Raw genomic sequence first — 57094 nt, 5'->3', positions numbered from 1 at the left:
CCGGTCGTGTTCACGATGGCGTCGTCGGAGTCGGAGGTGGTCGAGCGGTCGGAGGTGCGCAGCACCGACTGGTTGCCCAGCACGGTCACGCCGGACGGCAGGTCCAGCGGCCGGGTCACGTCGTAGACGACGCCGCTGGGGAAGGCGAGCGTGGCTCCGGCCGGGGTGGCGCTCATGGCGCGCTGCACGGCATCCGTGCTGGTGCCGTAATCAGCGACGTACACCGTGGGGCCGGTCGGAGCCGCAGTGGTGCTGGGTGCGGACGGCTGGGCCGAGGCGGTGGCCGTGCCGGAGGGGGACGGCTGGGCGGTGGTGGTGGCGGTGCCCGAGGGGGATGGCTGGGCGGTGGCCGTGGCCGTGGCGGTGGCTGTGCTGGAGGGGGACGGCTCGGCTGTGGTGGAACTGGCGCGCGAGGGCCGGTGCCGGGCCGCTTCGGCGCTGGGCGCGGCAGCATTCCAGGCAGCGACGGCGAGCAACACCGCCGGTACCAGGATCGCGGTCGTCCTCTTGACTGGCATTCTTCCTCCGACATCCCCGTTCGGATTGGACTCAAGGGAGCTTAGGGTCTTGACTCCCGACGGGTTCCGGTATATGGAAGGCGCGATCTTGTCGGGGAGAGTCAGGTCCCGAGGTTTCATCTGCCTTGCTACGAAAGGGCTTGTCCGGGCACTGGTCCCACGGCTGTGATGTCACTCACCCGACACGGCGCGGTTCGGCGCCGGGGACTCATCGCGACCCTCTGTGCCACCGGCGGTTACGCCGCCATCGGCGGAGGGGGGTCCCCGCCCAGGGGAGCCGGATGCCGTGGTCGGCCGGCGTTGGCTGTGCCTACGACCGGCCCGGACTCTCCCGGTGGTTCAGCGGCTGATGTTCTGATCACCGTTTTGGATCATGTTCACGGTGCGGTGGTCCTTGGCTTCGCCCTGCTGGTGATGGAAGGTCGCGGCATCGGGCCGGGGCACGGGCAGGGCGGCGATGACCGAGCGGAGTTCCTCTGCGGCGTCGGGGTGTTCGTGCAGAAAGTCCTGGAGGCGGACACGCCAGGCGCGGTGGGCCTCTGCCAGTTCCTGGTCGTTGCCCGGCTCCTGCGCGGTGTGCCGCAGGACGTCGAGACGTCGGGCCGCCGTCTGACTGAGGCCGGCATCGCCGTCGCACGAGGCGTGGTCGGCGTTCTGCTTCACGACGATGGTCACCGTGGTGACGACGACCACGATCACTGTCACCACGGCGGCCACGACCGGCACACCGACCCCACCCGCCCCGGCACCACCGATGATCTTGGTGAGCAGGGCCCCGACCTTGCCGGCCAAGGCAGCTCCGCCCTTGGCGGCCCCTGCCGTGGCCGGCGCCGATGCTCCGCCGGCCTGCGCCGTCACCGCGGTGTGAGGTGCGGCGGCCGTTTACGCCTGCGCCGGGTCGGCGAGCGGCGCCTGCGGGAGCTGCCCGGCGCCGGCTTGGTTCACGGCCTGCGAGGAGATGTTGTCCGCGGCGACGATGCCACCTGCGACCGACACCGTGCCTGCGACGCGCATACGCTGGCGGGTATGACCACGGGGGATGAACTGCTCCTGCTCGCGATGGACCCGGGCAGGCGGCGCATACGGATACGGGCCCAGGACCGGCTCCGGTTCGCGTTGCGGGCGGCGGAGTTGGCGGATCTGGGCCTGGCGGGGCGGATCGCCGTCGGCCCCGCGCAGATCGAGGTGCTGGACTCCCGGCGAGTCGATGACCGCCGCTTGAGCAACGTCCTGCACATTCTGGGCGCGACCGCTGCTCCGCCCAGCGTCAAGGAGTGGCTGCGCCGGACACCGCGCTCCCTGGCCATCGAGTATCTCTCGCGGCTGGAGGATCAGAAGACGGTCCGGGTCCGCCGGTGGCGCGACCGCAGTGGACGTACCCACCACGACATTGTCTCCGTCGACCTGCCGCGCCGCCAAGCCCTGCTGGCCCGTCTCGACAGCGTGGTCCGCTCCGATTCCGCAGGCCCAACTGCCGGTCGTGACCTGACCCTCGCTGCCCTGGTCCAGGCTGCGGGCTTGGCTCCAGCCGTCTATCCGGGCCTGCGGGGTATCGCCGCCCGCCGCCGTATGACCGCCTTCGCCGTACCGGACCGCCTCGGCCCAACTACCGCCGCGGCGGATCTGGCCGCCGCCGACGAACTGGCCGCGGCACTGGGCAGCGGCGCGGACGTCCTCACCCGTCGGCTCTTCGACGAGCTCGGCGACCTCTACGCCGACTTCACCACCGGTGGCCACGGCCTCGGTCATGACCTGGACCCGGGCAGTTGGTCCGAGAGCGGCGCCGGTCACCACAGCACCGGTAACCACGGCGGCGGGCACGGGGACGGGGGCCATGGCAGCTGGTGACACCTACCGGGTGGGAGGCATCATCCAGCTCTCCTGCCCGTACACCGTTGCCGGGGTCACCGAGATGTCGCGGCTGTACGTGAGTGTCCTGTGCCCGTGGTGGGGTGGGTACCCCGACTGTGACGGGGATCGAGTGGAACGGTCCGGTTCCTCTCGCCTATGACCCCACTGTCAACAAAGGTCGGCGTTCTGCCCACGATCGTCCATGTGACGGGCAGAATGTTGGTTGCTCGGAAGGGCTGCGGATCTAAGGATGATATGACGAAATTACCGGTCGGCCGGGGTCTCAACGAGGGTGACCACGTGACCACCACGGACACCATCGGAACGGGACGTCGCTTCGGCTGGCTGCTGGTGATCTGCGGCGCGCTCGGGGCACTCGCGTCATCCGTGATGACCCTGCACGACTTCACAGTTCTTGAGGACCTGGGCTGCGGTCAGAACTGGGTTGTCTCCTGCGGCACCATCATCGAGAGCTCACAGGGCTCAGCGGCTCAGGAGTTCGGCTTCCCGACCCCAATAATCGGCATGATCGCCTACCCGATCGTGGTCTGTATCGGCATGGGTCTGCTCGCGGGCGCCCGCTATCAGAGCTGGTTCTGGCTCGGAGCGCAGGCAGGCACCCTGTGCGGTGCCGGGGTCGCGACCTGGTTCCTGTACCAGTCGCTCCAGAGCGCCAACTCCCTGAGCCTGTGGAGCTGTCTCACGTGGGCCGTCACCATCACGCTCTTCTGGTACATGAGTGTGCACAACATCGAGCGTGGCTTCATCCGGGTGCCGGCATGGATGCGCACCGCCGTCCTGGCGACCGGATGGTTCCTGCGCTCAGATACGGCATCACCGCGAAGCTGATCCAGTCCGGCGGCTGGTGCAGAGGAGGACAGCCAAAGCTCCGGGAGGTCAGGGCGGAAGGCCACCACCGGGCGCGTAACGGGACAGGTCCTGTTGCTGACCGGCAGAAACGGACTCAGCCGTTCCCACTCGGCATCACTCAGATCACCCCGCCCCATGCCCATATCAATGGCCTGGACACACGGTAGTCACATGTTCGACCGGACAAGTCCTAGCCGGAAGGCCGGATCGCAGCGAACCGCGCAGTCATGGCGGGACCAAGGTGGTCAACAAGGCCATATCCAGGCTGATCCGGCCATGGCAGATTGAAGAGGAACGAGGTGGTAATCACCCGGGCCGCTTCGGGAACATCGAGTCGAAGCTGCTCTTCCAGGAACTGCAGCGTGACCCGCCAGTCCGTTTCGTCTCCGCCAAGGAACGACGCGACGGTCTCCTGAACGACATCCCAGAAGAACAGGTGGGGAAGGACACCGTCTCGTTGAAGACGTGCGCGTCAAACAGGTCCTCGAAGCCCGGCGAAGCAGCCACCAAGTCCCGCACCAGCTGAACATCTCGCTCCAGGGGCACCTCTCACTAGGCTCTCAGGATAGATCCGTACTGGCCACGTTCCACCGAGTCGGGTCGCTCCAGGCGGGCGAAACCTCCTGAGCAGAGCGCCGCTCGCCCACGTACCCGGAGCCCGGCCGGAGCCCGCCGACATCAGGCCGGTCCTGGCGGGCGGGTTGGTCTCTGTTCGGTGACGGGATATGCGTTTGTCGTTGCGGGGTGGCGTGCATAGGGTCGGCGGCATGGCGACACGGCTTGTTCAAATTGCGATGAATGCTCGGGATGACTCCGCGGTCGGCCGGTTCTGGGCGGAGGTGCTCGGCTGGAGCATTGACAGCGAGGGACCCGGCGTGACCAACCTCGAACCCGTGGGCCTCGTCTATCCCGACCCCGTTGCCGTCTGCGTCGACGTCCTTCGCGTCCCGGAACCCAAGACGGTGAAGAACCGGGTGCACATCGACCTGGCCACCACCTCTGCTGCCCATCAGGCAGAGCTGGTAGCGCGCCTCCAGGTTCTCGGTGCGATGCCCGCCGACGTGGGCCAGGGCGACGTCCCGTGGACGGTCCTCGCCGATCCGGAGGGCAACGAGTTCTGCGTGTTGGAGCCTCGGGAGGTCTACCGGGACACCGGGCCGATGGCCGCGGTGGTGGTCGACTGCGCGGATCCGCGGGCCATGGCCCGGTTCTGGGACGGGGCGATGGACTGGACCCTGCACGAGGTGACCGACGATCATGCGACTCTGCGCTCCGCCAAGGGTGTCGGCCCGTATCTGGAGTTCATCCGCACACCCGACGCGAAGACGGTGAAGAACCGCATCCATCTCGACCTCTGCCCGTACCCCGGTGACGATCAAGCGGCAGAGGCGGCCCGGCTGCGGGCTCTCGGCGCCACCGACATCGACCTTGGCCAGGGCGACGTGCCGTGGACGGTTCTGGCCGACCCGGAGGGCAACGAGTTCTGCGTCCTCACCTCGCGCTGACACGGAGCCTTGACGACACCCCGACACGTGAGCACAAGGGGCGCCAACTCAGATACTCAACGCACCAACTGAAGCGGTCAGTCCCTTGTCCATGAACGGGACGACGAGCCCCGTGACCAGGAATCCCACTCCTGGACCGGCGTCAGCCGATTGACATCCATAGGGGCATCAAGCGGCCCCTTCGTCGTCCACGGCAGTGAGGCGCGCGAAAACCAGTGGAGCAGCGCCGCTGTGCGCCGTTATCGTGCTGCCGAACCCAGTCGTCCAGGCAAGGACGTGCCGTTGTACACCCTGTGAGACCTCCCGAGCGCTGAATCGTCGCGCGTCGCGCATGTGCGTCGCGCTCCTTTTTGCTGCGGACTTCTCACTGAAATCGGTGTACTTCTGTGCTCAATAGCTGGGTGGTCGTGCCCACCTGCCTGCCGCTCGTTCTCCGCCGTTGTCACGCGTGCTCGTCCGGGCGTTTCCGGGCAAGCGGTAAATTTCGTGTCAACGCCAACCACAAGCTCATCGACGCCTGGCTCCTCGCGCTCTGTACCGCTTGCGGGGAAACTGCAAAGCTCACGGTCCTGGAGCGGATGAATGTGCGCTCCGTACGACCTGAGTTGCTGGACCGGCTGCATGACAACGACCGTGGCCTGACTGCTGAGTTGCTCCAGGATCCGGTCGTGAGGCGCCGTAATCGCATCGCCCTCGACTGGGACAACGCCTGGCGTCTCGACACCGGCGGATCGGATCACCTGGACCGCGAGGTGATCGACATCTTGGTCCGCTTTGCGGCGCGGATCCCTGTCCGGCCGGTGCGACTGATCGCTGAAGGTTGCGGTCTGTCGCGGGCCGAGGTCGAGAGACTGATCACGGAGGGGAAGCTCGTGTCGGCAGTTCGGCTGAGCGGCAAGCTCTCCGGTGACTTCACCTTCACGCTCAAGCGCTGAGCCCTCCCCGGGACCAGGGGCCTGTCCGGCAAGATCCGCCGGACAGGCCCCTGGGAAGGCCTGCGCGAGGGCCGAGGTCGGTGCGCGGTTCGGTGTTGGTCACCGGTGTTCTCCCGGTGGGGTCGTGGGCATCGGCTCGGGCGGGTGGCCGCAGTGGAGGCGGCCGGGGAGCGGGCGTGCGACCAGGCCGAGACCGGGTAGGTCCAGATAGTCGCAGTCGGCGTCGGACACGACCAGACGCGGTTGTTCGCCGGTGAGGTGGGAGACGACGAAGGCGGCGCTGGCCCTGGTGATGTCGCGGGTGTGACCGAGCGGCAGCAGGGACCGGGTTTCCGCGATGGCTTCGTTCTCGCCTGCCCGCAGTACGACGCGGATGCCGGGGGCGGCGCCGTGTGCGGCGACTGCGACTGCGACGTTGTCGCGTTCGTCGGATCCCATCGCGGCCAGGGCGCGGGCGCGGCGCAGTCCGAGGCGCTGCAGGACACGGCGGTCCTCGGCGTGGGCCAGAACGACGGGTATGCCCAGGGAGCGGGCCAGGCGCAGATTGGCCGCGGTGGGGTTGCGTTCGATGCCGACGACGGGGATGCGCAGTTGCAGCAGGGTGTGGCACAGGCGGATGCCGACCTGCCCCAGGCCGACCACCAGGACGTGACCGGAGCGCGGTACGGCCCGCGGGCCGAGGATGCCGACGTGCCGGGAGCCGCTCATGCGGTTGACGAGGCCGGCGGTGAGCAGGGCGGTGAGCCCGACGGTGGTGAGCATCATCGCGGCGGAGACCGTCTGGTAGGCGGTGTGACCGCGGTGGTCAGGGGCAGGGCCGACTCCGGCGACGACGCGTGCGGCCGCGGCAAGCGCGTAGGCGGCGGGTTCGTGGAAGACGATGGTCGACCAGGCCCAGTCCAGTCCGAGGACAGTGGCGATGCCGACCAGGCCACCGAGCAGCAGGCGGGCATCGGTGTCGTGGGGGCGCAGTTGTCCGCTCAGGCGCCCGACAAGCGCCTGGCGCCGGGCGGCTGAGCTGTCCCGCCAGGGCGTGCGGACGACAGTGTCGTGTTGCCGGCGTACCGCCGTGGTGGTGCGGCGGTCGGTTCGGAGCAGGGCGAGGGTCGCGGGGTCCGCGCACAGTCCTGCCAGGGTCGGCGCGAGGAGTTCGGCGGGGGACAGTACGGTGCACCGGTGCAGGAGGGTCCGCAGCTGCTCGGCGATGGTGCGGTCGAATACGCAGACCACGAGCGGCACGTCGGGGTGCACGTGGCGCACCGCGAGGGCGTAACGCAGAGCGGAGACGTCATCGTGGACGAGGACAGCGACACCTGGTGGCCCGTCGGCGATGGCCTTCGCGAGTTCATGGTCGTCCGGTTCGGGAAGGTGGCGCGTGCGGTGCCGGCCCAGCGCCGCGCAGACCCGGCTGGCCAGGCTGGTTGCGCCGATGACGACGAATGTGGCGTCGCCCGGGCCGAGGGGTGATGCGCTGCTGCTTGGACGCGCCCTTGAGAGAGCTCCTGAGGGAACTGACGTGCCGCAGTCGTCGGACTGATAGGGCTCGCAGTGCTCGCAGCGCCATGACGCGCAGCCGGAGCAGTGGTGCAGTGTCTGCCCGCAGTGGCATGTCGGGGCGGCGGGGGCGGGAGCGGATGGATCCATGGGCTGATCCCCTGTGTGCGGCGCGTGGGTTGCGGCGTGTGGGTTGTGGTGCGGGGTGGGTGGGGTGCGGGGCCGGTTGGCGGGAAGTGAGCGCCGGCCCCGCGGTTGCGGTGTGCCGCGGTTGTCAGCGGGTGCTGTGACCGTCGGCGGGCACCGCGGCCCTCAGCACCGGCCGCTGCCGGGCCCGCCGAGGCGGAAGGAGGTGGCCGTGGCCTTGCCGTACGTGTAGAGCTGGGGGCTGCTGGCGCTCACGGTCAAACGCGGCTTGTCCGCGGCCTTGTACAGGCGGTAGTCGGATATCCATGAGGCGCGGGGGGAGGCCCCGGGTCGTCCGTTGCCCATGTCGGTGCAGGAGGGGACGTCGTCGGTGTTGGCGGCGACTTCGCCGAAGGCGGTGACGACCTGGGCCCGGGAGTAGGTGCCGTTCCACAGGGAGCCGGGGAAGTATCCGACGTCGTGGTGGTCGTAGGAGATCCACCAGTCGCCGCCGATGTTGCGGATCGCGAAGTCGGCAGCGTGGCCGGGGTGCAGGGCCATGCCGGCGGTGACCTTCGTGGACACGGGGACAAAGCCGCAGCCGTTGTAGCAGGACGTCTGGCCGTCGACCCAGTGGTAGACGAACAGGTGCGGCTTGCTGTCGCCGTTGAGCTGGGGGTCGACGGTCCAGCCGACCTCGACGGTGGAGACCCGGTTGGTGTCCTGCAGCGCGAGTTCCTGCAGGGAGTGTTCGCCGATCTTTGTGGGGTTGACCTCCGGATCGGAGATCTCCATCCGGACCTCCGCGCCGGCGGTGTCGGTGGTCTGGCGGCCGTAGACGTAGTCGTAGCAGGCGCCGAACCAGCAGGTGGGGCCGGTCGGGGTGGTCGCGTCGGCGGCAGGCGGGACAGTCGGGGCACTGGCACGGGCATTAGCACTGGAGGTGGAGGTGGCGGTTGCCGGTTCGGCGGCGTGCGCCAATGACCCGGGCAGCACGGCGAGGGCGGCGGTAGCGGCGAGGCCGACCGAGAAGGAGGTGCGTCTGTGCATCGTGGCTCCAATGAGTGAGGGTCTTGGTTGATCGGTGGGGCAGGTTGCGGTGGCGTGCGTGGTCGACGCACGCCACCTGGGGGTTTCGGCTTGTGGCCGCGTCGGTCGTGTCAGGTCGTCCGGCCGGCGCGCTGAAGTCCGGACGGCCCTGACACGAACGTGGTACGGGTGCGGCTGCGGGACTGCGGTGGGGGAGGACCGTCCGCAGCCGCACCCGGCATGGATGCGCCGGTCAGCAGGCTCCGGGGCCGCCGAGGGTGAAGGAAGTAGCGGTGGCGTGACCGGAGTTGTAGTAGCTGGGGTCACTCGCGGAGACGGAGAAGTGCGGGGTCGCGTTGGCTCCGTAGAGCTGATAGCCGGAGATCGAGGAGGCGCCGGAGCTGCTGCCGTACTGTCCGTTGCCCATGTCGTCGCAGCTGGTCTGCCCGGAGTCGGCCACCTCTCCGAAGGCGCTGACGTTCTGCGCGGCAGTGAACTGACCGCCCCACAGGGAGCCGGGGAAGTACCCGAAGGGCTGGTTGTTGTAGTACACGTACCAGTTGCCGCTGTAGTTGACGATGCTGAAGGTGGCCGTGGTGCCGGAGCGGACGGTCATGCCGGCCCTGATGCTGCTGGAGGTGGGCACGAAGCCGCAGCCGTTGTAGCAGGACGTCTGGTTGTTGACCCAGTGGTAGACGAACAGGTGGGGTTGGTAGTCGCCGTTGGTGGCGCGGTCGACCATCCAGCCGACCTCGACGATGGCACTGCGGTCGTCGGTGCGCAGGGCCAGTTCCTGCAGCGAGTGGCCGGCGGTGACCTGGGGGGTGGCCTGCGTCATGGTCACGCCGGCGCCGGTGGCGCTGACTTCCTGCTGACCCGAGACGTAGCTGAAGCACGCGCCGTACCAGCAGGTGGAAGCGCTCGCGCTCTGCGCGGGGAGCAGGGGTGCCAGTGCCAGCACCAGTGCCGCACCGAGCGCGGTGAGTATCTTTCTCCGAGACATGCTCCGACCTTTCTGTGGGGGGCTGCCCGGGGCTGGATGTCCCGGGAGATGGGGGGAGTGGGCGGCCGGGCCCGGCGTCAGCTGTCGCCGCGGGCGGCGGTGAGCAGCATGTCCAGCACGACGGTGCCGCTCGCCGCCAGACCGTCGTGCTCGTGGTCTCCCGTGACGACGGTGCGGGTGTTGCCGATGGCTGCCGCGGTGCGCAGCGAATCGCCCGCGTCGACGTACAGGTCGTCTTGGTAGACGACCGCGCAGGTGGGCACCTGGTTGGCGGCCAGCACCGCCTTGTCGTACAGCGGTGTCCACGACGTGTCCTCGGCCAGCAGTTGGGCCGTGTCGCGCAGCGGCCGCAGCGCGGGGTCGATGTGGAAGTGCCAGGGGTGGATGGTTTCGCCGGTGAACAGCAGCCGGGCGTGCGGGTCGTCGAGAGCGGTGTCGGCGTCGAACTGCGGGAACTCTGCGCGGACGCGTTCGGCCGCCCATGCGGTCGGCTGTCCGTCCTGGGCGTAGGAGGCCTCGTGCAGCACTGCGTACAGCGGGCGGGTCGCGAAGGACAGCAGGGACTGCACCTGGTGCTGGAAGGCGTCGGAGAGTTCGGGGCCCCGGGTTCCGGACAGGAAGGCGCCTTCGAGGAGGTAGTGCAGGCGGGCTGCGCCGTCGATGGTTCCCAGCAGGATGCCCAGACTCTGGAACGCCTCGGCGGTGAGCAGCAGGCCGCCGGGCAGAGCGACCTCGTGCTCCCTGAGGTACCGGGCGATGCTGCGGGCCCGTTCCTCGTCCTCGGGATAGCGGGCGTAGTAGGCGACGTTCTTGCGTTCCATGCGGGGATACGCCGCGCGGTAGACGGTTTCGGCATCCGAGTCCAGCCCGGGCAGGCCGCCGACGATGAACGCCTCACGCAGTCCTTCGGGCGCCAGGCAGAGGTAGGTGACCGTGCAGAATCCGCCGAAGCTCTGCCCGAGCACGCTCCACGGCCTGTCGCCGGTCAGTTGGCGGCGGATCACCTCGGCGTCGCGGACGATGGAGTCGGCCCGGTAGAAGGGCAGATGCTCCGCCTGGTGACGGGCAGTGCCGCGCAGCGGGAGGGTCTGCCGGTTCAGGGGAGTGGAGCGTCCGGTGCCGCGCTGGTCCATCAGGAGCACGCGGTAGTCGCGGGCGGCGCGGGCCAGCCAGCCGCCGGTCGTGTGGGTGTCCAGCGGCCGTGGGGCGGCGTTGCCGGGGCCGCCCTCGAGGTAGAGCAGCCAGGGCCGCTCAGCCGCGTCGGGCCCCGGGGCGGTGACTTCGCGGGCGAAGACCTCGATGTGCTCGCCGTCGGGACGGTGGTGGTCCAGTGGCACCGTGAAGACGTGGTCGGTCAGCCGGAGCCCGGCCTGCCGGTGGGCGGTCGGCAGCTCGGTCGTGGGTCTGTCGGCGGGCGGTCGGTGCGCGGTCATCGAAGCCTCATGGATATCGGGGGATGGACGGCTGGGTCAGGCGGTGGTGCGGAAGCGGGGGACCGCGGCGAGAAGGCTGCGCGTGTACGGGTGTTGGGGGGACTCGAAGATCTCCTCGCGGGTGCCGGTCTCGACGATCCGGCCGGCTCGCATGACGGCGATGCGGTCGCAGAAGTGCCGCACGACGGCCAGATCGTGGGAGACGAACAGGTAGGAGATGCCGAGCTCGTCACGGAGGTCGGACAGCAGGTTGAGCACTTGGGCCTGCACCGAGACGTCCAGGGCGGACACCGGTTCGTCGGCGATCAGGAGTTCCGGCCTCAGGGCCAGCGCGCGGGCGATGCCGATGCGCTGGCGCTGCCCGCCGGAGAATTCGTGCGGATAGCGATCCAAGTGCAGGCGTTCGAGCCCGACCTGTTCCAGCAGTTCGGCGGCCCGCTCGCGGCGTGCGTCGGCATCGAGGCCGGTGTGGACGCGCAGCGGTGCCCCGATGATCTGTGCGACGCTGCGCCGGGGGTTGAGGGAGGCGTAGGGATCCTGGAAAACGATCTGGATCTGCTGGGCAAGGTCCGTGCGGACCGCTCCGGAGGCCGCCGTCACATCGGTGCCGCGGAACGCGACCGTGCCGGCGGTGGGCCGTATCAGGCCCATGACGACCTGCGCGGTGGTGCTCTTTCCACAGCCCGACTCGCCGACCAGGCCGAAGCTTTCGCCGGCACCGATGGTGAAGCTCACATCGTGCACGGCGTACGTCCGGGGTGTCCTGTCCCACGGCAACAGCGAGCGAGGGGCGTAGTCGACGGTCAGTCCCTGCACGGACAGGATGTCGGCCCCGGTTGCGGCGGGCGCGGCAGCCCGGGCGCCGAGTGACACCGATGTGAGCACCGGCGGGGCAGGCGGCTTCGTCGCGGAGGACACCGTCGCCAGCCGGATGCCCGGCGGGGTGTCCATAGTGGGCACGGCGGCCACCAGCGCGCGGGTGTAGGGGTGTTGGGGGGCGGCCAGGAGCGCGCCGGTGGGACCTTCCTCAACCTTCTCGCCCCGGTACATCACCAGGGTGCGGTCCGTGGTCTCGGCGACCACGCCGAAGTCGTGGGTGATGAGGACCAGGGACAGGGACAGGTCGCGCCGCAGGTCGTTGAGGAGCGCCAGCACCTGTGCCTGGAGGGTGACGTCCAAGGCGGTGGTGGGCTCGTCGGCGATGACGATCTCGGGCTCGTTCATCAGGGCCATGGCGATACAGACGCGTTGCCGCATGCCGCCGGAGAACTGGTGCGGGTACTGGCGGGATCTGCGGTCGGGTTCGGGGATGCCGACCCGGTCGAGCATGTCCACGGCTCGGGCCCTGGTCTGGCTCCGGCCGGCCCGCGGGTGGTGGAGCCGGTACATCTCCTCCAGTTGGGCACCGACGCGGTGGAAGGGACTCAGGGCGGCCAACGCGTCCTGGAAGATCATGGCGATGCGGTTGCCGCGCACGCGGCGCATCACCGTCTCGGGCGCGTCGACCAGTTCCTCCCCGGCCAGTAGCGCACTGCCCGAAATATGGGTGGTCGCGCGGGGTTGCAGTCCCATGAGGGCGAGCAGCGCCGCGCTCTTGCCCGACCCCGACTCTCCGACGATGCCCAGGGCCTCGCCGCGCCGAAGGTCGAAGGACAGATCCCGCACTGCGTGCACTCGGCTGCCGCGCGCGGCGAAGGTGACGTCCAGGCCGAGGACATGCAGCGCGGGTGGCGCCGCGACAGCCGGCAGAGCCTGCAGTGGTGGTAGAGACATGACGAACTCCCCGGTGGGCGCAAGGAAGGAAGCGGAACGGCGGCGGGCATGGCTGGGGCGATCCGGCGAACCGGCCGGCACTCACGACAGGCGGATACGCGGGTCGAGCAACGCGATCAGGCAGTCGGTGAGGGCGACGAAGACCACCACGAACAGCGCGGCGAGCAGTACCGTGCCGACGACGGTCGGCAGGTCGTTCTGGGTGATGGCGGTCAGGGCGAGCTTGCCAACGCCGTTGAGGCCGAAGACCGTCTCGGCGATCACCGATCCGCCCAGCAGCCAGCCGATCTCCAGGCCGATGAGCTGGACCAGCGGTGCCGCGCTGCCACGCGCGGTGTACTTCAGATGGGCCCGCCACCAGCCCATCCCCTTGCTGCGCGCGGTGCGGATGTACTCCTCGCCCATCGTGTCGAGCATCTGGGTTCGGGCGAGACGGGCGTAGACCGCGGTACTGACCCAGCCGAGCATCAGCCAGGGCACCAGCATCCCGCGGAACCAGGCGGCGGGGTCCTGCCAGGGCGAGGTGTAGCCGGGCTGCGGCAGCAGATGCGCCTGGTAGACCAGGTAGTACTGGACGGCGTAGCCGATGAAGATGAGCTGGACGCTGGCGCCGACCAAGGTGAAGGTGTTCAGGGCCCGGTCCAGCCAACTGCGCGGGAACAGCGCCGAAAGGAACCCGGTGCCGCCGCCGAGGACGGCGAGCACGAGGACGGCGCCGAGCGTGAGGGACAGCGTGACCGGGAACGCCTGGCCGATCGCGGTCACCACGGGCTCGTGCAGGAAGTAGGAGTACCCCAGGCACGGTGCCGGACAGGCCACCGGGGCACCGTTGATGTCCTGCAGGGTGCGGCCGGCGACCAGCCCGCTGAGGTAGTGCCAGTACTGGGTCGGCACCGCCTGGTCGAGGCCCATTCCGTGCCGGATCGAGGCCACGGCGGCGGCGTCGCACTTGGCGCCGCAGGCGCTGCGCGCGGCGTCCTGCGGGCCGGCGTAGAACAGCGCGAACGTCACGGCGCTGATGGCCACGAGGACCGCGAGGACTTGGGCGGTGCGCCGCACTGCGAAGGCGAGCATCTGTCGACTCCGTTCAGGCCGCGTGGGCGCCGTTGAGGGGATTGCCGTTCGCCGCCCGCGGCAGCTGCAGCTTCACCCCGTGGATCTGGAAGCCCTGCGAGTACAGGTAGGGGATGACCGGGACGCCGGCCATGATCTTCTTCTCCAGGGCGATGTACGCGGCGGCCTTGGCGGACGCATCGCTCAGGGCCGCGATGCGGTCGAACTCCGCGGTGTCGGCGGAGCTGTCGAACCGGGAGGAGTCGTACCAGGTGCCCTGCCGGGCGTCGAAGACGTTGGGCAGTACCGTCGAGGGAGAGGGCCAGTCCGCTCCCCAGCCGGTCAGGAACATGTCGTACGGGGCGCCCTTGGCACCGATGGTGTCGTAGTACGTCGTCGCGTCGAGCGGTTTGGCCACGACATGGATACCGATCTTGGCGTAGGCCGAGGCCAGCACCTGCACCTGCTGCTGTCCGGCCCCGTCCCCGCTGCGGTAGGCGTACACCAGGGTGCTGATCTTCTGCGTAGAGCGGGCCAGGTACTTCTGGGCGGTGGCCACGTCGCCGCGCACCGGAGCGTGGAAGGTGTCGTGGTTGCGGTAGCCCAGCAGATCGGGGGTGGTCACGGTGGTGCCGTACTGGCCTGCGAACGCACCGCCCTGCAACTGCCTGAGCTGCTCCTTGGGGAAGGCGTACAGCAGGGCCGTGCGCAGATTCACGTCGGTGATGCGGGCGGTGTTGATGGCGAACCAGTAGCCGAAGATCCCCAGCGGCTGGTAGGAGATCGACCCGCGGTCCGCGCGGTTGTTGACCGTGTCGTACAGAGAGGGGGCGATGGCGTTGCTGAGGCTCATGGTGGTGGGGCCGTTGCCGGCGGTGGACAGCATCTGCTGGTCGATGTTGACCAGCTCCTTGCCGAAGCCGAACTCGTAGGCGTCGGCGTACTGGTAGCGGATCGGGTCGGTGTCGGCCTTCCAGTGCGGGTTGGGGACCAGCTTCATCGACACGTTCTGGGTGTGCGCGGCGATCTGGTACGGCCCGCAGGAGTACGGGCTCAGGTCGTAGGCGCTGCCGGTGTCCTTGTCCTTGCGGACCGGGCTGGCGGTTCCCAGCGCGGCGGCGAACGGCACGTCGGACTGCGGCTTGGGGAAGTGGAACACGAGGGTGGAGGCGTCCGGGGTGACGATGGCGGGCATGTCCCCCGCGGCGGGACCGGCGTACTTCTTCTGGGCGTCGGTGATGGTGCTGGTGCCGGTCAGCCACTCCTGCCAGTACACCGGGCCGTTCTCAAAACCCTTCTGGAAGGAGCGCTCGATGCCGTACCTGACCTGCTGGGCTGTGACGGCCTGGCCGTCCTGCCAGGTCGCACCGGACTTGAGGTGGAACGTCCAGGTCCTGCCCTGGTCGGACGACTGACCGGTGTTCGTGGCCAGGTCACCGACCAGGACCCGCTGGCCGTTGATCACGGTAAAGCCGGTGAGCTGCCGGTCCACCATGTTCAGCACGTCATAGCCCTGGGAGACGTACACCTTCTGCGGGTCGAGGTGGTCGTAGTCGGCGGTGTCCAGCACGGTGACGGTCCCGCCCCGTCCCGCGCCGGAGATGACCGGCGCCGGCCCGTGGCTTTCGGCCTCGGAACCGATCCGCACCGCGCTCTGGCCGGCTGTGATGGCGGGCGCTTTGTCGTGCCGGGCACCGGTGTTGCCGCCCGCGGAGCTGCAGGCCGAGAGCACGGCGAGAGTGGTGGAAGCGGCGATCGCTGCGCACAGGGCGCGGGACATGGTTCTCATCGCGGGAGTTCCTTGCAGGGTTCGGTTCACGCGGACTTGGGGTCGAGGGCGTCACGGACGCTGTCGCCGAGCAGGTTGAAGGCCAGAACGAAGATCAACATTGCTCCGCCGGGGAAGAGCATGTAGGTGGGGTCGGAGTAGAAGACCTGCCCGGCGTGGCCGATCATCCGGCCCCAGTCCGGGACGGGCTCGTTGATGCCCTGGCCCAGGAAGGACAGAGCCGCCTCGAAAGCGACGTAGGCGGGGACCGCGACGGTGATGTGCACGATCACCGGACCCCACAGGTTGGGCAGCAGTTCGGTGAGCACGATCCGACGCCGGCTCATCCCCAGCGCCCGCGCGGCCTTGACGAACTCCCGTTCGCGCAGCGAGCGCACCACCGACCGCAGCACCATCGCCTGGGTGATCCACCCGAACAGCGACAGCACCAGGATCACTGAGGTGAACTGCATCCACGCGGGCTCGTTCTGGTCCTGCGCGACCAGCCGGGAATTGATCACCGGGGTCAGGGCGATCAGCAGCAGCAGTGAGGGGAAGGCGAGCATCACGTTCGCGACGAACTCGAACCCTTTCTCCGCCACCCCGCCCAGATAGCCCACCGCGATACCCACCACCGCGCCGATGAGGCTGGTGATCAGCACGCAGGACACCGCGATCAGCAGTGAGGTGCGGATGCCGTACAGCAGTTGGGTGAACACGTCCCGCCCGAGCCCGGGTTCCAGGCCGAACCAGAACCGAGCGCTGATCCCGCCGTTGGCGCCTGCGGGGTACCCGCTGTCGGTGAGCAGGCCGGCATCGTCCTGTCCGTAGTGCTCGGCGGGATTCTTGCCGTAGACCCATGCGATCAGCGGGGCCAGCGCCCCGATCGTGACCACGCCGAGGACCACGCCCAGGCACACCATCCCGACGCGGTCCCTGCGGAACCGGGCCCAGGCCAGCCGGGCCGGGGACTGCCCCGGTCGCTCGCCGGCGCGGTCGGTCCCGTCGGGCGGGGCCATCGCCACCCGGGGTTGTACGGCTTGCTGCGGATCGGACACGACGCCTCAATCACCAGGGCCAACATGGAAACTGCATGTAAGTGAATGGATAATTGCACTTACATGTCGAGTTAAGTTAGGGCTCGTGGTCGGGGTCCGCAAGGCCTACCGACGGGTTGCTCGGCCTCGGTTCGGTCACGACGGTCCGGACGGGCGCCGGAGCGATGCCGCGCCCGGTGCGGCCGTATTCCAGTGCCCGGCTCACCCGGGAGGCCGGGTACGGCAAGATGACGGGGCTGTCGGAAGCGGCCTGCGCCACGGGGCGTGATAGGACTTGAGCCCGGGGCGTCCGCCCGCGCGAAGCCAGGAAGGTGCGCATGCCGATCAGTGGTACGGACGACGGCGCGCCCGGCGACGCCAAGGAGATCGGGGAACGCGTTCAGTCCCTGCGGACCGGCCTGCGGCTGACTCAGCGCCAGTTGGCCGAGCCCAAATACACTCCCGCGTACGTTTCCACCGTCGAAGCCGGCAAAGTCAGGGCATCCGAGACAGCGCTGCGCTACTTCGCCGGCAAACTCGGGACCACCTATGAGCAGTTGGCGACCGGGGTCCCGGCCGGACTGCGGGCCGAACTGCGCGAGGGCCTGGCGCAGGCGAGCGGCCTGATGGACAGCGGTTCCAGCAACGATGCCGAACCGCTGCTGATCGGCCTCATCGAGCAAGCCCAGGCGCACCAACTCCACGACCTCGAATCACAGCTGCGGGTCTCACTGGGGCACTACCTGTTGCGGCGCGGCGCGCTGGCAGAGGGGCGCGCACAGTTCGAGCGGGCGCAAAGCCTGATGGCAGACGAGCCGCTTCCCTCGCGGGTCCGCGCGGTGCGGGGCCTTGCCACCGCCCACCAGTTGGAAGGCGACGTGCGCTACGCCTGCTACCTGCTGGAGAGGACCATCAACGAACTGAACGCCGAGGGTCTGCCGGACCCCGAGGCGTTGCTACTGCTGTACGTCACCGTCATCACCCCGTACATGGACCTCGGGGCCTACGAGCGTGCCGCCAAGGCCGCCGGCCTCGCCCTCGATCTCGCTCCTCAGGTGAAGGACCCGGTCGCGATTGCCGGCCTCCACCGGTCCGTCGCCCGAACCCTGGCCGCCCAGGGACGCTACGAGGACGCGGAGAACTACCTGGTGAAAGCCCAGGAGCTCTACCAACGGCGCGAAATCCGCTCGGAACTGGCACTGTGCCACTGGATGCACGGCTATCTGCACACCCAGCACGGCCGCCTGGCCGAAGCGGAAGACGAACTGCGCACGGCGCGCGAGATGCTTCGGGAGACCGGTGGGACGTTCTACGCCGTGCAGGTCGAGGTCGAGCTCGCCGATGTCCGCCGCCGCCGCGGCCATGACACTGACGCCGAGCAACTTCTGCTCGACCTCCTCAAGGGGCTCGGACCGGGGCGGGGTGCCGTGCACGCCGCTGCCGCCCACCGATTGCTCGGCCTGATCCACGAAGAACGAGGCGACACCCGGGGGGCCGAGCAGCAGTACCTGGCCGCCATCCCTCTGCAGGAAGAAGCCGAGGTCATCGGCGACCTGGCCGACACCTGCCGCCTCCTCGGTGACCTGCTCAACCGGCAGGGCCGCACCCAAGAGGCCATTGGCGTCTACCGCCGCGGCCTGACCCGTCTCGCCCGCCCGGGCACCGTCACCCTCGGTCCGGTTCCCGCCTTCCCGCCCCTGCGGGCCCTCGGTCCCGACGCGATGTAAGCCGGATCAGGTCGTTTCCTGACGGAGGTGACCGGGGCTTTCGCCTGCACGGGGGCTGTCCGGGTCGAGGCGGTGGGTGGCGGCTGGAAGCGCCTGTCGGGTTGTGCATCACCGAGATTCGGTGGTGTGGGGTTCGTGCGCGAGTTGGCCCAGGGCGGTTTTGACGTCGCTTCTGGGGACGCCGAGTTTTGCCAGTACGCGCGCGACGTGGTGCTCGACTGTTCGCGGTGACAGGAACAGGGCTTGGGCGATGTCCTGATTGCTGAGGTTGGCGGCGAGGAGTTCGGCAACCTGGTGTTCTCGGGGGGACAGGTCCTGTCCGTAGCCGCGGCGTCCGCGCGGGGCGAGGCGGGCGAGGCCGAAGTCGCGCTGGGCGTGCTCGCAGCGTGCGTGGTCGGAGGTCGCGCCGAGCCGGGTGAAGGTCTCGATGCTGCGGACCAGGTGGGTGGCGGCCCGGTCGGGGTCGTGGGGAGCCCAAGCGTGGGCCAGGCGTTCGCCGGCAAGGGCGGTGTTGTAGGGGCGGCCGATCTCGTGCCACATCTGCCGAGCCATGTCGAAGTGTCCGGCCGCGGCGGCACTGTCGGAGTGCTGGAGCAGTAGACCACGGGCCAGGTGGAGTTCGGCGGCAGCGGCGGGCGCGTCGCACCCTTGCAGGGCCTGCTCGGCGTCATCGGCGAGTTGTTGTGCGGCTGCGCGGTCGTCGACGGCCAGCGCGGCTTCGACAGCTGCTGCGACCAGGCCGTTGGCACGCGGCCACGCCTGGGCGCGCCGTAGTTCCGCCACCGCGGGGACTGCCGTTGCCCAGGCTTGTTCAGGGTCGCGCTGTGCGAGCTGAACCGAGACGATCGCTGCAGCTGCCCTGAGAGAGGGGGCCACCGTGAATCCGCTCTCGTTGATCTCGGCGACGATGCCGAAGTGCTCCAGAGCACCGGCCCACTGACCGCGGGCGGTGGCCAGCAGCCCGCAGGCCATGTGCTGCTCCTCCTCCGCCATTTCGAGATCGGGGAACTCCCTGCCGAGGTCACCGAACCGTGCCTCCAGGCCGTTCCAGTTGCCGGCCAGGGATTCGAGGCGCAGCCGGTTGATCAGGATGTAGCCCTCCGTTTTCGGAGCCCGCGCACGCCGGCTGACGTCCATGCTCTCCGTGAGCAGCTCTGCGGCTCTCTTGTCATGGCCGAGCTCGATGGCCAGGTCCCCGGCGTTGTACAGGGCTCGCATGCTGTGCCGCAGGACCTCCAGGTCGTCCGAGTGGCGCGGCAGGTCGTCCAGAAGTGCCCAGACCTCTGGACTTCCCTCCCGGGCCAGGAGGGTGAGCTCGGCGGCGCGGACGGCGGCCTTGGCCGCCGCGTCGCAGTCGCCCTGGCGGACGGTCCGTTCGGCGCGATCCAGCCAGCTCCGCCCTTCCCCTTTCTCATCGATGGCCAGGGCGACCATGGCCCGGACCGCCCGTGAAGGGCGGGTGGCCAGCTCGTCGACGGCCCGCTCGATCTCGCGGAAGCCGGACCGGTAGTAGGCCTGTGCGACCAGGAGCTGGCCGAGGCCGAGGCGGATCTCGCCCCGGTCGGCCTCCGGCAGTTGCGGATCGGTGAGGATCCGCCCCAGCACGCGCGTGCTCACGGCCGCGTCGGCGAAGTCGAGGGATATCTTGCCGAGCGCCAGTGCCGCCCGGCTGCGCAGGTCACCGGGCAGATGGTCCTGCTCAAGGATTTGATGGAGCAGGGTGACGGCGGTGCCGGGGTCGTCGACGGCGATGGCCTCCTCGGCCGCTGCCTCAGCGGCCTTCAGCCACTCCTCCCGGTCTCCCAGGGCGAACAGATGGTGGGCGATGTGCACCAGCGGGGGCGGGGTCTGCGCGGACAGCGCCTCGATCGCTCGCCGGTGCAGTCGGCGGCGCCGCGGTCCGGGTATGCGCTCATAGGCGACCTGCTGGGCCAGCACGTGCCGGAATGCGTACTGGTCGGGCTCGATCTCACGCAGCGAGAAGGCCTGCAGCGCCTCGGTCAGCCCCCGCGTGCTCTGCTCGGAGTCCTGGCCGGCCACGGTTGCGAGCAGAGACTCGGCGGCGGGCATGTCGAGCACGGCCGCCGCGTCCACGATCGCCGCGGCGTCCGCCGACAGACCCGACAGGCGTTCGCCGACCGTTTCACTGAGTGCTGTCGGTACGGCGGCCTGTTCCAGGTCCGACGTGATGGCCTCGGGACTTCCCCGATTGCCACGACGTTCGGAGAGTGTCAGCAGGTCTTCCTCTGCCACCAAGGGCAGGCCTTCACTGCGGCGGAAGAGCAGGCGTACGAGATGGGGGCTGCTGTCCCTGCCGAGCGCGGCGTCGGCCAGGTCGGCCACGTCCTGTTCCAGGAGCGGGAGCAGGTGGATGGTGGCCCCGGAGGTCTGCGGTGGGCGGCGATAGGCCGGGCCGAGGACATGACTGTCCTGAGGCACGTCCTCTGCCCGGTAGGACAGGACCAGGCTCAGGGTCGCGGGCAGATCCCGCGCGAGCAGGAGCAGCAATTCCCTGGTTGCTACGTCCACCCAGTGCAGGTCATCGATGATCAGTACGGCTGGGCCGATGGCTGCCAGCAAGGACCGTATTCCCTGGACGCGCAGGTCACGTTCGGCCGGGCCGTCCTCGCTGTGAGGGGGCGGGGGCGGCAGCCGATCGGCTAGGTCCGGCAAGAGGGTGGCCAGCGATCCGGCGGTCCTGGGCAGGCGGTCCAGGGGCGGCAGCCAGGGCCCGGACCCGCGGAGAGCGTCGATGACCGGTCCGAAGGGGACCGGCTCGCGCAAGGGATGACACAGTCCCTGCAACACCGGCCGGCCCTCGGCGGTCAGTGCGGTCACAGCCTCCTGGATGAGCCTGGTCTTGCCGATCCCTGCTTCGCCCTCGATCAGTACGACAGCGGGCTGGTGGCGCACCGCATCCAGGACGCGCGCCAGCTCCCGGCGCCGCCCGACAAAGCTGAAGCCTGAGCCTGTGGTCATGGCCGGCTGCCCCGGTTCGTACGTCACACGCTCACCTGCCCCCGTCATTCCGGACGAAGCCTGAAGCGGATCGGGTGGTACACAATCCTCAGTGTTGTCGCGCCTCAAATGGCGCACAACAGGAGGCATCCACTTTCGCGGTTGGTGTCGGGCATGGAAATGGCGGTGCGGGGCCGCGGCGTGGCGCCCTTGGGATCCGCCGATATCACGCCGATATCACACCATGTATGCGGATGATCACAATGCGCTGCTGGCGATCTCGCCCGATGTCGGTTTGCCGGGCTCGGAATGGCCGACGGAGTACGGGTTTGGGGCGCGTACCCACTATTCCGCCCTGCGAATGAGTGCCGGTACGTATTGATGCCTCACCGGACCACCGGTTCTCTTGGAGATCAGGACATGCCGCTCGGCGATAGGTCTCTCCCGCGGCGTCCCCGCCTCTCCAATGGAAGAGCCACATGACCAGCACAGGCCGCAGGGCCGATCATCCGATCCCTCGCACAGCAGCCTATCTGCGCTGCTTCCCCTACGACGGTTTCAAGGCAGGGCCGCACCGCGACGCTGTGCTGAACCACGCTCAGGATCTCTCCCTGACGGTCCCGGACATCTACTTCGACAACGGCTGTCTGTCGTCGGGACCGCTGCCGGAGTTGGAGCGGCTCCTCCGTACTGTCGCTGACGGCCACTACGATGCGGTGCTCGTGCCGGGACCCTTCATTTTCTCTCTGGACGACCGCAAGGCGCAGGCCATTGTGCGGGAGATCGCCAACCAAGGCTGTCAAGTGATCGAGGTGCCGTCCGTGCATGCCCTCGCTGAGGCCCGCCTCTCGCGGTGACCGGGAGCCGGGCCGTGGCTGTGATGGCCCGCGAGAGGATGGCCCGCGAAAGCTCGCCGTCCACACCATGGCTCGCCGCGGCCACGGCGTATCGCTGACTACCGGCTGTCCGGGCAGTGGCAGCGCTGCCCCGTCAGGCGCCGAGGATCTTGGCCTTCTGGGTCGCGAACTCGGCTTCGCTGAGCACGCCTTGACTCCTGAGCTCACCGAGCTCCTTGAGCTGGGCGATCTTGTTGGTCATGTCGTCCGTCGGCGCCGCAGGAGCGGGAGCGGGAGCGGCAGCGGGCTCGGGCTGGGCCGCGGCCTGCGGGGCGTCCTGCTGGGCCCAGCGTCCGGCCTGCCGCCGGGAGACCCGGTTGGAGACCGCGGTGGCGGTCCCGGCGACGACGGCGGTGCGGGCGATACCGCGAAGAAGGCCTGGCATGGTGTTCTCCTTGGCTGGCTTGAGGGGAGCGGCTGGGGAACGATTCAGGACGTCGACTCGGCACGGTCGAGGGAGGCAAGGATGTCCTGGACCGGGATGCGCCCGCTGGCGACGAGCCGGCCGCCACTGCGCCGCAGCGCCGCCGCGAACGGCCCTGCCCACACGTTCTCGTAGAGCAGGATGCCCGCGGAGCTGCCGGGTTCGAGGATCGCGCTCGCGTCGTCGATCTCCTCCTGGCCGAGCAGGCCCGAGGAGACCCCGTCGAAGACCGTGAGGTCGAGCCGGCTGTCTCCGGTCAGGTCGGCGAGCTGCACTCCCTGGACCGATCCGTCGGGTTCCTTCCTGACGAAGATCAGGTCCAGAATCCGGATGATGCCCCGATCGACCAGGTCGACCAGAAGGGGCAGTCCTTCGCCGGTCATCCGGCTGCCCGGGAACTCGACCACCAGGTAGTCGATCGGTCCTGGCTCGTTCTGCTCGTTCGGCTCGTCGCTCACGTCCGCTCCTTGTCCGGTCGGGCCACGGCGGCGCGCTGACCGCGCCGGTCGCCGGGGCCGTTCGCCGTCCCCGTTCCCGGGGGCTTGGCGTCGTGCCACTGCGGGACGGCCCCGGGATCGGCCGGTGACCATCGCCTCCGCCATTTCAACAGCGGGCGGGCCCGGGCGCATCTCGGTCGTGGACGGGACCGGAGGCCGTCATGCCTGCGCGCCGGCCTCGAAGCGGGTGATGGCGGCCTGGACCGAGCCGATGTTCGCGTCGGTGCCGGCGGTCGCGTCGACGGTGAGTCCGGGCTCATCGGCCTGTAGCGGTTCCAGCGCGTCGTACTGGGAGTCCAGGAGGCGGGCCGTCATGAAATGCCCGGTCCGGTGTGTGATCCGGGTATGGGCCGTCTCCTCGTCAAGGGCCAGGTGGAGGAACCAGACGCCCGGACCGGCCGTACGCAATCGGTCCCGGTACTCCCGCTTGAGGGCCGAGCAGGAGATGACCGCGCCCCGGTGAGCTCGGGAGGTGTCCCCGATCCAGTCGGCCAGGCTCCGCAGCCACGGTTCACGGTCCTCGTCGTCGAGTGCTCGTCCCGCGGTCATCTTGGCGATGTTCGCTGCCGGGTGGAAGTCGTCGCCTTCCACGAAGGGCACATCGAGGCGCTGGGCAAGCAACCGCCCCATGGTGGTCTTGCCCGACGCGGAGACACCCATGACCACGACGATCGCCGGTACTGGTCCGGATCCGACCACTGTGCCTCTCCTTGGTTTGGACAACCCCCTGCGGAGATCATGCACGCCGGACGGCGGGTTGGGACGGTACGGGCGCCCTGGGGCCGGAGAGAGGCAATCGTATGGCTGCGGACGGGGAGCCGGTCCTGGCACCTGAGCGGCAGTCCCGGCTCCCACCCCGCGTTGGGCCGTCGGAGGGATATCACTGCGCTCATCGGGCGAGCTGTGCGCGCCGCCCGCTCAGGACAGGACAGGGCCGGGGAGTGTTCTGCCTTGGTGCCGGAATCGCGGCCGACGACGGGAGACAGCAGTGACCTCAGCTGTGGACGAGGGACGGCGGCCGGTGCCACCGATTCTCCGTGGCCAGAAGGCGCTCGTGACGGGAGCGAACTCCGGCATTGGCAAGGCGACCGCGATCGGGCTGGGGCGAGCGGGTGCCGACGTGGTCGTCAACTACGTCTTCGGCAAGGAGGCGGCCGAGGAAGTGGTCGAGGAGATCAAGTCCTTCGGTGTGCGGGCGTACGCGCACGAGGCGGACGTCTCCCAGGAGGACCAGGTCGTCGCGATGGTCGCGCGCATGGTCAAGGAGTTCGGCACGATCGACATCATGGTGGCCAACGCCGGGCTGCAGCGGGACGCCGCCGTCACCGAGATGAGCGTTGCCCAGTGGCAGAAGGTGCTGGACGTCAACCTCACCGGCCAGTTCCTGTGCGCTCGGGAGGCCGCCAAGGAGTTCCTCCGCCGCGGTGTCGTCCCGGAGGTGTCCCGCTCTGCCGGGAAGATCGTCTGTATGAGTTCCGTCCACCAGATCATCCCCTGGTCGGGCCATGTGAACTACGCCTCATCCAAGGGCGGCGTCCTGATGCTGATGCAGACCCTGGCACAGGAGCTCGCCCCGCAGGGGATCAGAGTGAACGCCGTGGCGCCCGGCGCCATCCGCACTCCCATCAACCGCAGTGCCTGGGACACCCCGGAGGCCGAGGCCGACCTCCTCCGGCTGGTCCCTTACCGCCGGGTCGGCGACCCGGAGGACATCGCCAACGCGGTGACGGTGCTCGCCTCCGACCTGATGGACTATGTCGTCGGCACCACGCTCTACGTCGACGGTGGGATGACCCTCTTCCCCGGTTTCGCCACCGGAGGCTGATCACACGGTGGAAGACCATGTGACACCCCGCAGGGTGGTCATCCTGGGTGGTGGCTTCGCCGGACTCTTCGCTGTACGGGCCCTGCGCAGCGCCCCGGTAGCTGTCACCCTGGTCGACAGCTGTGCCCACCATCTGTTCCAGCCCCTGCTGTACCAGTGCGCCTCCGGCATCCTCTCCGGGGGGCAGATCGCCCAGCCGCTGCGCGCCGTCCTGCGGCGCCACCCCCAGGTGCGGTGCCTGCAGGCGACGGCCACCGATGTGGACGTCGCCGGACGGGTCGTCCATGCGGAGCGGCCGGACGGCGGTGTGCTCGAGTTGCCCTACGACGATCTCATCGTGGGGGTCGGCGTGCGGCAGTCCTACTTCGGGCACGACGAGTTCGCGCCGTACGCCCCCGGCATGAAGACGCTCGCGGATGCGCTGGCCGTGCGGACCAAGCTCTACCAGGCGTTCGAGATGGCTGAGGCGAGCACGGATCCGCAGGAGCGCGCACAGTGGCTCACCTTCGCCCTGGTGGGCGGCGGCCCCACCGGGGTCGAGCTGGCCGGGCAGATCCGGGAGATCGCCGGCCACACGCTCGACCGGGAGTTCTCCACCGTCGACCCCGGCCAGGCGCGAGTACTGATCTTCGACGGATCGGACGGGGTGCTCGGCGCGTTCGGGCCTGAGTTGTCCCGCCGGACCGCCCGGACCCTCGACGACCTCGGAGTCGAGGTCCACCTGGGGTCGATCGTCACCGAAGTGGACGACCGGGGCCTGACGGTGCGCCGCAAGGACGGCGGCACGGACCGAGTGGAGGCGCGCACGGTGCTGTGGACGGCCGGGGTCGAGGCACCTCCCCTGGCGACGGCGCTGGCCCGGGCGACCGGCGCCGAGCAGGACCGGGCAGGGCGTATCCGGGTCGAGCCGGATCTCACCGTTGCCGGCCATCCGGAGATCCGGGTCGTCGGCGATCTGATGAGCCTGAACAAGCTGCCCGGCCTCGCGGAGGTCGCGATGCAGAGCGGCGCCTACGCCGGCCGCAGCATCCGTCACACCATTGAGGGAAGGAGCCGCAAGCCGCGACCGTTCCGCTATCTGGACCTCGGCAGCGCGGCGTACATCTCGCGTGGCAGGGCCGTGGTGAAGATGGGCCGCTTCCGCGCCTCCGGGTTCATCGGCTGGCTGATCTGGCTGTTCATCCACATTGCCTTCCTCACCGGCTTCCGCAGCCGGGCCGGCGCGCTGCTCAGTTGGGCGGTGGTCTTCGCCTCCGGCTCGCGCCGCGAACGTGCCTTCACCCCGGAGGTTTCGCAAGGCAACGTCGCACAAGCCATCCCTCCGTCCGGTCCACCGGCTGACCCCGCGGTCAGTCGACACGAGCCACCGAGGCCCGCATGAACATCGCAGTACACCTTCTGGCGACCACCCCTCCGCAGCTGCTGCCCGCCCGGGAGCTGATGGCGTTCACCCTGGCCTCCCACATCCTGCTGGTGCCGCTGGGGGTGGCACTGCCGTTCATCACGCTGGTGATGCACTACCGGGGACTGCGCAAGGCCGACCCGGTCGCGATGCTGCTGGCCCGCCGCTGGTCCGCGGTGATGGCCGTCCAGTTCGCCATCGGCATCGTCACCGGTACGGTGCTGTCGTTCGAGTTCGGGCTGCTGTGGCCGGGCATGATGGGTCGCTGGGGTGACGTCTTCGGCCTCGGGTTCGGCGTGGAGGCGTGGGCGTTCTTCCTCGAGGCGATCCTGATCGCGATCTACCTCTACGGGTGGCGCAGGCTCAAGCCGTGGACGCACTTCTGGCTCGGTGTGCCGCTGCCGCTCGCGGCGTTGCTGGGAGCCTTCGGCATCATCGCCGCGAACTCGTGGATGAACACCCCCCAGGGCTTCACGCTCGACCCGAGCGGCAGGCCCGTGAACGTCAGCGTCCAGCAGGCCATCTTCACGCCGATGTTCGGGCCGGAGTACTGGCACTTCGTGGTGGCGATGTTCCTGACAGCGGGTTACGTCGTCGCCGGCGTCTACGCGGTGGGCTGGCTGCGCGGCCGGCGGGACCGTTATCACCGCCTCGGGTTCTCCGTACCCTTCACGGCCGCCGCGATCCTCACGCCGGTGCAGTTCATGCTGGGCGACTCCATCGCCCGGTCGGTGTTCCACAAGCAGCCCGTCAAGTTCGCCGCTACCGAGATCGTCTGGAAGACCGACACCCACGTACCCGAGTACATGTTCGGCCGTCTGCAGGAGGACGGAAGCATCAAGGGCGGCCTGAAGATCCCCCAACTGGACTCCATCCTGGCCGGGTTCAGCCCCAAGACCCAGGTCACCGGACTGTCATCGGTACCCGCCGCCGACCGGCCCACCGCCACCCAGGCCACGATCGCGCACTGGGCTTTCGACATCATGGTCACCATCGGCAGCCTGCTGATCCTGCTCGCGCTCTGGTACGGCTGGTGCTGGCTGCGCCACCGCGACCTGCCCCGGTCCCGGTGGTTCTTCCGGTGCGCCGCCGTCGCCGGCGTGGCGTGCCTGCTGACCGTGGAGTGCGGCTGGATCACCACCGAGGTGGGCCGACAGCCCTGGATCGTCTACCAGAACATGCGGGTCTCCGAAGCGGTGACTCCCACCGCCGCGTCCTCGCTGTGGACCATGTTCGGCATCGTCGTCACGGTCTATGTGCTCGTCTTCGGCGCTTTCCTCGGCGTGGTGCTGAAGATGCGCAGCCGCTGGCGGCTCGCCGATGCCAGCTCCGCGCGGGCGCCCGCCGAGGGCCCGGAGACCGACACTCCGTACGGACCGCGCCCCGAACTCGCCACCACCGGGACGCGTTCCGGCACGTCGCCCACCGATCAGGGCACCGGCCCGGCATCCGGGGGCGACCAGTGACCGCCACCATCGTCGCCTGGATCCTGTTGCTGGTGATCGCCGCCTACGCCTGCGGCGGCGGGGTCGACTACGGCGCCGGGTTCTGGGACCTGCTGGCCGGCGGCGCCGACCGCGGCAAGCGCCCGCGCTGGCTGATCGACCACGCCATGGCACCCGTGTGGGAGGTCAACAACGTCTGGCTGATCTTCGTGTTCATCCTGATGTGGACCGGCTTCCCGGTGTTCTTCCAGACAGTGTTCACCGCGCTGTGGCTCCCGCTCGCGCTGGCGGCCGTCGGCATGGTCCTGCGCGGAGCCGGCTTCGCACTGCGCAAGCCTGCCCGACGGCTCTCCGCACGCCGGATCTACGGCGCCGTGTTCGCGATCTCGTCGCTGGTCACACCGTTCTTCCTCGGCGCAGCCGCCGGCGGGGTGGCCTCCGGGCGGGTCGCACCGGGCACCACCGCCTCGGCGGACGCCTGGTCCAACACCACCTCGATCATGGCCGGGCTGCTCACTGTCGCGGCCACCGCGTTCCTCGGCGCGGTGTTCCTCACCGTGGACGCCCGCCGCTTCGGGGCCGTCGACCTGGTCGGCTACTTCCGGCTCCGCGCCTGGATCAGCGCCGCGGCCCTCCTGGCGCTCGGCGTGATCGGCCTGACCGTGACCGACCCGCACGCGTCGTACGTCCACCACGGGCTCACCCACGGGACCGGGCTCCTCCTGGTGCTCGTCGCCGTGGTCGCCGTGGCGGTCACCGTCCTGCTGGTCGCCGGCCCGGCCGCCGGATGGGCCCGCTACACCTCGGTGGCCACCGTGGCCCTGCTGGTCGCCGCCTGGGGCTTCGCCCAGCGGCCCTATCTGGTGCCCACCTCGCTCACCGTCCAGCAGGGCGCAGGAGCGAGCGCGCCGCTGCAGTGGATGCTCATCATCGCGGCCGTCGCAGTGGTGCTGATCGGACCCGCGCTCGTCGTGCTGTACCGCCTCGACACCCACGGCGTGCTGGAACCCCTGGCCGACGAGGATGTCGCGCAGTGACGGCTCCGCCGCGCCTCCGCGGCGGAGCGCCGTGCACCGGTGCACCCGATGATGACGACGAGCGGCGCCGATGGTTTTTGACCTCCTGCTGATCGGCCTGGCGATCACTCTGGAGCCCGTGCCGGTGACCGCGTTCATCCTGCTGCTGTCCGCGGACCGGGGCGTGCGCAAGGGGCTGGCCTTCATCCTGGCCTGGCTCGCCTGCCTCGTCCTCGTCCTCGCCTTGGTGATGCTGGCGACCGGCGGCACGCCGCCCGCACCCAGAAGCGCGCCTTCCACCGCGGTGCTGGCCGTCAAACTCGCTCTGGGCGTCGGGCTGATCGGGTACGGCGAACGCCGGCGGCGACGGCTCGGCCACCCCCGCAAACCCCCTGCCTGGACCGCCCGGCTGAACCGGCTTTCGCCCTGGACCGCCGCCGGCCTGGCCGTGCTGGTGCAGCCGTGGGGGCTGGTCGCGGCGGGCTGCGCGACAGTGGTGGACGCCGACCTGTCCCAGGCCTCCACCTACCTGGCTCTGACGGGCTTCTGCCTGCTGGCCAGCGGAAGCCTGCTGGTGATGCAGATCTACGCGACCTTCTCGCCCGCCTCCGCGCAGCAGCGGCTCGGGCGGCTCCGCGCCTGGATGGAGAGTCACCAGGACCAGACCATCGTCGCGCTCTGCCTGCTGGTCGGTCTCTGGCTTGCCGGCAAGAGCATCTACCAGCTCGTCAGCTAGAAAACCGCCCAGGAGGCACGGCTGTGACGCCCAATCAGGTACTGACGGGGGTGGGGCTGATCGTGGTGTTGGCGGTCGGGTCCCAACTGTTGGCGAGCCGGCTGCGCGTGCCGGCGCTCCTCATTCTGCTTCCGGTCGGCTTCGCCGCCGGCGCGCTGTCGGACGACGTCGACCCCGAACAACTGCTGGGCCCCGCGTTCTCCCCGCTGGTCTCGCTCGCCGTGGCGGTGATCCTCTACGACGCCGGGCTCGGCCTCGACCTGAAGCGGCTGCGCGGTCACACGCGTCGCGTCGTGGTCCGACTCCTCTGGCTCGGCACGCTGATCACCTGGGTGTCCGCCGCCCTGTTCGCGGTACCGGTCCTGGACATGTCGAAGTACGCGGCCATCATGCTGGGATCGATCCTGGTGGTCTCGGGCCCGACGGTCGTCGGACCGCTCCTCAACTTCGTCCGTCCGACCGAGCGACTGCAGCGCATCCTCATCTGGGAGGGCTCCCTGATCGATCCGATCGGCGGCATCCTGGGCGCGTTCGTCTTCCACAGCGTCATCGCGGAGTCCGAGCAGCACAGCTTCGGGAGCCAGCTGGGGCAGTTCTGGGTCAGTGCGCTGGTGGGCCTGGTGGGCGGTGCGGTGGGGGCGGCGGTGCTCTGGCTGCTGATCGGCAACATGCGGCTGAACGAGGTGCTCGGAACCACCGTCCAGTTCGCCGCAGTGGTCGGCGTGGCGGCCGCCTGCGACGCGGTCCGCGACGACACCGGCCTGATCGCCGCCGTGGTCATGGGAATGGCGCTGGCCAACCTGCCGCACCTCGACATCCCGGTCCGCAGACCCTTCTTCGAGACTCTGGTCTCGCTGATCATCGGCCTGCTGTTCATCTCCATCTCGGCCACCGTCACTCCGCAGTCGCTACGCCACGTGGTGCTGCCTGCGCTCGCTCTGGTGGCTGTCCTCGTGTTCGTGGTCAGGCCACTGGTGGCGCTGATCGCGACCGCCCGTACCGACGTCCTGCCCGGGGAACGATGGTTCGTCGGCTGGATGGCGCCGCGCGGCATCGTCGCCGCGGCCACCGCCTCGACCTTCTCGGTCACCCTGGTCCAGAAGGGGGTCGGTGGCGCCGAACGGATCCTTCCGGCCACCTTCCTGGTCATCGTCGCAACCGTCATGCTCTACGGCCTGACCGCGCTCCCGGTCGCCAGGTGGCTCGGGGTACTGCGCCCAGCGCGGTCGAGGCCCTTGCTGGTCGGTGGCGATCTGTGGGCGGTCGACCTGGGGATCGCACTGAACTCGGCGGGCCTCGACGTGCTCATGTGGGCCGGCGCCGACGACCAGCGCGCCCGGATCGAGGAGGCAGGACTGGACCTGGCGCCCGGTGAGCTGCTCGCGGCGGCCACCGGGGCACGCGCCGAGCTGGAGGGCATCACCAGCGTGCTGCTGCTCACCGAAGAGGACGACTTCAACGCCCTCGCGTCGATGACCCTCCAGGAGAGCGTCGAAGGTACCGTCCACCGCCTCGAACCGCGCACCGCCAGTCACGGTGTGGTGGCGCCGTACACAGGAGGTGACGCGCTGTTCGGCGTCGGGCTGACCCGGCCCGAGCTGGTCCGCCGGTACGCGGCCGGTGCCCGGATCGTGATGCACCCGACCGACGGCGCGATCCCCGCGGGACACGAGATGCTGTTCGTGGTGCGCCATGACGGGCAGCTCGAACCGGTCACCGAGGCCGGCGCCCCTACTCCGCACCCCGGAGACATCGCCGTGCTGCTGACTCCCGGGACCGAGCACTGACCGACCCAGTGCCGGACAGGTTGCTCGGACGGGTCGCCGGGTGCCGGCTCAGCCCAGCCGCTCGGTGATGTGGTCGCCGACCCGCAGGGCGTTGGCGATGGCGGTCAGCGAGGGATTCACGGCGCCGATGCTCGGGAAGAAGCTCGTGTCCACGACATACAGGTTGTCGAGGTCGTGCGCCTTGCAGTTGGCGTCGAGCGCCGAGGTCTGCGGGTCCGAGCCGAAGCGGACGGTGCCGGCCTGGTGCGCGGTGGCGCCGATCGGCATCCCCTTGTGCAGATAGAGGCTGTGCGGGAGCAGGTGGTGCGGATGCATGCCCAGGTGCCCCAACATGCCCTGCAACTTGTGTTGCAGGCGCTTGAGCCCCTCGACGTTGTTCTTCTCGTCCAGGGCGAGGTGGATGTCGCCGTCGCCGTCCAGGGTCACGCGGTTCTCCGGCTGCGGGAGGTCCTCTCCGCACAGCCAGAAGTCCACCGCGTGGTGGGCCAGCACCTCGAAGGGCATGTCCGGAGAGGCCATCCCGGCCCAGCGCGGGGCTTCGCCGCGGATCTGGTCGGAATCCGACTTGCCCAGCATCTGGATACCGCCGAGCGGGTAGTCCCAGTCGTCCGCGCCCAGGTACCAGTCGTTGAGCGCGAGCGTCTTCTGGAACTGGGTGTCGTTCGGCTCTTTCGAGACCGCCATCAGCGCCAGGTTGTTGTGCCGCATGTAGTGGCGGCCGACGACGTCGGAGGTGTTCGCGAGGCCGCCCGGGTGCTGCTCGTTCGCCGATCGCAGCAGCAGCGCGGCGGAGTTCACCGCCCCGCAGGCGACCACGACGATGTCGGAACTGAAGTCGGTGGTCGTCCCGTCCTCCAGCTCGGCGACCACCCTGCTGACGCTGCGCCCGGTCGGGTCGGTCTCCAGCCTGCGCACGTTGGCGCCGGTAACGAGGCGCACATTGGCGTGCTCCAGGGCGGGGTCGACGCAGATCACCTGCGCGTCCGCCTTGCCGCGTACCAGACAGGGGAAGCCGTCCACCCGGTTGCAACGGATGCACACACTCTCGTGGGTCGCGCGGCCGTGCTCGTCCTGAGTGAGGTTCACGCCGATGGGCAGATGGAACGGGTGCAGCCCGTGCTTCTCCAGGTCGTCGCTGAGTTGTTGGATCCGCGGCTCGTGCTGCACCGGCGGGTAGGCGTACTGGGCGCTGACCTGGCCCTCACCGGGGTCCTCGCCGTGCCGGCCGTGCACGAGGTAGAGGTGCTCGGCCTGCGTGTAGTAGGGCTCCAGGTCCTCGTAGCGGATGGGCCACGCGGGGGAGATTCCGCCGTGATGGCGCAGCTCGCCGAAGTCCTCGGGGCGCAGGCGGAACAGCGCGGCGCCGTAGAACTTGGTGTTGCCCCCGACGTAGTAGTTGACCTCGGGGGGGAACTTGTCGCCGTGCTTGTCGTACCAGAACTCCGGGGCTCGGTACTTGCCCTTGACGAAGACCGCCGTCGACTCCCAGTTGTCCCGTTCCCGGGGGAGGTAGCCGCCGCGTTCCAGGATCAGGATGCGCTTGCCGGTGGGGGCGAGCCGGTGGGCGAGGGTGCCGCCGCCCGCTCCGGTGCCGATGATGATGACGTCATAGTGTTCGTTGTCAGCCATGTCGACCACCTCGAGGTCGTGGATCCTGGGAGCGGCGCGTGTACCGGCCGTTTGTCGGTCAGAGAATCGCGATGGGGTTGACGGGGGAGCCGGTGGCCGCCGGGAGCCGCAGTGGCGCGATCACGCAGAGGAACGACCAGCGGCCCTCCTGTTCGCAGAGCGGCACCAGGTCCTCGAACTGGAGGTAGTCGAGGAAGTGGAGGCCGAGGGCGTGGATGCCCAGCACGTGTACCGGAAAGTCCACGCCGTCCGTGGGGCTTGGGGCGCTGTCGTTGTTGCTGTCGCTGCCCAGGGCCGCCACGCGGCGTTCGGCGAGGAACTCCATCGCGGTCGGGTGAAGTCCGGCCCGGGTGCGCGCGGCGTCCCACGGCCCCGTCTCGTTGCGCCGCCGGCGGTGGCCGACCCGCACGAGGAGCAGATCCCCCTCCCCGACCCGTACCTGCTGGGAGCGCTCGGCGGCGACGAGGTCGTCGGCGCTGACATGGTCGCCCGGTTCGAGCCAGGGCACCTCGCGCAGCCGCGGGATGTCGAGCAGCACGCCCCGGCCGACGATCCCGTTCCTGGCGAGTTCGACGGAGAGGGCCGTGGCACCGTCGGCGGTGACGGTGGACGCGGGGACTCCGCCGTGCAGGGTGCCGTTGTACACGACGTGGCACAGCGCGTCGAGATGACTGTCGGCGTCGCCGTGCACATCCATGCTGAAGTGGTCGGTGGCGAAGTGGAGTCCGGTGCCGTCGGCCGACGCCTCGGGCGGGCTGGTCAGCCGGTGGCCGGCCGGGCGCGGATTGTCCGGCGTGGGCCGGGTCTCCACAGGCGAGGCGAGCGTGACGGTACGGCCCGAACGAACCTCCGCCGCGGCAGCGCGGACCGTGTCCGGTGTGAGGGTGGTCAGGGCGCCGCGCCCGCCGCCCGCGCCGGCGGCCTGCCCGCGCAGCCTTTCGTACAGGGCCCCGAACTCGTCGAGGCTCTGGCGTGGTTGACGCTCGGGCGTGTCCCGGCCGGCCATCCGCATCGCTCCCCGTGTCATCTCAGTCGCGCTGCCGGTCGAGGGCCTCGTCCAGAGTGCAGGCCGCCGTGATGAGCGAGAGGTGGGTGAACGCCTGTGGGAAGTTGCCCAGTTGCTCGCCGCTCGGCCCCACCTCCTCGGCGAAGAGGCCGACGTGGTTGGCGTAGGTGTGCATCTTCTCGAACGTGTATCGCGCCGGGCCGAGCCGTCCCGCCCGGGCCAGTGCGTCCACGTACAGGAAGGTGCAGAGGCTGAAGGTGCCCTCGGAGCCGCGCAGGCCGTCGGGGGAGGCGGCCGGATCGTAGCGGTAGACCAGGCTGTCGGAGACCAGTGTGCGGTCCATGGCGTCCAGTGTGGAGAGCCAGGACGGGTCCCGGGGGGCGATGAATCCAACCCGGGGCATCAGCAGCAGTGAGGCGTCCAGGACGTCGTCCCCGCCGTAGTGCTGCACGTAGGCCTGTTCCTTCTCGCTCCAGCCGCGGGCCATGACCTGCTCGAGGATGGCGTCGCGGGCTTTCGTCCACTGGTCGGTGTCGGCGGGCCGGCTGAACTCGGAGGCCAGCCGCAGGCCGCGGTCGAACGCGGCCCAGCACATCACCCGGCTGTAGGTGAAGTCCTGGCGCCCGCCGCGGGTCTCCCAGATGCCCTCGTCGGGCCGGTCCCAGGAGTCGGCCAGCCAGTTCAGGGTCTCGGCCAGGATCTTCCACCCGCGATAGCCGGCCTGAATGGCGACCTCACGCCCCTCCGACAGGCCGTAGAGCGCCTCGCCGTATATGTCCAGCTGCAACTGGTCGGAGGCGGCGTTGCCGAGCCGCACGGGGGCCGAACCCCGGTATCCCTCCAGGTGGTCGAGGGTCTCCTCGGTCAACAGAGGCTCCCCGTCGACCCGGTACATGATCTGAAGGGGTTCGCCGTCCTTTCCCGCCGAATCCCGCAGCCGGTCGCCGAGCCAGTGTGTGAAGTCGGTGGCCTCCTCGACGAAACCGAGGTCGAGCAGGGCCCGGATGGAGAGCGAGCCGTCACGGACCCAGGTGTAGCGGTAGTCCCAGTTGCGCTCGCCGCCGACCTGTTCCGGCAGGCCCATGGTGGCGGCGGCCACGGGTGCGCCGGTGGGGGCGTAGGTGAGCAGCTTGAGGGTGATGGCGGAGCGGTTGACCATGTTGGGCCAGCGGCCGCGATAGTTGGAGCCCTGCACCCATGTCTGCCAGAAGTCGGCAACTTCCCACAGCTGGTCGGTGATCCCGTCGACGGTGGGCGGCGGCGGGAGTTTCCCGTCGCCGTCGCAGACGGTGAACACGGCCACTGCCTGCTGGCCGACGTTCAGGGTGATCGAGCCGCGCACGTCGTCGCCGTCCCGCTCCAGCGGGAAGGTGCTCTGCAGATACGCGGTGACACCCGGTGCCCGGAAGGCGGCACCTTCGGGTCCCAGGTCGAGTTGGTGGGTGGCCCGGGCGTAGTCGAACCGTGGCCGGCACTCCAGGTCGAACTGGACCGTCCCCCGTACGGTGCGTACGGCACGTACCAGGGTGTGGCGGTCGCTCGGGGTGCGGGTGCGGTTCGGCGGCATCCAGTCGATGACCTCACCGACGCCGTCCGGTGACATGAAGCGGGTCACCAGGATGGCGGTGTCGGGGTAGTACAGCTGCTTGCACGAGGCTTCCGGATTGTTGGGCGTCATCCGGAAATATCCGCCGCGGTCGTGGTCGAGCAGCGCGGCGAAGACGCTGGGGGAGTCGAACCGTGGGGCGGCGAACCAGTCGACAACGCCCTGCGAGGAAACCAGAGCGGCGGTCTGCAGATCGCCCACCAGACCGTGCTCGGCTATGGGGGGGTAGCGGTCCATGAGAATCCAATCTCCGACATATCACTACCTGATCCACTATCCGACAAGCTCCACGTGCGCGCCTCTGGGGGCCGCGCCACCGCGCCTGACCTGCTCTGACATGCACATATGTGCCCGGACGCCGCGTGGTCCGGATTGCGGAACGCTGTGTCGGCGGTGTTACTGGAAGGACCGTCCGACCCATGACTTCCGGGCCGGCCGGCCGGGCGGACACGGACGAGGGCCGGAGCGCGTGGAGGTTCAGGATGGACATGATTCATGTCCGCGCGGTGAGCCCGCCGGACCTCACCGGTGAGGTGGTCGGCCTGCTCACCGCCGACCCCTGCGTCCTCAACCTGATCGTGCAGACCGGCGCCGCGCGGAACCCGGACGGCGACGCGATCGCCTGCGATGTGCTGACGGGAGCGGCGAACGAGGTGCTGCACGGTCTGCGTGCGCTGCGGGTGGACCGCCGGGGCTCCATTGTCATCGAACCGGTGGACATGGCCTTCTCAGGGCGGGCGGCCGAGGCCGGAGCGCAGAAGCTCGGGCCGATGACCCGCTCGCCGGTCTGGGAGCAGGTCGAGGCACGGATCCGGGCCGAGGGGACGTACGCGCCGAGCTTCTATCTCTATCTGGTCATCGCGGGACTCATCGGTTCGGTCGGGATCGTCACCAACTCCCAGATCCTGATCGTCGCGGCCATGGTCGTCGGCCCCGAGTACAGCGCGATCGTCAGTATCGCGCTGGGCATCGACCGGGGCGACCGGAAGAGAATCCGGCAGGGCCTGCTCGCACTGCTCGCCGGCTTCCTGCTGGCTGTTGTCGTCACTTTCCTCTTCAGCGTCCTCATCCGTACCTTCGGCCTGCAGTCGCAGGCCTTCACCGCAGGGCTGCGCCCCGTCTCCAACCTGATCAACACGCCCAACTTCTTCTCGTTCGCCGTGGCGGGCCTGGCCGGAATCGTCGGCATCGTCTCGCTCACCGAGGCGAGGACGAGCGCCCTGCTCGGCGTGTTCATCTCGGTCACGACGATCCCGGCTGCCGCGGACATCAGCGTCTCGCTCGCGTTCACCAATTGGAGCAACGCCTGGGGATCTCTCATCCAACTACTCGTCAACATCGTGGTGCTGATTGTGGTGGGCACCGCCACGCTCCGCTGCCAGCGGGCGATCTGGCGCAGGGTCGCCGTCCGGCGCGCACGCGCGGAGGACCGATAGCGTCAGCCCGTGACCGGGGGAGCGCCCCCGGTGCCCGGCGGCGAGGCTCGGTCCGACGCCGGTCCGACGTCGAGGAACTCCCTGATGGCGAACGCGGCCAGCACGGCGAACGCGATCCACAGCACCACGGCCCCGGTCGGGTAGCTCCACGTGAACAGCACGACCGCCGCCACCACGAGAATCGCGGCCCCGATCCACCGCTTGAAGCGGTGGACGAACCGGCCGACCGGCCCCAGCCGCATGCCGAACGAGGAGAGCACCTCGCGCACGGCCGTGATGCCCTTGTTGCAGACGGTCCTGACGGCGACCGCGACCCGGGACGGGCCGATCAGGAACGCGCCCAAGGCGGTGATCAGACCCAGCGCACCGACCGCGCGCACACTCGCCCGCATGAACCGGATCAGCGTGTCGTACACCGCCCCGGCCGCCGCCTGGTTCGCCCCGGGGGGCAGGTGGTCGAGGTAGAAGGACCGGAACACGGTGAGGACGATCCCGGTCAGCAGCATGGCGATGGCGACGCCCAGGGCCGCACCGATCAGCGCACGGCGCCGGTTCACGGCCAGGAACACCCCTGCCGCGGCGATCAGCACGGTGACCACCGGGAGCCAGGTGCCGAGGATCTCCAGCAGGCGGAAGTACGACTTGACCTTCCCGAGGTCGTCCGAGGCGAACACGACGAAGTCGGTGTGGACGGGTGGGATCTTCGCGGCCGCGGCGAAACCGGAGTTCACCAGCTGGTCCTTGACCCGTGCGACGATCGGCGCCAGGTCGATGGCGACCTCGTTGTTCTTCAGCGAGACCGCCCCGCCGCCGCGGCCGGTCAGCGCCTTGTCGAGAGCGGTGTGTCCGGCCCGGTTCGCATCGACCCACACCTTCTCGAACGCGCTGCTGGAGACGAACCGGTGCACGGTCGTGCTCACGAGTTCGTTGAGCCCGCTGGTGATCGGCCCGCTCAGGTTTTTGATCAGACTCGTGGTCCTGGGTGGGACGCCCTTCTGGGACGCGGCGTCGGAGAGCTGCTTCACCAGGGCGTTCACGTCGATCTGTTCCAGCACCTTCGCGGTGACACGGGAGGTGACCGCTTCCTGCACGTCCGGGTTCGACGCCAATGGGGCGACCGTGGAGACATAGCGGTCGGTGTTGCCGACGATGTCGCTCGTCCAGACGGAGACGACCGACAGCAGCGACAGGATGGAGGCCAGCACGATCAGCACCACCGCGCCGGACGTCCGCCACCAGTGATGGCGCCGGCGTGGTGCGGTGGGACCCTCCAGAGCCGCGATCCGCCGGCGCAGCTCGTCGACCTCACTCGACCCACCCGCAGGCGGCTTCGCCGCGGCAGGCTGCCCACCAAGCGGGGGCTTCGCGGGTGCCCCGGAGTGCGGCGGGGGGCCCTCGTCCCGCTGTGACTCTCCCGATTCGGCCGGCTCAGACCCGGACTCGCTCGAGGCCATCGCAACTCTCCCTTGGGTGGGGCTGGGCGCCGACGCTGCGGGCGGCACACGGCTGTCTTGCCCTCCCAGGAGATACTCCGAGGCGTCAGCCCACCACTGGGGGTGCGCGTATGGGTGGCGCGGTCGTGGGATCCCGCATGCGGGCCCTGCCGCGTGAGTCATCGCCGCTGATGCCGGAACCGGGGATTTCCGCGATGATCGGAAATAAGTGCCTATGGGAGGTTTCCGATGACCGAGGACCACGCCGCGACGCTCGGCGCCGTAAGCGCTCAGACGCCTGCGGAACGGGTCGCTCGCGGCAAGGCGGCCCGTCGTGAGGTGCCCCGCTCGAGTCATGCCGAGTTCGCGCCGCCGGCGACGCGGCCCGATCCGCTGGGCATCCTCGAAGGCCAGTCGGCGACCCGGGTGCCCGAACTCGTGCCGATCCGCTACAGCCGGATGACCGAGTCACCCTTCCGCTTCTACCGGGGCGCCGCCGCGATCATGGCCGCCGACCTCGCCACCACCCCGGACTCGGGAATCAGGGCCCAACTGTGCGGAGACGCCCACCTGTTGAACTTCCGCCTGCTCGCCTCGCCGGAACGCCGCCTGCTGTTCGACATCAACGACTTCGACGAGACGCTGCCCGGTCCCTGGGAATGGGACGTCAAACGACTGGCTGCCAGCCTCGTCATCGCGGGCCGGGCCAACGGCTTCGCGGACGCGGAGCGCGCCGACATCGTACGGGCGACCGTACGGTCCTACCGTGAGTCGATGATCCGCTTCGCGGGCATGGGCCATCTCGACGTGTGGTACGCGAAGATCGACGCGGATCGGCTGCAGGAAGTGGCGGCCGAGCAGTTGCTGAAGCGCGGCCGCGAGGGCGTGGCCCGGGCCCTGGCGAAGGCCAGGACCAAGGACAGTCTGCAGGCGTTCGACAAGCTCACTGAGGTGGTGGACGGGCAGACCCGGATCGCCGCGGACCCGCCCCTCATCGTGCCTCTCACCGATCTGCTCCCCGACGCGGAACGCGGCGCCCTGCAGGAGGAGTTCCGCCGGCTGATCGGGCGCTACGGTCGCAGCCTCGCGTCGGACCGGCGCACTTTGCTCGCCGGCTTCCGCCTGGTGGACGTGGCCCGCAAGGTGGTCGGCGTCGGCAGCGTCGGCACCCGCTGCTGGATCTTCCTCCTGCGCGGCCGGGACGGCGACGACCCGCTCTTCCTCCAGGCCAAGGAGGCCGACACCTCGGCGCTCGCCCCCTACGTCGGCGCGAGCGAGTACGAGAACCAGGGCGAGCGGGTGGTCTCCGGGCAGCGGTTGATGCAGGCCGCGAGCGACATCTTCCTCGGCTGGGAGCGGGTGGACGGGATCGACGGGCGGCGCCGGGACTTCTACATCCGTCAGCTCCGCGACTGGAAGGGCATCGCCCAGCCGGAACTGATGGTTCCGAGGGGTATGAGAGCGTTCGGCGAGGTCTGTGGCACAACCCTGGCCCGCGCTCACGCGAGGTCGGGTGACCGGATCGCGATCGCCGGATACCTGGGGCGCGGCGACGCCTTCGACCGTGCGCTGGTGACGTTCGCCGAGAGCTACGCCGACCAGAACGAGCGGGACCACCAGGCGCTGCTGGAGGCAGTCAGGGACGGCCGGATCACCGCCGCGGAGACCGAGCCCGCCTCCTCCTGAGTGGTACAGCGCGAGCCCGCGGCCGTGTCGGGGGAGTCGACGAGCGCCGCCGGCGGAGCGTCTCGGTCAGGACGCTGGGCCATCGGAATGACAACCCGACCACCGCCGCCCGGTCGGGACCGGCACACCCGGGAGCATCGCCGCCGCGTGATATCACGGCCTGGAGGTCTTCGCGTGCCCGCGTTCCAGTGCTGAGGAGACGGTGATCATGTCGGCCGACGGTGTCGGACAGCCCGGGGCGAGCCCCAAGGACCCTTTCGCGCTGGTCCGTACGCGCGGGTACCCGGTCCTGCTCGTTGTGGCGGCGGTTCTCGGTGTCCCGGTCTCGGCGGCGGCGTTCGGCTACCTCGCCCTGGTCTCCGAACTCCAGTCGCTGACCTACACGGACCTGCCCACGGCATTGGGCTTCCACGGAACACCGTCCTGGTGGCCGGTACCGCTCCTCGCCGTGGCGGGACTCCTGGTGGCCCTGACCATCCGGTACCTGCCGGGCGAGGGCGGCCACAAACCGGCCGAGGGGCTCGTGGCCACGGGCCCGACCCCGGTGATCGAGCTGCCCGGCGTCGCGCTCGCAAGCCTGGCCTCGCTCGTCCTCGGCGCCGTCCTCGGCCCCGAGGCGCCGCTGATCGCGTTGGGCAGCGGGCTGGCCGTCGGCGCTGTACGCCTGCTCAAGAAGGACTTTCCGCCGGATGCGACCGCCGTGGTGGGGGTCGCCGGAAGCTTCGCCGCCATCAGCGCGCTACTGGGCTCCCCGCTGCTCGGCGCGTTCCTCCTGATGGAGGCGTCCGGCCTCGGCGGGGCGATGCTCGGCATGGTCCTGGTTCCGGGGCTGCTCGCGGCCGGGGTCGGCGCGCTCATCTTCACCGGCCTGGGCTCGTGGACGGGCCTGGGCACGTACTCCCTGGCTCTGCACGGGGTGCCGCACGCCGACCGGCCCGACATCGCCGGTTTCGGCTGGGCCGTCGTGGTCGGGGTGGCGGCGGCCCTGGTCGGTGCGGGGATCCGCCGGCTCGCCCTGTTCCTGCAGGCGCGCGTCGAGCGGCGGCGGGTGGTGGCCACCGTGCTGGCGGGCACGGTGATCGGAGTGATCGCGCTGGTCTACGCCGAATGGACGGGCAACGAGGCGTCCGGGGTGCTGTACTCCGGGCAGAGCGCACTCAACCCCCTGCTCGCGGCGAACGCCGGTTACTCGGTGGGCACGCTTCTGGTACTCGTGGTCTGCAAGGCGCTCGCGTACAGCGTCTCACTGAGCAGCTTCCGGGGAGGCCCCATCTTCCCGGCGATGTTCGTGGGAGCGACGGGCGGGCTCGCCCTCGCCCATCTGCCCGGACTGGACGTGACGTCCGCGTTCGCGATGGGCATCGGCGCAATGTCCGTGGCCATGCTGAAACTGCCCATGACCTCGGTACTGCTCGCCACCCTGCTGCTGGGAACTGAAGGTCTCACCGCGATGCCGCTGGTGATCGTCGCCGTCGTCGTCTCCTACGTCATCTCGCTCCGACTCACCCCGGTGCCCGCCGACGTTCCCGCCGGTCACCCGTAGCCGTAGTCCGAAGCCCCGTTCCGGTCAACGGCGCGTCTGCGCCGCGGTCACCGGATTCCGAACCCGACCTGGAGGCCGTACGTGTCCGAGAGCCCCACCGGGCAGCAGATTCTGCTGCGCCATGGTGAACAGACCGCTGTCATCGTGGAGCTGGGCGGTGCACTGCGCGACTACTCGGTCGACGGCCGGCCGCTGCTGGACGGCTTCGCGGCCGACGAGCCGATCACGGGAGGCCGCGGTCAACTCCTCGTGCCCTGGCCGAACCGCATCGGCGCGGGACGGTACCGCTGGAACGACCAGGATCTCCAACTTCCCCTGACCGAGCCGGAGAACGGCAACGCCATCCACGGGCTGCTGCGCTGGATGTCCTGGCAGGTGATGGAACGCGAGGAGCACCGGGTAATTCTGGGAGCCACACTGTGGCCGCAGCCCGGCTACCCGTTCCACCTCGACGTTCGCGCGGGGTACGTGCTCGGAGTGGAGGGACTGACGGTGACTGTGGTCGCACGCAACCTCGGTGAGGACGCAGCGCCCTATGGAGTCGGCCAGCACCCCTACCTGACCGTGGGCACCGATCTGGTGGACGACGCGGTGCTCCTTGTCCCGGCCCGGAAATGGCTTCCGCTCGACGATACGGGTATGCCCGGCGCGGTCGAAGATGTAGCCGGCACACCGTTCGACTTCCGTACGGCGAAGGCCGTCGGCGCGCAGCGCCTGGATACAGCCTTCGCCGAGCTGGAGCGGGACGCCTCCGGCCGGGTCACCGTGCGTCTCGCGCACCCCTCGGGTTCGCACGGCACGGACCTGTGGCTCGGCGAGGGCGCCGAGTTCGTGCAGGTGTACACGGGAGACACGCTGCCTGAGCGGCGGCGGCGCCGGGGCATTGCGGTCGAGCCGATGTCCTGCCCGCCGGACGCGTTCCGGAGCCGTGACGGCCTGGTGGAACTCGGACCCGGTGCCCTTCACACGTTTCGGTGGGGCCTGCGGGCGTGGCACCGGCAGGGCTGACGCCACGGCAGGAGGGGGCCGGGTTCAGGTCCGGCCGGCCTCCAAATGCGGTCCGGCGCACAGTGCCCAGATGATGACGATGTCGATGGCGATGAGCACGATGCCCCAGAGGGGGTAGTACGGCAGCCACATGAAGTTGGCGATCGCGCCCAGTCCCGCGAGCACGACACCGACCGCGCGCGCCCACACGGCCCCGCTGAACAGGGCGCAGCCGGCCAGCACGACCACGATGCCGAGGATGAGGTGGATCCATCCCCAACTGGTCAGGTTGAACCGGAACGCGTAGTTGCGCGTGGCGACGAACAGGTCGTCCTTGGCGATGGCGGAGATCCCCTCGAAGATGGCCATGGCCCCGCCGAAGATCATCAGAACGGCGGCGAGTGTTGTCCAACCCGACCGGAACATGTGCCGCGAACCCTGGCTCACGTCGCTTGCGCGCGGCCCGGTTGCGTTACTGGCCATATCGGCCTCCTTGGATCGCGAAGCCACGCGCTCGACCGGAACCGGCCGAATGGCAGCCTCTTTTCCAGCCTGCCACGGCAGCCCATGGTCGGCACGTCGGCCGATGCGCTGACCATGGGCTGGGCCAGCCGGAAGATGCTGTCGCGAGTGGGGCTGATCCATGATGGTCTGAGTGCTCGTCTGCCTGAGTGCCCGCCCGTGGGCCCGGCAGCACCTGCCCCGCATCAGTCCCTGCGATTGGAGGGCACACGTGAAGCCGGACACTGGTGAGGTCTCGACACGGCATTGCGCCCTGGCCGCACGTAGGGCGCAGTGATGGTTGCCGACCTGCTTATCATCGGTACGGCCATCACGCTGGGGCCCCTGCACAACACCGCGTTCATCCTGCTGCTGTCCGCGGCCGGAGGCGTGCGCAAGGGGCTGGCGTTCATCCTGGCGTGGCTGGGCTGTCTCGTGTTGCTGATCGCTGCCGTGGTCCTGGTGACCGGCGGCAAACCCCCGGCGCACGGCAGTGCTCCGTCCACCGCGGCGCTGGCGGTCAAGATGGCGTTGGGCGTCGGAATGGTCCTCTACGGGGAGCGCAAGCGGCGCCGGGGCAGACGACCCCGCCGGTCCCCCAAATGGCTGACGGCACTGGACCATGTCTCCGTATGGACTGCGGCCGGGTTCGGCATCCTCCTGCAGCCCTGGGCCATGGTTGCCGCGGGCGGCGCCGTGGTGGTGCAGGCGCACCTGTCGTCCGTCGAGTCGTATCTGGCCCTGATGGGCTACTGCCTGCTGGCTACTTCGACCTTGCTGGCGATGGAGCTGTACGCCACCTTCAGACCTGCTTCCGCCGAGGCTGAACTCGGCAGGTTGCGCAGCTGGATCGAGGGTCACCAGGACCAGGCGGTCGTGTCCATCTCGCTGGCGCTGGGTCTGTGGCTGGTCGGGAACAGCATCTACCAACTCGTCGGGTGAGCCGACCGATACAGCTCGCGTTGATCGACCTCATGACCCGCCGCCTCACCGGCGAAGCCGTATCCGGCCACGGCTGCCGGAACGTGCCGGCGGAGGCCTGAAGAGCCTGCCGACCGTAGGGAGTCGGCCGGGTTGGTGTGCGCTTTCCGGACCCGGGTAGAGGTAACCCAGCCACACGGAAGTTGTCGGGATTTCGGACGGCGGCGGGTTCTTCGCCAACGTGAGCGCAACGTCGTAACACCGCTGAACGCCCGACGGTTGCATGGCGGAGGTAAAGACTTGGGTAAATAGTAGCGATCGTTTCTGGCGCCGCAAGGTTTGATTCAGTCGTATCTTGACAGAGGGCGTGGTCGGGGTACCGTAATTGAGTTGCTACTGCACGCGCGGTCGCTCGGTGTGCCTCATTATTTCTCATGTTTCTACAGGAACAGTCAGCCTGAAGGAATTGTGAAGTGTTGATGAATATAGGAGTGTTAGGTCCTCTGCACGTCTCTATCGATGACACGGTGAATCAGGTGGAGCTGGCGCCGAAGCCGCGTACCGTGCTCGCCGTCCTGCTGGCCAACGCCGGCCGGGTCGTCCCCGTCTCGTCCCTGGTGCGCGAGGTCTGGGAAGACGATCCACCCGTGAGCGCGCTGCGCAATATCCAGACCTACGTCTTCCAGTCGCGCAAGGTGCTCCAGCGATTCACCGGCCTGTCGGCGCGAGCGGTGGCACGTGAGCTGCTGATGACCAGGCCGGGCGGATACGTGTTCAGCGACAGATCCGCGCGGTTCGACTACGGCGCCTACCGGAGCCTGGTCACCGACGGCCGCGGGGTGATCCGGCAGGGGGACGACGCGGAGGGGCTTACCATCCTCAGCCGCGCGCTCGACATCTGGCGCGGCCCCGCTTTCGTGGACGTGGCGACGGGGGTCGCGCTGGAGGCGCAGCGGCGTGAACTGGAGGAGTCGAAACTCGGCGTGATCGAGGATCTTTCAGTCGTCAAGATCAGGATGGGGATGTACCACGAGGCAATCGCCGATCTCGCCGTTCCGGTTTTCGAGCATCCGCTTCACGAAGGGCTGCATTGCCAGTACATGCGTGCCCTCAGCATGTCGGGGGACCGGGTCCGTGCGCTCGACGTCTTTGGCAGGTTGCGCCTGAATCTCGTCTCGGATCTCGGAATCGAACCGGGCCCTCCGGTTCAGGAATTGCAGTACAGCATTCTCAACTCCGGCTAGATCCGTGCTGGATGAGGGCGTCATGAGGATTCGACGGTAATCCGGTGAGGACACGGCGAGAATTTGGAATCCGGAACGCGGAGTGCGACGGCAACCGGAATCCGGGCCGGAGTGAGGCGGTGAGAGCCTTCGAACTCTCCGCGACGGTCGTCAGGCGGAGACGGTCGTCAGGCGAACAGGGCCGTTTCACACAGGCCGTTCACACGGCGCCGTATCCGCCGTCGACCGGGAGAATGGCGCCCGTGGTGTAGGCCGCCAGCGGTTCGGCGAAGTTGGCGATCCACCAGGCGACCTCCTCGGCGCTCCCCAGCCGGGCCAGCGGGAGCAGTTCCTGCAATCGGTGGATGGTGGTCACGGCCCGGTCGTCCAGCGCGTTGTTCTCCAGGATCGGTGTGTCGACGGGTCCGGGCGCCACGGACACCACCCGGATCCCGCGGTCCGCGAGTTCGCCCGCCCACGTCCGGGTGAAGAAGTCGAGGCCGGCCTTGGCCGCGCCGTACAGCGACAGCTCCGGCCATCCACGCTGCCCGAAGGACGCGCTGACGTTGACGACGGTCCCGCACGACCGGGTCAGCGGCGCCATCGCGGCCTGGGTGATCAGCAGCGGGGCGCGCAGGTTGACGGCCATGAAGCGGTCGAAGTCGTCGGCGGAGACCGTGCCCAGGGGTGTCCGTCGCAGGCTTCCCGCGCCGTGCACCAGGACATCGATACCGCCGAAGGTCTCCAGCGCGGCCTCGGTGATGGCCGTGGGCGACGCATTTCCCGTGACGTCGGCGCTCAGCGGCACGATGGAGGACCTGTCCCTGGCCGTCGCGACCAGCTTCTCCCGGCTCCGGCCGACGGCCAGGACGTTGGCGCCGCGGTCGGCGAAGGCGTGTGCGGTCGCCCGCCCGATGCCGCTGCCGGCTCCGGTGACGACCGCTGTCATCCCAGTCAGGGTGCGGGTCAACGCGACGTCTCCTAGTGAGAGGTGAACGAATCCTGCTACCTGGAAGAACACTTCCCACGCCATTCGGTTGCATCGCCCGCCGCCTCGGCCGGCCCGCCGGGACACGGTGCCGCCGACTCCTCATGCGCCAGCCGGTCGACTGTCAACGGTTCAGCCGCCTGCCGGTCAGGCGCGTCGGTCAGCCGGCGGGTGCCCCGCTGCGGGTGAGCGAGCGGGACGCCGTCCGGTCCGAGAGCAGGACGTGGTCGATGCCGCGCGTCAGCTGGTGCCGGTCGGCCGGCGGATCGATGCGGTCCATGATGCGCAGCGCACCGCTGGACGGATCGCGGACCGCCCGGTCCCGGGTGCAGAACCAGCCGGGTCCGTCCGGATCGCCGTCGGGCAGGAACCGGGCGGGCGCCTCCTCCGGCCCCAGGTACGGCGTGCCGGCCATCCGGACCTGGAGCTCACCGTCGACAATCCTGATCCGCACCCCAGGGGCCACCATGCCCACTGACCCCGGGGCGAACCAGCCGGTGGGGTCGGCGGCGACGATGCCGGTCTCCGTCGTGCCGTACGCCTGGCCGATGCGCACCCCGAAGCGTTCGGCGAACCGGGCGTGGACCCGTCCGTCCAGCCGGTCGCCACCGGAGACGGCATGCCGCAGCGCGGGCAGCCGCACCGAGTGTTCCCCCCGCACCATCGCGGCGAAGTGGTCCGGCCGGCCCAGCACGGTGTCCACGCCGGTCCTGATCGCGGTCCGCAGCAGCGCGGGCCGCGAGACCCGCGTCGGGAAGACGCTGACTGCCCCGGCGTCCATGTTGTGGAGGATGCCGCCAACGAGGTTGAAGGAGTGGGCGACGGGGCCCAGCAGCATGACGTTCGAACCCGCGCCCGGCATGCCGTCCATCCGTCGGAAGGCGTCGAGTTCGGCGAGCAGCGACTGCGGTGTGCGGGCGACGGCCTTGGCGAAGCCGGTGCTGCCGGAAGTGAAGTGGATGAGGCAGTGGTCGGTCACCACCCGCTGTCCGCCGCGCAGTTTGCGGACGAGGAGCTCGCACTCGTCGTGGAAGGTCCGGTACCGGGGGCCGCCGCCGCCGAAGGCGACGTGGAACTGCGGCCGGCAGTGGTCCAGCAGCCGTTCCAGCTCCCTGCCGCGGATCTCCGGTCCCATGAGCAGTACCTGGGCGCCCTGCGACCACAGCGCGAGGACGGACCACAGCTGGGTGAAGCTCTGCGCGCCCTGGAGCACCGCGGTGGCTCCGGGCCGCACACCGTACGCCTCGAAAAGCCGCCGCAGTGAGGTGACCTGAGTGCGCAGCCGCTCGTAGGTCACCTCGGAGCCGGCCCGCGCCCACACCGCGTCGGCGGGATGACGGGCCAGCAGTTCGGAGCCCCACCAGCGGGGCTCGTCGTCGAGTTCGTCGCGCATGTCGGATGTCCCTTCCCGGTGCGTCGTGCCGGACGGTGGGCGACCGATCGCCGCACAGAACGGAACACCGGCGGACCGGGAAGGGTTGCACCCCGCTCGGACGTCGGACTGGACGGCCCTGAGGACCGTCGTGCCGGACAGCCCTCACACGGTGACCGGGCGGCAGCTGCGGCAGGCACGGTAACCGGCGCCCCGGGCCTCGTCGGCGGTGCGGAAGGGCCGCTGGTGGGGAGGGGTGATCCGGCGGGCGTGGGCACAAGTCGGATGGCAGTAGATGTAGGTGGTGTCGCTGCCGAGGAGGAGGCCGCCGCGCCGGGACAGCTCCGCCAGCCGCAGCATGTCGATCCCCTCCGCGGATCGCAGCGCCCGGCCGGTGGCCGCGGTGTACGCGCCGTCGCACGGGGTGCCGTCCTCATAGGTGACCCGGTGGCAGGGGATCAGCAGCGTCAGCGGGTTCCGCGCCAGGGTCCTGGCGACAAAGCCGTTGACCTCCGCCATATCCGCCACGTCCGCCTCCCGCGCGATCCAGCCGACCGGCCGCAACTGGCCCTTCGGCACGGTCCTGACGGCCTCCAGCACGGCGCGCTCATGGGCGTCGAAGCCGGTGAGGTCGACGGGCAGCGACTTGGCGCGTCCGGTCCGCAGGGCGGGGCGCAGCCCGGGGAAGGGCATGGTGGAGCGGATGGCGGTGCGTCCGGTCCGCTGCCAGTGGGTCTCCTCGAACATCTCGGGGCTGACCACCATCGACTCCAGTACGGAGCCGGTGACCGCGGTCGGGCTGTACGCCGCGTACAGGCCGCCCGCGTCGGTGTCGAGCAGGATGTAGGCGTCGTACCGCTCGTGGGAGATCCCGACGTGCCGCAGGATGCGCAGCGCCAGATCCACCGGACCGGGAGACGTGAGACCGGCCAGGGCGCCCTCCAGGGAGTAGTGGTCCCGGGGCGCGGGGCCCGCGTTGTCGTTCTGACTCACTTCAGCACCTCCCTCAGGGGTGGGTCGCCTGCCTCCAGCAACTCCCGCAGATTACCGACCCCGCGGGAGACCTGCGCCTTGACGGTGCCCACCGGGCATCCCTGGGACTCGGCGATCTCCCCGTAACTCATCCCGACGATGTGCCGCAGGACTACCGCGATCCGGGACTTCTCGGGGAGTTCGGTCAGCGCCGAGACCAGGCGGCCCCTGTCGTCGGCGGTGGAGGCCCGTTCCTCCGGCCCGGGGCTCTCGTCGGCCCAGGACTCGGCGGAGTTCTCGACGGGGGCCGGGGACACCGGGTGGCGGACGTTGGTACGGATCTGGTTGCGCCAGACGTTGGCCGCGATGGTCATCAGCCAGGCGCGGCAACGTAAGTCCCGCCGGCGCGCCGGGGAGTAGTCCTTCAGGGCCGTGTAGGCGCGCAGGAAGGTGTCCTGTCCCAGGTCCTCCGCTTCGACGGCGGACCCGGTGACCCGGAACAGGAACGTGTGAACCGTCCTGGCGTGGAGACGTACCAGCTCCGTGAAGCCGTCGTCGAGGTCCACTGCCAGGCGCTCCGTCAGGTGTTCGGCCGTTTCGTCCATCACCGTTCAGAACACCGGCTGGGCGGGGAGGGTTGCGCGGTCCCCGCCGCCGCACGACGTGCCGTCATCCTCATCCCTCCCCGCCGTGTGCTCCGGAGCACCGTCACGCGGTGTTCCCGGTTCGGCCGCAAGTTCCGGAGTGCCCGGCCGTGGCCCGGCTCCTACGTTTGTCACCACACGACGCTTGCCCCGAACGATGCCGGACAGGCCAGGGAAACCGGACAGGCCAACGAAGGAGACGTGATGAGCTCGCAGGACGCCGTACTCACCAAGTTCCGTGAATACACCCTGGGCCCGCTCAGGTTCATGAACCTGCTCAGCTGTTTCGAACTGGGAATCGTCGATTCGCTCAAGGAGGACACGAGCGGCGGGCTGACCGCAGGTCAGATAGCCGGAAAGGCCGGCGTGACCCCCGCCGCCGCCGAGCAGCTGCTGCACCTGATGGTGAAGGAGGACTTCGTCTCCTTCGACGAGACCGCGTCCACATACACACTGGACGGTCTGCGGGACCTGACGGACGAGGACCTCGCGCGGGTCATCCCGTGGATGAACATGGTCAAGGAGGTCTGCCTGCGACAGCTCTACCACCTGTCCGACAGCGTCAGGACCGGTACGGTCGTCGGCCTCAAGGAGCTCTTCGACTTCGACGGCAACTTCTACGAGGCGAGCACCCGGCACCCCGAGCTCCAGGCGTCCTGGGGCGCGATGATGGACCAGGTCACCGACTTCATCGACCCGTGGTTCTACGACCAGCTGGACGTCGGCAAGGACACGAAGATCCTGGACCTGGCCGGCAACACCGGTCTCGGCGCGATCCTCGCCTACCGCCACAAGGGCGCCAAGGGCGCCGAGAACCTCCAGGTGACGTGCTTCGACTTCCCGGCGAAAGAGGCCGAGGCCCGGGAGAACTTCCGCAAGCACGGTGTCGAGGAGCACTGCTCGTTCATCGGCGGTGACGTGTTCCAGGGCCTCCCCAAGGGCTTCGACACCATCATGATCAAGCACTTCCTGGACATGTTCGACAAGGAGAACGTCTACCGCATCTTCCAGAGTGCCCATGACGCGCTGGAGGTCGGCGGACAGGTCTACGTCCTGGTGCCCATCTACCCCGAGGACGTGAAGGTCTCGAACTCGGTGGACTTCTTCCCTGCGTACATGCTCGGCTGCACCATGGCCCAGGGCGGACCGCAGAAGATCTCCACGTACGAGCAGTGGATGGAATCCTGCGGCTTCAAGGTCACCAAGGCCATCTCGCAGGACATCAGCACCATGCCGCCCGACGTGATCCCCGTCCACGGGATCATCTGCGGCACCAAGATGCCCTCCTGAATTCCCCTCGGTCCGGTGGGTGCGGGCGAAATTTGGGGCAGGGCGCGGGGCGCGGCCCCGGCGGTGGTTCCGGCGGTTCCCCCGCCGCCGGGACCGGCCGCCGGAGCCGCAGGTTTTGTAGAAGCGCAGGTACGTGAGAGGACAGGGGAACACCCGGCCGGTGTTCCCGCGGCGCAGAAGTGCAGCAAGGAGAGGGAAGATGGCCGTCAGTGCCGGTGAGGTCTACTACAACCCCCCGTGCCGTCAGAAGATCGTCGTCCGTACGGCCGCCGCCGACACCGGCGGCGTCCGGTCGGTGCTGGACCTGTACGTCGCCCCCGGCGGCTTCGCCGCCGACTACCACCTCCACCCGGCGAGCGAGGAGCGGTTCACGCTCGTCCGCGGCCGGCTCCGGGTCAGCATGGCCGACCGGGACGTGATCCTGGACGGGACCGGGCAGTCGGTGGCGGTCCCGCCGGGCACGTCGCACCGCTTCTACAGCGCGAGCGACGACGAGGAGACCCTGGCGATCGTCGAGTTCACCAACCGGGCGGCACGCTTCGAGGTCCTGCTGCTCCGCGAGCTCTTCGGCCTGGCCGAGGAGGGCCAGAGCGACGACCAGGGGAAGCCGAACCTGATGCAGACCTCCCTGACCCTGCGGGAGTTCTCCGACGTGCTGCGGTTCACCGGCCGCCCGTGGCCGCTCCAGCGCGCCCTGTACGGCGCGGTCGCTCCGCTCGCGCGGCTCAGGGGCTACCACGCTTGCTCACCCGTCACGGAGTGGAAGCCCGCGCAGAGGGCGGAACCGGAGGAGCTGCCCCAGGAGGTGGAGCGCCAGGTGATAGCGCGTCAGCTCGAGGGTCTCCAGCCGCGCGTCTGAGAGCGCGCGCAGAGGTACGCCGCTCCGCCACCAGGATCTGGTGGCGGAGCGGCGTACGTCTGGTCGCCGTCGGTCAGCGGCGCAGCGCCGGATCGGAGCGCGGCTCCTCGCTCGGCGCGGGGGCCACGGGCGGCGACGGGCGCAGCGCCCACTGGGCGATCACCGCGGCGACGACGGCGGTGGCCGCCAGCGAGGCGGCGACGAGGGTGAACGCCGAGACCGCATCGGTGCGGCCGGCGTGCGGGGCGATGTCCAGGTAGACCGTGCCGAACACGGCGACGCCGAGCGAACCGCCCACCTGGATGGTGGTGTTGAACAGCCCGCTGACCTCAGCGGCGTACTCGTCGGTGACGGTGCTGGTCAACCCGGTCAGCGTGCCACTGAAGGCCGCGCCGTAGCCCAGGCCGCCGATGCCCAGCAGGGCGATCAGCAGAGCGTCGTTGCCGGCCTGTCCGGCGGCGAGGGTCAGTGCGATACCGGCGAAGGCGGCGCCCAGCACCAGCCGCCCGACCGGAGCGGCGAGCCGCCTCGCGCGCGGACCGGAGCGGCCGAGGAGCGGCCCCGCGATACCGAACGCGGCGACCCAGGACACCAGCGACAGACCGGAGAATCCGGCGCTCCGGCCCAGCCCCTGCTGAAGGTAGAGGGCGAGGACGAAGAGCAGCCCGAAGTAGGTGGCCACCGTGGCGGCCTGCGAGATCAGCGCCAGGGCGACGGGCCGCCGGGTCAGCAGCGAGAGGGTGACCAGCGGGTTGCCGCCGCGTGCGGCCTGGCGGCGCTCCACCCGGACGAACAGGACGAAGGCGGCCACGGAGGCAGCCAGGCTGGCCCAGGTCCACAGCGGCCAGCCGGCCTCCCGGCCCATCACGATCGGCACCACGAGCAGGAGCAGCGCCGCCGACAGGGTCAGCGCGCCGGGGACGTCCAGCCGTTTGCTGCGTTTCGGCGCGACGACGGGCAGGCAGAACCACGCGACCGCGATCAGGGCGATGCCGATCGGCACATTGACAATGAAGGCCGGACGCCAGGCCGTACCGAACAGGTTGGCCGAAACCAGCACCCCGCCCAGCACCTGGCCGAGGACGGCGCTGGTGGAGAGCACCGCCGTGTAGAGACCGAGGGCCCGGGCCCGTTCCCGTCCCTCGAAGTGCAGCTGGATCCCGGTCAGCACCTGCGAGGTGGTCATCGCCGCTCCCGCGCCCTGCACGATCCGTGCCCCGATGAGCACCCCTGCCGACGGGGCGAGGCCGCAGGCGGCGGAGGCGGCGGTGAACACCACGAGGCCGGTCAGGTACACCGTGCGGTATCCGTGCCGGTCGCCCAGCCGCGCGCTGGTGATCAGCAGCATCGCGTAGGTCAGTGTGTAGCCCGAGACGATCAGCTCCAACTGGCCGCTTGAGGCTCCGAGATGAGCCCGGATCGACGGCGTCGCGATATTGACGATCGCGATGTCCACGCTGCCGAGGAACATCCCGCCGAGCAGCGAGACCAGGAGCCAGCCCGAGTGCCGGGTGTGCGGTTGTTTCTCCATGAGGGATCTCCGGTTGGGTTGCCATGGAAGTCAGCCACCAGCGCCACTCCGCCGTTGGAGCGGCACAGCGCCGCTGGTGGGGAAACCCCGCAGGGACGGGGTCCGTTGCAACGGCCGGACCGTCGGCGGTGTTCTTCCCCCGAACGGGAAGGACACCCGGCGGGTGTCCACCGGGACCATCGGACGAACGAAATGGAGACATCGACGTGAGTGATCTCGAAAAGATCGAAACCGCGGTGTTCACCACCCGGAGCATCAGCCTGGCCGGTGCGCAGCGGGTCATCGGCGCGGCGCTGGCTCACGCGGAGGAACTGGACTGCCGGGTCTCGCTCGTGGTGATCGACGCCGGGGGCAACGTGACGGCGATGGCCAGGAGGGACGGTACGGCGAACACGGCCACCACGGTCGCGCTGAACAAGGCCAACACCGCGCTGACCCTGCACACGGCCACCGATGTGTTCGGCAAGGCCATCGAGGAGAACACCATGCTGGTGAGCAGCCTGGGCAGCCAGCCCGGTATCGCGCTGATCGCCGGCGGTCTGCCGATCACCGCGGGCGACGAGGTCATCGGGGCGATCGGCGTCAGCGGATCGCGCGACGGCAAGGACCTGCTCATCGCCCACGCCGGGGCGGACGCGCTGAACCCGGCGGACTGAAACCGGCATAGCCGCGCCGGGCAGGCGGGCGCCCCGTCGGCTCAGCCGGCGCCCGTCACCTGTGCCAGCAGGGCGACGGCGTCGCGCGGGAGGCGGTCGCCGCGCCACGCCAGGTGCTGGTCGGGCCGGACGAGGGCCAGATCGCGGCCGTACAGCTCACGTCCGACGGGTCCGGGGACGTCCAGGACCGTCAGCGGCACACCGCGGTCCGCCGCGGCGGCGCACAGCGCGGCGCCGTCCGGCGGCGACGCCCCGAGGCGCAGCAGCGTGAAGCCGGTCCCGAGCCGGTCGTACAGGGAACTGCCGGCGCCGCGTCCCACGTCCAGCCACAGATGCGGGGCACGGCCGCCCGGGACGCCGCTCGGCGTGTACGTGGTGAGCGAGTCGGGCGGCGGGGTGTCGCCGTCCTCGGCGCGGATCACCGGGGAGCCGTCGTACCGGGCCCCGAGCTGGACCCCGATGGACGCGAACTGCTCGCCGAGGGCGCCGAGCAGGGCGGCGGCCGCCGCCCGCGCGCTCCGCCCCGCCGCCGAATCCTCCTCCAGGGCGGCCGGGCGGTCGACGGCGCCCAGGTTCTGGTTGAGGGCCCGTGCCGCCGCGGTGTTGCGCAGCGCGACCGGACGACGTTCGGCGCTGTAGGAGTCCAGCAGCCGAGGGCCGCCCCAGCCTCGCGTCCCGGCGGCCAGCTTCCACGCCAGGTTCGCGACGTCGTCGATCCCGGTGTTCATCCCGAACCCGCCGGTCGGCGTGAACAGGTGGGCCGCGTCCCCGGCGAGGAACACCCGTCCCGCACCGAAGCTCCCGGCCACCAGCGCCACTCCGGGCGTCCACGCCCGGTGGCCGAGCACCTCCACCGGCAGGTCGGTGCCCGCCGCGGACCGCACGATCCGTACGAGCTGCCCCCAGTCGAAGGCGTCCGGGTCCAGGGAACTGGTGAGCAGACAGAACTCGTCCGCGCCGTCCAGGGAGATGAGGTTGACCACCACATCGGTGTTGATTGCCCAGTAGCTCCACGCGTCCCGCCCGCCGAGCAGGTCCCGCCGCAGGGTGGGCAGCCGCAGATACGCGGCGGTGGCCTTCCGGCCGAGGATGTCCTGGTCGAGCGTGCGTTCCCCGGCGTACTCGATGCCCGCCGAGCGTCGTACGAGGCTGCGTCCGCCGTCGCAGCCGACGACGTAACGCGCCCTGGTCCGGCCGCCGTCGCGGTCCCGGACGGTCACCCCGTCTGCGTCCGGCAGGATCTCGTCGACCCGGACCCCGTACCGCAGGGTGATGTTCGGCCGGGTCCGCGCGTGCCGGACGAGGAACCGCTCGACATACATCTGGTTGGCGCGGTGCAGCGGTTCGGGGACCTGGTCGTCGGCGGGCGCCGAGGCGACGGCCTTCCGCTTCTCCGTACCGGACGGCATCGGCAGCCGGGCCAGCTCGTACCCGCTGTAGCGGGTGAAGTAGACGACGTCCGTCGCCTGGTGCTCCGGCAGCCCCAGGGCGCGGATCGGATCGGCGATGCCCAGCCGCCGGTAGTGCTCCATGGTGCGCGCGTTGTGGGTGTTGCCCCGCGGATGGTCGAAGGAGGCGTCCCCCTCGTCGTACAGCACGCACGCCACGTCCTGGGCGTTCAGTAGGAGGGCGAGGGCCAGACCGACGGGCCCCCCGCCGACGATGACGACGGGGGCTCGTGCGGTGAAGTCCTGTTCCGGCATGCCGACCGTCCTCGAACCGAGTCTGGAAACGCTGACCAGGGCAGGCTACGGATATCCCCGGCCCGGCACGCTCAGGTTGTTGCGGCCGAATCACCACTGCCCCGACTTCGCAGGTCACCGGGGTGCGCCGGAGGCTTCTGGGCGTCCGGAAACCGCTGAACGCCGTGTCCGATTTCCGCCAGCACCGGCCTCGGCGGCGGAGCACAGTAGAGAGGTGATCGCGTCCGGCGTGACCGGATCACGCGGAATCGGGAAGCGCCGTGCAACCGATACGGCGCGGCCGGTGTTCTGTCATCAGCAGCTCGTCAGTCAGGACGTCAAGCAGGAGAGTCAAGCACGAGAAGGGAACTCGTCATGCAGGTGCGGACTACGGCCCGCGCGGACGCTCCGGCGGCCGCGACGGACACAGCGACCCGCGAGGCGGGAACCCGTTGGGCGGGAATCGGACTCGCGCTGATGCTGTGCGCCCAGTTCATGGTCATGCTCGACGCCTCGATCGTGACGGTCGCCATCCCGGACATCCAGCGGGAGCTCAGCTTCTCCCAGGCGGGCGTGCAGGGCGTCATCACCGCGTACAACGTGGCCTTCGGCGGCGCGCTCATCCTGTGCGGACGCATCGGCGACCTGCTGGGCCGGCGCCGGGTCTTCGCGATCGGCATGGTCGGCTTCGCGCTGACCTCACTGATGTGCGGAATGGCGCAGAGCGCGGTGATGCTGGTGGCCGGACGCGCCCTCCAGGGCTTCTCGGCCGCGCTGATCGCGCCGACCGCCCTGGCACTGCTGACCACCTCCGTCCCCGAAGGGCCCCAGCGGGTCAAAGCTATGAGCAAGTTCGGTATCGCGACCGTACTGGGATTCGTCAGCGGACTGGTCCTGAGCGGGATCCTGGTGCGTGAGTGGGGCTGGCAGGGCGTGTTCTACGCGACCGTGCCCGTCGGGATCCTGGTGGCCGCGCTCGCGCCGAAGTTCATCGCCCGCGCCGCCCGGCAGCCGCACCGCATCGACGTGGTGGGCGCAATCCTGATCACGGTCGCTGTCTCTCTGGTGGTCGCGGCGCCCGCGCAGGGCGTGGCGTCCGGATGGACGTCGGCCGCCTTCCTCATTCCCCTTCTGGCCGGTGCCGCACTGCTCGCGGTATTCCTCTGGTACGAGACCCGACACCCTGAGCCGCTGGTCCGACTCGGGCTCTTCCGTTCCCGTTCGCTGCGTGCGGCCAACGTCGTATCGGTATTCTCCGGGGTCAGTTCCGGCTCCGCTTACCTGCTGACGACCATGTATCTCCAGCAGGTGCTGAATTACTCGCCGCTGAAAGCCGGGCTCATTGTCGCGCCGGTCGGGATCCTGAACATCGCCTTCGGGTTCTTCATCGGGCGGCTGATCAACCGCATCGGCCTGCGCGGCTCCATCACAGCCGCGACGGTGCTGTCCGGTCTGCTCATCGCGCTGGTCGCCTCCCAGGTGTCCGCCGAGTCGCACATCGTGCTCTTCGCCGTGGTGCTGCTCCCCATGGGGATGGCGTTCATGGCGACCACCATCACCTCCACCCTCGCCGCCACCTCGGGTGTCGCCAATCATGAGCAGGGGCTCGCGGCGGGTGTGCGCCAGACTTCGTTCCAGCTCGGCATCGCCGTCGGTGTGGCCGTACTGGTTCCCATCGCCTCCAGTCGGGCGCACGGCGCGGGCCCCGGCCACGCGGCCGATCTGGCCGACGGGATCCAGTTGACGCTCTATCTGCTCGGCGCCCTGGTGGTGGCGGCCGGACTCTTCGCCTTCCACGGCTTCCGGCCGGCCAGGGAGAAGACGGCGCGCTGATCCGGCCCCATAAGCCGCAACACGCTGCCCGTGGCAGACGCTCGAATTCCGTTCCGTCGTCGATATTGGTTCAACCATTCCAGCAGAGAGGCGGGGGGGGGGGGGGGGGGGGGGGGGGGGGGGGGGGGGGGGGGGGGGGGGGGGTGTTGTTGTGTTGTGATTAGAGTTGTTGGGGGTTTTTTTTGGTG

49 protein-coding genes (1 of these 49 only partly in view) are annotated in these 57094 nt (G+C 69.6%); 23 read left to right on the top strand and 26 right to left on the bottom strand.

The annotated features are described in order from the left end of the window. The 3 genes from AC07DC_RS34860 to AC07DC_RS34850 all read right to left on the bottom strand — a co-directional run. On the bottom strand, positions 1-518 hold the start of the coding sequence (locus AC07DC_RS34860; protein WP_478918513.1) for a right-handed parallel beta-helix repeat-containing protein. It extends 721 nt beyond the left edge of the window; 518 of the gene's 1239 nt are visible here — the first part of the coding sequence; its start codon is at positions 516-518; the stop codon falls past the left edge of the window. A gap of 339 nt (positions 519-857) precedes the next feature. Continuing rightward, complete coding sequence (locus AC07DC_RS34855; RefSeq protein ID WP_478918512.1) at positions 858-1310, bottom strand: hypothetical protein; 453 nt, start codon at positions 1308-1310, stop codon at positions 858-860. 90 nt (positions 1311-1400) lie between these two features. Next, entirely contained in the window at positions 1401-1532 is a 132-nt protein-coding gene (locus tag AC07DC_RS34850; protein ID WP_478918511.1) for a hypothetical protein, read from the bottom strand. A 12-nt stretch (positions 1533-1544) separates the two neighbouring features. Between AC07DC_RS34850 and AC07DC_RS34845 the strand changes: the two genes are divergently transcribed. From AC07DC_RS34845 to AC07DC_RS34825, 5 genes are all read left to right on the top strand, one after another. Beyond that, positions 1545-2366 (top strand): GOLPH3/VPS74 family protein, encoded by an 822-nt coding sequence (locus AC07DC_RS34845; RefSeq protein ID WP_478918510.1) that lies wholly within the window; start codon positions 1545-1547, stop codon positions 2364-2366. Positions 2367-2624: 258 nt separating this feature from the next. Beyond that, the gene (locus AC07DC_RS34840) at positions 2625-3218 is read left to right on the top strand and encodes a vitamin K epoxide reductase family protein (protein ID WP_478918509.1); all 594 of its coding nucleotides are present in this window, start codon (positions 2625-2627) and stop codon (positions 3216-3218) included. Positions 3219-3480: 262 nt separating this feature from the next. Then, positions 3481-3765: a hypothetical protein gene (locus tag AC07DC_RS34835; RefSeq protein WP_478918508.1), complete on the top strand. Its 285-nt coding sequence runs from the start codon at positions 3481-3483 to the stop codon at positions 3763-3765. Between the two features lie 241 nt (positions 3766-4006). Continuing rightward, positions 4007-4744: a VOC family protein gene (locus tag AC07DC_RS34830; RefSeq protein ID WP_478918507.1), complete on the top strand. Its 738-nt coding sequence runs from the start codon at positions 4007-4009 to the stop codon at positions 4742-4744. 386 nt (positions 4745-5130) lie between these two features. Then, complete coding sequence (locus AC07DC_RS34825; protein ID WP_478918506.1) at positions 5131-5679, top strand: DUF1062 domain-containing protein; 549 nt, start codon at positions 5131-5133, stop codon at positions 5677-5679. Positions 5680-5778: 99 nt separating this feature from the next. Here AC07DC_RS34825 and AC07DC_RS34820 read toward each other — a convergent pair whose 3' ends face one another. The 8 genes from AC07DC_RS34820 to AC07DC_RS34785 all read right to left on the bottom strand — a co-directional run bounded on the left by AC07DC_RS34820 (position 5779) and on the right by AC07DC_RS34785 (position 16416). Continuing rightward, positions 5779-7323 (bottom strand): NAD-binding protein, encoded by a 1545-nt coding sequence (locus AC07DC_RS34820; RefSeq protein WP_478918505.1) that lies wholly within the window; start codon positions 7321-7323, stop codon positions 5779-5781. A 162-nt stretch (positions 7324-7485) separates the two neighbouring features. Beyond that, the gene (locus AC07DC_RS34815; RefSeq protein ID WP_478918504.1) at positions 7486-8349 is read right to left on the bottom strand and encodes a neprosin family prolyl endopeptidase; all 864 of its coding nucleotides are present in this window, start codon (positions 8347-8349) and stop codon (positions 7486-7488) included. 232 nt (positions 8350-8581) lie between these two features. Then, positions 8582-9331, bottom strand: a complete 750-nt coding sequence (locus AC07DC_RS34810) for a neprosin family prolyl endopeptidase (RefSeq protein ID WP_478918503.1) — start codon at positions 9329-9331, stop codon at positions 8582-8584. Between the two features lie 77 nt (positions 9332-9408). Next, positions 9409-10764: an alpha/beta fold hydrolase gene (locus tag AC07DC_RS34805; RefSeq protein ID WP_478918502.1), complete on the bottom strand. Its 1356-nt coding sequence runs from the start codon at positions 10762-10764 to the stop codon at positions 9409-9411. Between the two features lie 36 nt (positions 10765-10800). Next, positions 10801-12537 carry an ABC transporter ATP-binding protein gene (locus AC07DC_RS34800; protein ID WP_478918501.1) on the bottom strand — a complete coding sequence of 579 codons (1737 nt, stop codon included), beginning with the start codon at positions 12535-12537 and terminating at the stop codon, positions 10801-10803. An 81-nt stretch (positions 12538-12618) separates the two neighbouring features. Further along, positions 12619-13611 (bottom strand): ABC transporter permease, encoded by a 993-nt coding sequence (locus tag AC07DC_RS34795; RefSeq protein WP_478918500.1) that lies wholly within the window; start codon positions 13609-13611, stop codon positions 12619-12621. Positions 13612-13624: 13 nt separating this feature from the next. Next, positions 13625-15379, bottom strand: a complete 1755-nt coding sequence (locus tag AC07DC_RS34790; protein ID WP_478918499.1) for an ABC transporter substrate-binding protein — start codon at positions 15377-15379, stop codon at positions 13625-13627. 26 nt (positions 15380-15405) lie between these two features. Then, a complete protein-coding gene (locus tag AC07DC_RS34785; RefSeq protein ID WP_478918498.1) occupies positions 15406-16416 on the bottom strand; it encodes an ABC transporter permease in 1011 nt (336 codons plus the stop codon). Positions 16417-16733: 317 nt separating this feature from the next. On the opposite strand from AC07DC_RS34785, the gene AC07DC_RS34780 reads away from it, so the two are divergent. Further along, positions 16734-18122 (top strand): helix-turn-helix domain-containing protein, encoded by a 1389-nt coding sequence (locus tag AC07DC_RS34780; RefSeq protein WP_478918497.1) that lies wholly within the window; start codon positions 16734-16736, stop codon positions 18120-18122. Between the two features lie 108 nt (positions 18123-18230). On the opposite strand, the gene AC07DC_RS34775 is transcribed toward AC07DC_RS34780, so the two are convergent. After that, positions 18231-21101: an ATP-binding protein gene (locus tag AC07DC_RS34775; protein WP_478918496.1), complete on the bottom strand. Its 2871-nt coding sequence runs from the start codon at positions 21099-21101 to the stop codon at positions 18231-18233. 458 nt (positions 21102-21559) lie between these two features. Here AC07DC_RS34775 and AC07DC_RS34770 point away from each other — a divergent pair, with 458 nt between their 5' ends. After that, a complete protein-coding gene (locus tag AC07DC_RS34770; protein WP_478918495.1) occupies positions 21560-21937 on the top strand; it encodes a hypothetical protein in 378 nt (125 codons plus the stop codon). A gap of 133 nt (positions 21938-22070) precedes the next feature. Here the strand turns inward: AC07DC_RS34770 and AC07DC_RS34765 are convergent, their stop codons facing one another. The 3 genes from AC07DC_RS34765 to AC07DC_RS34755 all read right to left on the bottom strand — a co-directional run bounded on the left by AC07DC_RS34765 (position 22071) and on the right by AC07DC_RS34755 (position 23557). Continuing rightward, on the bottom strand, positions 22071-22361 hold the full coding sequence (locus AC07DC_RS34765; RefSeq protein ID WP_478918494.1) for an SHOCT domain-containing protein: 291 nt from the start codon (positions 22359-22361) through the stop codon (positions 22071-22073). A gap of 44 nt (positions 22362-22405) precedes the next feature. Next, complete coding sequence (locus AC07DC_RS34760) at positions 22406-22858, bottom strand: DUF6325 family protein (RefSeq protein WP_478918493.1); 453 nt, start codon at positions 22856-22858, stop codon at positions 22406-22408. Between the two features lie 198 nt (positions 22859-23056). Further along, on the bottom strand, positions 23057-23557 hold the full coding sequence (locus tag AC07DC_RS34755; RefSeq protein ID WP_478918553.1) for a gluconokinase: 501 nt from the start codon (positions 23555-23557) through the stop codon (positions 23057-23059). 370 nt (positions 23558-23927) lie between these two features. Here AC07DC_RS34755 and AC07DC_RS34750 point away from each other — a divergent pair, with 370 nt between their 5' ends. The 6 genes from AC07DC_RS34750 to AC07DC_RS34725 all read left to right on the top strand — a co-directional run bounded on the left by AC07DC_RS34750 (position 23928) and on the right by AC07DC_RS34725 (position 31108). Next, entirely contained in the window at positions 23928-24722 is a 795-nt protein-coding gene (locus AC07DC_RS34750; protein ID WP_478918552.1) for an SDR family oxidoreductase, read from the top strand. Positions 24723-24741: 19 nt separating this feature from the next. Then, a complete protein-coding gene (locus AC07DC_RS34745) occupies positions 24742-26103 on the top strand; it encodes an NAD(P)/FAD-dependent oxidoreductase (protein ID WP_478918492.1) in 1362 nt (453 codons plus the stop codon). Then, positions 26100-27590, top strand: coding sequence for a cytochrome ubiquinol oxidase subunit I (locus tag AC07DC_RS34740; protein WP_478918491.1), 1491 nt, complete (start codon positions 26100-26102; stop codon positions 27588-27590). The genes AC07DC_RS34745 and AC07DC_RS34740 overlap by 4 nt, the downstream gene beginning before the upstream one ends. Next, complete coding sequence (locus tag AC07DC_RS34735; protein WP_478918490.1) at positions 27587-28606, top strand: cytochrome d ubiquinol oxidase subunit II; 1020 nt, start codon at positions 27587-27589, stop codon at positions 28604-28606. Before AC07DC_RS34740 ends, AC07DC_RS34735 begins: the two co-directional genes overlap by 4 nt. Before the next feature lie 70 nt (positions 28607-28676). Then, positions 28677-29321 (top strand): GAP family protein, encoded by a 645-nt coding sequence (locus AC07DC_RS34730; RefSeq protein ID WP_478918489.1) that lies wholly within the window; start codon positions 28677-28679, stop codon positions 29319-29321. A 23-nt stretch (positions 29322-29344) separates the two neighbouring features. Then, the gene (locus AC07DC_RS34725) at positions 29345-31108 is read left to right on the top strand and encodes a cation:proton antiporter (protein ID WP_478918488.1); all 1764 of its coding nucleotides are present in this window, start codon (positions 29345-29347) and stop codon (positions 31106-31108) included. Positions 31109-31156: 48 nt separating this feature from the next. Here AC07DC_RS34725 and AC07DC_RS34720 read toward each other — a convergent pair whose 3' ends face one another. Genes AC07DC_RS34720 through AC07DC_RS34710 form a run of 3 tightly spaced genes read right to left on the bottom strand, consistent with a single transcriptional unit; the run spans position 31157 to position 35586 of the window. After that, positions 31157-32737, bottom strand: a complete 1581-nt coding sequence (locus AC07DC_RS34720; RefSeq protein WP_478918487.1) for a GMC oxidoreductase — start codon at positions 32735-32737, stop codon at positions 31157-31159. Positions 32738-32795: 58 nt separating this feature from the next. Continuing rightward, positions 32796-33743, bottom strand: a complete 948-nt coding sequence (locus AC07DC_RS34715; RefSeq protein ID WP_478918486.1) for a cyclase family protein — start codon at positions 33741-33743, stop codon at positions 32796-32798. Between the two features lie 22 nt (positions 33744-33765). Further along, positions 33766-35586 (bottom strand): glycoside hydrolase family 15 protein, encoded by a 1821-nt coding sequence (locus AC07DC_RS34710; protein WP_478918485.1) that lies wholly within the window; start codon positions 35584-35586, stop codon positions 33766-33768. Between the two features lie 245 nt (positions 35587-35831). Between AC07DC_RS34710 and AC07DC_RS34705 the strand changes: the two genes are divergently transcribed. Then, on the top strand, positions 35832-36785 hold the full coding sequence (locus tag AC07DC_RS34705; RefSeq protein ID WP_478918484.1) for a DUF389 domain-containing protein: 954 nt from the start codon (positions 35832-35834) through the stop codon (positions 36783-36785). 2 nt (positions 36786-36787) lie between these two features. Here AC07DC_RS34705 and AC07DC_RS34700 read toward each other — a convergent pair whose 3' ends face one another. Then, positions 36788-38239 carry a hypothetical protein gene (locus tag AC07DC_RS34700; protein WP_478918483.1) on the bottom strand — a complete coding sequence of 484 codons (1452 nt, stop codon included), beginning with the start codon at positions 38237-38239 and terminating at the stop codon, positions 36788-36790. A gap of 228 nt (positions 38240-38467) precedes the next feature. On the opposite strand from AC07DC_RS34700, the gene AC07DC_RS34695 reads away from it, so the two are divergent. From AC07DC_RS34695 to AC07DC_RS34685, 3 genes are all read left to right on the top strand, one after another. Then, positions 38468-39904 (top strand): DUF2252 domain-containing protein, encoded by a 1437-nt coding sequence (locus AC07DC_RS34695; RefSeq protein ID WP_478918482.1) that lies wholly within the window; start codon positions 38468-38470, stop codon positions 39902-39904. Between the two features lie 208 nt (positions 39905-40112). Continuing rightward, a complete protein-coding gene (locus AC07DC_RS34690; protein ID WP_478918481.1) occupies positions 40113-41447 on the top strand; it encodes a chloride channel protein in 1335 nt (444 codons plus the stop codon). Between the two features lie 81 nt (positions 41448-41528). Further along, positions 41529-42455, top strand: a complete 927-nt coding sequence (locus AC07DC_RS34685; RefSeq protein ID WP_478918480.1) for an aldose 1-epimerase family protein — start codon at positions 41529-41531, stop codon at positions 42453-42455. Positions 42456-42479: 24 nt separating this feature from the next. Here AC07DC_RS34685 and AC07DC_RS34680 read toward each other — a convergent pair whose 3' ends face one another. After that, positions 42480-42917, bottom strand: a complete 438-nt coding sequence (locus AC07DC_RS34680; RefSeq protein WP_478918479.1) for a DUF7144 family membrane protein — start codon at positions 42915-42917, stop codon at positions 42480-42482. 315 nt (positions 42918-43232) lie between these two features. On the opposite strand from AC07DC_RS34680, the gene AC07DC_RS34675 reads away from it, so the two are divergent. After that, positions 43233-43877, top strand: a complete 645-nt coding sequence (locus AC07DC_RS34675; RefSeq protein WP_478918478.1) for a GAP family protein — start codon at positions 43233-43235, stop codon at positions 43875-43877. Between the two features lie 506 nt (positions 43878-44383). After that, the gene (locus tag AC07DC_RS34670; RefSeq protein WP_478918477.1) at positions 44384-45100 is read left to right on the top strand and encodes an AfsR/SARP family transcriptional regulator; all 717 of its coding nucleotides are present in this window, start codon (positions 44384-44386) and stop codon (positions 45098-45100) included. A gap of 199 nt (positions 45101-45299) precedes the next feature. On the opposite strand, the gene AC07DC_RS34665 is transcribed toward AC07DC_RS34670, so the two are convergent. The 4 genes from AC07DC_RS34665 to AC07DC_RS34650 all read right to left on the bottom strand — a co-directional run bounded on the left by AC07DC_RS34665 (position 45300) and on the right by AC07DC_RS34650 (position 49016). Beyond that, a complete protein-coding gene (locus AC07DC_RS34665) occupies positions 45300-46028 on the bottom strand; it encodes an SDR family NAD(P)-dependent oxidoreductase (protein WP_478918476.1) in 729 nt (242 codons plus the stop codon). A 199-nt stretch (positions 46029-46227) separates the two neighbouring features. Then, positions 46228-47460, bottom strand: a complete 1233-nt coding sequence (locus AC07DC_RS34660) for a class I adenylate-forming enzyme family protein (protein ID WP_478918475.1) — start codon at positions 47458-47460, stop codon at positions 46228-46230. 144 nt (positions 47461-47604) lie between these two features. Then, a complete protein-coding gene (locus AC07DC_RS34655; protein ID WP_478918474.1) occupies positions 47605-48432 on the bottom strand; it encodes an MGMT family protein in 828 nt (275 codons plus the stop codon). Further along, the gene (locus AC07DC_RS34650; RefSeq protein WP_478918473.1) at positions 48429-49016 is read right to left on the bottom strand and encodes an RNA polymerase sigma factor; all 588 of its coding nucleotides are present in this window, start codon (positions 49014-49016) and stop codon (positions 48429-48431) included. Before AC07DC_RS34650 ends, AC07DC_RS34655 begins: the two co-directional genes overlap by 4 nt. A gap of 243 nt (positions 49017-49259) precedes the next feature. Between AC07DC_RS34650 and AC07DC_RS34645 the strand changes: the two genes are divergently transcribed. Both AC07DC_RS34645 and AC07DC_RS34640 read left to right on the top strand, forming a co-directional pair. Then, positions 49260-50345, top strand: coding sequence for a class I SAM-dependent methyltransferase (locus tag AC07DC_RS34645; protein WP_478918472.1), 1086 nt, complete (start codon positions 49260-49262; stop codon positions 50343-50345). A gap of 199 nt (positions 50346-50544) precedes the next feature. Further along, a complete protein-coding gene (locus AC07DC_RS34640; protein ID WP_478918471.1) occupies positions 50545-51204 on the top strand; it encodes a cupin domain-containing protein in 660 nt (219 codons plus the stop codon). Between the two features lie 73 nt (positions 51205-51277). Here AC07DC_RS34640 and AC07DC_RS34635 read toward each other — a convergent pair whose 3' ends face one another. Further along, positions 51278-52735 (bottom strand): MFS transporter, encoded by a 1458-nt coding sequence (locus AC07DC_RS34635; RefSeq protein ID WP_478918470.1) that lies wholly within the window; start codon positions 52733-52735, stop codon positions 51278-51280. Between the two features lie 206 nt (positions 52736-52941). Between AC07DC_RS34635 and AC07DC_RS34630 the strand changes: the two genes are divergently transcribed. After that, a complete protein-coding gene (locus tag AC07DC_RS34630) occupies positions 52942-53391 on the top strand; it encodes a GlcG/HbpS family heme-binding protein (RefSeq protein ID WP_478918469.1) in 450 nt (149 codons plus the stop codon). A 41-nt stretch (positions 53392-53432) separates the two neighbouring features. Here AC07DC_RS34630 and AC07DC_RS34625 read toward each other — a convergent pair whose 3' ends face one another. After that, positions 53433-55094: an FAD-dependent monooxygenase gene (locus AC07DC_RS34625; protein ID WP_478918468.1), complete on the bottom strand. Its 1662-nt coding sequence runs from the start codon at positions 55092-55094 to the stop codon at positions 53433-53435. 354 nt (positions 55095-55448) lie between these two features. On the opposite strand from AC07DC_RS34625, the gene AC07DC_RS34620 reads away from it, so the two are divergent. Then, positions 55449-56906 carry an MFS transporter gene (locus AC07DC_RS34620; RefSeq protein ID WP_478918467.1) on the top strand — a complete coding sequence of 486 codons (1458 nt, stop codon included), beginning with the start codon at positions 55449-55451 and terminating at the stop codon, positions 56904-56906. The last annotated feature ends 188 nt before the right edge of the window (positions 56907-57094 follow it).

It is taken from the genome of Streptomyces sp. NPDC045021, assembly GCF_056432645.1.
Note: the sequence above shows the minus strand (reverse complement) of the source record. Positions and strands in the feature narration are given on the sequence as shown.

Excerpts from the sequence above, each read along its gene's own strand:
- AC07DC_RS34850 (WP_478918511.1), bottom strand. The coding sequence starts at position 1,532 with ATGCGCGTCGCAGGCACGGTGTCGGTCGCAGGTGGCATCGTCGCCGCG.
- AC07DC_RS34845 (WP_478918510.1), top strand. The coding sequence starts at position 1,545 with ATGACCACGGGGGATGAACTGCTCCTGCTCGCGATGGACCCGGGCAGG.
- AC07DC_RS34840 (WP_478918509.1), top strand. The coding sequence starts at position 2,625 with ATGACGAAATTACCGGTCGGCCGGGGTCTCAACGAGGGTGACCACGTG.
- AC07DC_RS34830 (WP_478918507.1), top strand. The coding sequence starts at position 4,007 with ATGGCGACACGGCTTGTTCAAATTGCGATGAATGCTCGGGATGACTCC.
- AC07DC_RS34820 (WP_478918505.1), bottom strand. The coding sequence starts at position 7,323 with ATGGATCCATCCGCTCCCGCCCCCGCCGCCCCGACATGCCACTGCGGG.
- AC07DC_RS34815 (WP_478918504.1), bottom strand. The coding sequence starts at position 8,349 with ATGCACAGACGCACCTCCTTCTCGGTCGGCCTCGCCGCTACCGCCGCC.
- AC07DC_RS34810 (WP_478918503.1), bottom strand. The coding sequence starts at position 9,331 with ATGTCTCGGAGAAAGATACTCACCGCGCTCGGTGCGGCACTGGTGCTG.
- AC07DC_RS34805 (WP_478918502.1), bottom strand. The coding sequence starts at position 10,764 with ATGACCGCGCACCGACCGCCCGCCGACAGACCCACGACCGAGCTGCCG.
- AC07DC_RS34800 (WP_478918501.1), bottom strand. The coding sequence starts at position 12,537 with ATGTCTCTACCACCACTGCAGGCTCTGCCGGCTGTCGCGGCGCCACCC.
- AC07DC_RS34795 (WP_478918500.1), bottom strand. The coding sequence starts at position 13,611 with ATGCTCGCCTTCGCAGTGCGGCGCACCGCCCAAGTCCTCGCGGTCCTC.
- AC07DC_RS34790 (WP_478918499.1), bottom strand. The coding sequence starts at position 15,379 with ATGAGAACCATGTCCCGCGCCCTGTGCGCAGCGATCGCCGCTTCCACC.
- AC07DC_RS34780 (WP_478918497.1), top strand. The coding sequence starts at position 16,734 with ATGCCGATCAGTGGTACGGACGACGGCGCGCCCGGCGACGCCAAGGAG.
- AC07DC_RS34775 (WP_478918496.1), bottom strand. The coding sequence starts at position 21,101 with ATGACCACAGGCTCAGGCTTCAGCTTTGTCGGGCGGCGCCGGGAGCTG.
- AC07DC_RS34770 (WP_478918495.1), top strand. The coding sequence starts at position 21,560 with ATGACCAGCACAGGCCGCAGGGCCGATCATCCGATCCCTCGCACAGCA.
- AC07DC_RS34765 (WP_478918494.1), bottom strand. The coding sequence starts at position 22,361 with ATGCCAGGCCTTCTTCGCGGTATCGCCCGCACCGCCGTCGTCGCCGGG.
- AC07DC_RS34755 (WP_478918553.1), bottom strand. The coding sequence starts at position 23,557 with ATGGGTGTCTCCGCGTCGGGCAAGACCACCATGGGGCGGTTGCTTGCC.
- AC07DC_RS34740 (WP_478918491.1), top strand. The coding sequence starts at position 26,100 with ATGAACATCGCAGTACACCTTCTGGCGACCACCCCTCCGCAGCTGCTG.
- AC07DC_RS34730 (WP_478918489.1), top strand. The coding sequence starts at position 28,677 with ATGGTTTTTGACCTCCTGCTGATCGGCCTGGCGATCACTCTGGAGCCC.
- AC07DC_RS34720 (WP_478918487.1), bottom strand. The coding sequence starts at position 32,737 with ATGGCTGACAACGAACACTATGACGTCATCATCATCGGCACCGGAGCG.
- AC07DC_RS34715 (WP_478918486.1), bottom strand. The coding sequence starts at position 33,743 with ATGGCCGGCCGGGACACGCCCGAGCGTCAACCACGCCAGAGCCTCGAC.
- AC07DC_RS34710 (WP_478918485.1), bottom strand. The coding sequence starts at position 35,586 with ATGGACCGCTACCCCCCCATAGCCGAGCACGGTCTGGTGGGCGATCTG.
- AC07DC_RS34705 (WP_478918484.1), top strand. The coding sequence starts at position 35,832 with ATGGACATGATTCATGTCCGCGCGGTGAGCCCGCCGGACCTCACCGGT.
- AC07DC_RS34700 (WP_478918483.1), bottom strand. The coding sequence starts at position 38,239 with ATGGCCTCGAGCGAGTCCGGGTCTGAGCCGGCCGAATCGGGAGAGTCA.
- AC07DC_RS34695 (WP_478918482.1), top strand. The coding sequence starts at position 38,468 with ATGACCGAGGACCACGCCGCGACGCTCGGCGCCGTAAGCGCTCAGACG.
- AC07DC_RS34690 (WP_478918481.1), top strand. The coding sequence starts at position 40,113 with ATGTCGGCCGACGGTGTCGGACAGCCCGGGGCGAGCCCCAAGGACCCT.
- AC07DC_RS34680 (WP_478918479.1), bottom strand. The coding sequence starts at position 42,917 with ATGGCCAGTAACGCAACCGGGCCGCGCGCAAGCGACGTGAGCCAGGGT.
- AC07DC_RS34675 (WP_478918478.1), top strand. The coding sequence starts at position 43,233 with ATGGTTGCCGACCTGCTTATCATCGGTACGGCCATCACGCTGGGGCCC.
- AC07DC_RS34665 (WP_478918476.1), bottom strand. The coding sequence starts at position 46,028 with ATGACAGCGGTCGTCACCGGAGCCGGCAGCGGCATCGGGCGGGCGACC.
- AC07DC_RS34660 (WP_478918475.1), bottom strand. The coding sequence starts at position 47,460 with ATGCGCGACGAACTCGACGACGAGCCCCGCTGGTGGGGCTCCGAACTG.
- AC07DC_RS34650 (WP_478918473.1), bottom strand. The coding sequence starts at position 49,016 with ATGGACGAAACGGCCGAACACCTGACGGAGCGCCTGGCAGTGGACCTC.
- AC07DC_RS34645 (WP_478918472.1), top strand. The coding sequence starts at position 49,260 with ATGAGCTCGCAGGACGCCGTACTCACCAAGTTCCGTGAATACACCCTG.
- AC07DC_RS34640 (WP_478918471.1), top strand. The coding sequence starts at position 50,545 with ATGGCCGTCAGTGCCGGTGAGGTCTACTACAACCCCCCGTGCCGTCAG.
- AC07DC_RS34635 (WP_478918470.1), bottom strand. The coding sequence starts at position 52,735 with ATGGAGAAACAACCGCACACCCGGCACTCGGGCTGGCTCCTGGTCTCG.
- AC07DC_RS34625 (WP_478918468.1), bottom strand. The coding sequence starts at position 55,094 with ATGCCGGAACAGGACTTCACCGCACGAGCCCCCGTCGTCATCGTCGGC.
- AC07DC_RS34620 (WP_478918467.1), top strand. The coding sequence starts at position 55,449 with ATGCAGGTGCGGACTACGGCCCGCGCGGACGCTCCGGCGGCCGCGACG.